Below are 54,817 nucleotides of genomic sequence, written 5' to 3'. Positions count from 1 at the left end.
CGATGTGCAATAACAAGGCGAATTTGTTTAGGTTTAGTCATTCTAAATCAAATAAATTTAACGATGTTAATGTACATCGAGCAAGCTCCCAAAGGGCGAATACCTAATTAAAAGTAAAGGCTTACATGCTGCGTTATTGATTTTGACAAGGACGCTACATGGATGTAGCTTATTAGAGAATGCAGGAGCATATTCTCCTGAATAACCATTTTCTTCAATCAATGCCTTGCCTCTAAGCCTTTTAACTTTCGCTGAGTGGGAAAGAACTTAATCAACTTGGTATAATGTACTTGTGGCTTACCTTATTCAATAGGCATAAAAAAAGCACTTTACAAGTGCTTTTTTTATGTTTGATATTAAGTCACATACCGCATTAAATGACATAAAGAGAGGTTAACGTTAACCAAGTAATGAGAACGTTATTTTAGTTAATAGACTTTACGCGTCTAAAACCAAATATTGAAGCGAGGGTTAGTAATAAAAAGCCTCCAAAACTTGCACCTTGTCTTTCTACTTTATCTTCATACTTACTACAATCTTCTACTTCACCACCAGGAATAGGGTCAAGTAAAACCGCACGTACTACATCAATCATAAACGGATTACCACTGCTATCTAACACCTCATTCCCTAACGCATCAAAATAAGGGGACTGAGTAATTGCTGAAGCTGAAATTTGACCACTTTCATTAATATCTTTAGCTTGAAAAATATTATAGCCCGACTCACATTCTAACAACGTATTAAGATCAATCATTTCAGGTGAATTATCAGACGTATCATACATAAACCCAGCAGTACGACGAGGAATAGCATCGTTATGAGGTTCTATTTCAGCTTCACCCACAATAACCCCAGCTGAGTTCACACCAAACGCTGTACTTTTTGATGAATCGAAGAAGCCTCTAGGAATGATCATCTCCATTCTACTTTCAGAAACATTAGTATCAACGTAAAAGAATTTTTTTACGAAAGTATTTGCTGTATGCGTATAACCAACCACTAAACCATTATCGTTAATATCATTAGCACGAGAAAAATCGAATACTGAACCTAAAGTAAAGTAATAATGCTCTTGATTAAAATCAAGAACTTTACCATCTTTAAACATGACTGCGTATGAGCCTGTCATTCGTTCATCTACAGCAGGTTGGTGTACATTACCCTCATCCCAGCCATGTGCATAACCAACAGCTACGCCATTATTATTAATAGCAAGCGCTTGGCTGCTAAATGCTCTAGTATCGTCTTCATGGGGGTTAACTAACAAACCTAAACCTTTTGTTTCAACAATACCCGTTGATGATAATACGGCTTCAAAGGCTTGAATGTAATACATACCACTTTCTTTGTTTTGCACACAAATTTCATAAGGCATTAATGCTAACACCTCTGGATTTGCACATCCTAAAACACCGTCAACATTAGTTTCTGATAATACTACTGACTCCCAAAAGCTACTGAGTTCATAACTACTATAACCTACTGCAATATTGTTATCATTTACATCTAAAACCGCTGACACACCACCGCCATAAGCAGTCTCAATAGGGGGCACTGGATATATAGTCGCACCAAAGTCAGGTGAATAAAACCCGCGTTGACCATGCTCACGAACCCAGTAAGACTGAACTTCTACGTTCTCACCATCATCAGGGCCGGCAATAGGTAAATATGGCGCTGTAGCTGTACCAAAAACAGTACCTGAATTGTTAAAGCCTTCTACGGTATTATAAGTAGAGCGTGTTAATGTGCCGGTACAAGGAGTTCCCTCAAAGTTAGTATCAAAAATACAAATTTCTGTTGATTCACTACCTGTGCCAAGGTTAATTAAACCTGCGGCTTCAGCCACTATTTGATATTGGTAATTACTTACATTTTGATTTCTATCTTCAAGGTATATTTCAGCCCAGGCTAAATCATTTGCCGTTGGGTTACCTGATTTTAACGCGTCAAAATCTTCAATAATGGTTAAACCAAAATAAACGCTACTTTGAGCTATTGATAAGCTTAGAATATTATTAAAGTCTTCATCTGTTAAATATTCAAATTGCACTGGAAAATTATAAAAACTTGCACCTGATATGCTCATATTGCCTTGATTATTTAACTTACCACCGTAAGTATAACCTAAGTTTTCAGCTGCATTTTTATCAATAACTCTGTAAGTAGCTGCGTGGCTAAAGTTAAATAAGCTTATGCTTACACTCAAAGCACTGGTTACACCTAAGGTGAGTATGTTTTTTGCAAATGACTTCATTCTACTTTTGTACTCTTTATAGTTGTTCTGGATAACTTATGTAAAACCAAATACGTTAACGCTATTATTAAATAGTTACATTAGCGTATTAAGTTTGGCTAACTAGATAACGAAAATAATTAAAACACTACTATTGCTCATCTAGTTCTTGCCATCTCGCATAAACGATTTCAAGGTTGGACTCACTTTCTGCCAGCTGGTTCAAAACTTTTTTTGTTATATTTTCATCTTGGTTAAAAAAGTTAGCATCATTAACTTGCGACTGTAAAGAATCAATCAGGCTCTCAAGCTCGTCAATTTTTTCAGGTAAAGCTTCAAGCTCACGTGCTTCTTTAAATGATAACTTTTTCTTTTTTTCAGCGGGTGCTGTTTGAGCCTTATTCTGCACTGCCGCAGTGTTTTTTTCAACCGCCTTAGTATTACGCTTTTTTTCTGCGTCATCAGCCATGTTTTGACGCTGTTCTGCTTTTAAAGCAAGATAGTCGTCAACATCATCATAACCACCAACAATTTGGTTTATTTGACCAGTGCCATCAAAATACAAACACGCATTAACACAGTTATTTACAAAGTCGCGGTCATGGCTTACCAAAATAACAGTGCCCGCATAATTAGCAACAACCTCTTCAAGCAATTCTAGTGTTTCTATATCCAAGTCGTTGGTTGGCTCATCGAGAATGAGTAGATTACTTGGTTTTAAGAATAAACGCGCAAGTAATAATCTATTTTTCTCACCACCTGATAAAGCTCTTACAGGTGTGCGTGCTCGTTTAGGGCTAAATAAGAAGTCTTGTAAATAACCTAACACATGACGAGAGCGACCATTAACCATCACTTCTTGCTTACCTTCACCAACAATTTCTTGTACGGTGTGATCTAGGTTTAGCGCTTCACGATGCTGATCAAAATATGCAATATCTAAGTTAACACCCGAGCGCATTTTACCACTCGTTGCAGCTTGCTTTTCCATTATCAATTTAATAAGCGTTGATTTACCCGTACCGTTGGCACCAATTAACGCTAAGCGATCATTACGAGAGATCAGTAAATCTAAGTTTTCAATAACGACTTTATCGCCAAAGGCAACTTTTACGTTTTCAGCTTCAAAGACTAACTTACCTGAACGCTCACCTTGAGTAATATTCATACTGCTTTGATTGCGAACTTCACGACGAGCTTTACGCTCAAGTCTTAATTTTTCTAATGATCTTACACGACCTTCATTACGGGTACGACGAGCCTTGATACCTTGGCGAATCCATACTTCTTCTTCCGCTAATTTTTTATCAAACAACGCATTTTGTTGTTCTTCGACTTGAAGATCATGCTGTTTTTGTTCGATATATAAATCATAGTCACCAGGGTAACTGGTTAACTTTCCGCGGTCTAAATCTAAAATTCGAGTAGATAAACCACGGATAAAGGCCCTATCATGACTAATAAAGATGATAGTACCCGCAAACTCTTTTAAGAAAGTTTCAAGCCACAATACACTTTCAATATCTAAATGGTTGGTAGGCTCATCAAGTAGCAAAATATCAGGGTTTGTTACTAAGGCTTTAGCAAGCGCTACTTTGCGTAACCAGCCACCTGATAAGTCTTTAATTTTTGCTTCAGGATCAAGTGAAAGCGTACTCATTGCTTGTTCAATGCGCTGCTCATCTTGCCACGCATTAGCTTGCTCAAGATCTTCTTGTACCTTAGCTAGCTTGTTTAAATTCTTTTCACTTGGGTCTTCGCCAATTAAATGAATTAACGCGTGATAACGGCGAATTAACTCGGCGTTTTCTTTAATGCCTTCAGCAACATAATCAAATACAGTAACGTCTGATGATTCAGGAGGATCTTGCTCAAGCATTGCTAACTGCATAGTACTCGACTTTAAGATTTGACCATCGTCTAAACCTTGTAAACCCATAAGGATTTTCATTAAAGTAGATTTACCAGCGCCATTACGACCAACTAAACAGATACGTTCGCCTGTTTGTACGCTTAATTCTGCTTTGTCTAAAATTTTGTCTTCACCAAAAGCAAGTTCACCGTTGGCTATTCTTAATAATTCCATAATTCTTCTTATGTGTTTTAGTTAATTTATCACTAACTAATCGCCAACTAATCTCTTTCTATGCAATAACGAAAGTAGTTAGTTGCGCTTGGGTAAATGGCCAAAACAGTTTGCTATTATTGCTACTGTCTTGCTCTAATTTTTCAAGTACGGGAATATGAACGCCGTACAACTCAACTAATGTTTGTTCTTCATGACTAACACGTTCGGTGTTAATAATATCAATTTGTGCTAATTGCTCTGCCGGTATAACCGCATTACATATAGCTAATGCTTGTTCACATAAATGACAACCTTCACTGCCATATAAATTAAATTTATTCATCGTGACTCTATTGTTAATTAGCGCTACGTTTAATAGACCAGCTATTGTGAATATGTTTATTTCGGGCGAAATCTTTATCTCGGGTAATATCAGACATGGCTTCGGCTTTTAAACCAAGCTCAGCTAACGCTTCAAAATCAATTTTGAAATTACGCTTGTTGTTAGTGAAAAATATTTCACCACCACGATTAAGTGACTTTAATGCATCGGTAATCAAATCAACATGATCACGCTGTACATCAAAACTATCTTCCATACGTTTTGAGTTTGAGAACGTTGGCGGATCAATAAAAATAATATCAAATTTATCGGTACTTTTTTTCAGCCAATCTAAACAATCCGCTTGAATAAACTGGTATTTATGACTGCTTAATTTGTTTAAGGCAAAATTATCTTGTGCCCAATTCAAGTAAGTATTCGACATATCTACTGTGGTGATAGACGACGCGCCATGAACAGCTGCTTGCACTGACACCGAGCCAGTATAAGCAAATAAATTTAATAATGATTTACCTTTAGCTTTTTTGGCAACAATTTGCCGAGTTTTACGATGATCTAAAAACAAGCCAGTATCAAGGTAATCCCACAAGTTAATTTTAAACAATGCACCATGTTCATTAATGGTTAGTGATTGTTTTGATTTATCCATACGTTGATATTGATTACTGCCCTTTTGCTTTGCTCGGGTTTTCAATATCACTTTGTCAGTGGGTATTTCTAAGACTTTCGGTGCCCAGTAAATGACTTCTTGTAAGCGTTTTTTAGCTTTGTCTTCGTCAATTGTTTTTGGCGCAGCGTATTCTTGAATAACAAGGTAGTCACCATAAATATCTACTGCGGCATTGTACTCTGGAATATCGCCATCATAAATTCGATAGGCTTCAATACCGCCTGACTTTAACCACCCTTTTAAGGTTTTACGGTTTTTCTTTAAACGGTTTGCAAAAGCGCTATCTTCTTCAGAAAAGTCTGATTGCGGATTTACTGCATCTTTTTCTTTTTGCTTAGCATCTACATTGTATAACGCCAGCTGACAATCTAACGGACCGTTTTTAAATTTATAACGCTTAAAGCTCGATAGCTTTAACATGGCTAATAAATCAATATTTGCCGTTAATATAGCAATGCGCCAATCCATAAACTGGCTTTTTAGCTTCTGACCAAATAACACAAAGTTTTCAACAAGCTCTGGCAATTCACCAATACGCTCACCATACGGAGGGTTGAACAATATAGTACCTGGCGGTCCGTAAACATTATTCATGTCGTTGGTGTTTTTACAGGTAAATTCTATAAACTGTTGTAAACCTGCGTTACGGGCGTTTTGCTGCGCAGTTTTTAATACGCGGCCATCAAGGTCAATACCAAATACTTTAACTTTTAAATTAGTTAGACTTTTTTCTGAGCTTTCAATTGCTTGTGTTAATTGCTCTTGCCAAAGTTCATTGTCATGAGATAACCAAGATTCAAAGCCCCATGAACTGCGATTAATAGACGGTGCTTGTTTTGCTGCCATGGCTACCGCTTCAATTAAAATAGTGCCTGAGCCACACATAGGGTCAACCAACGGCTTGCTTGTATCAGTCAACCAACCAGAACGAATAATTAAAGCTGCCGCTAAGTTTTCTTTTAATGGTGCGGCGCCGCTATGTTCACGGTAACCACGTTGAAATAACCCACGCCCCGAAAAATCAAGATAAATACTGACGTGGTCTCGTAATAAACGGGCTTGAAAACTAATTTGTGGTGACTGTTTATCAACGTTTGGACGTTCAAAGCCTTGATCTCTAAATTGGTCTACAATGGCATCTTTAATGGTTAAACCACCAAATTGGCTATTACGAATCTCTTCACTATAACCAACAAAATCGATTGCAAAGGTAGTTGTAGGGTTAAAAACTTCAGGCCAATTAATACTGCTTGCCGCTTTAAACAACTCACCTTTATCTTTTGCTTCGCCCTCACCTAGTTTCAGCATAATTCGGGTAGCAAGGCGTGTCCAAAGAGATATTTTATAACCTAAGTCGAGTGATGCTTGGAAATAAACACCTTCAGGTTTTTGTACTACCTGCTCACCACCTAAACTTTTTATTTCATCAAAAAGTAAAACTTCAATGCCCGGAGATGTTAAGGCTAAAAATTGTTGCATTGATTCTTTCATGGATTTAATTCCAGGGTAACTAGTCCAGAGTGACTAGAGTAAACTATGGGCGCGATTATATACGTAAACACTATATACATAAACAAAAGTTATGCTTAGCTACTATAAACTGCTTTATTTTCATCCATTACGAACAACAATTAAACGAACAATAAATTAAAGCCATATTAAGAAAAAAAGCACTTGCTTTATTGGTGCGCTATCCTTATTATACGCCTCGCTTTGAAGGGGTGACCTTTTAAATGCATTCGGACGCGGGATGGAGCAGCTTGGTAGCTCGTCGGGCTCATAACCCGAAGGTCGTTGGTTCAAATCCAGCTCCCGCAACCAACTTATTGAAATGTAAGGCTTTTTAAGGTTTTACCTTATCTAACTTCTTTGATGATTTAGAAGTAAAAAAATTATTAGCTTTCCTATTTTTATCAGGTCATTCGGACGCGGGATGGAGCAGCTTGGTAGCTCGTCGGGCTCATAACCCGAAGGTCGTTGGTTCAAATCCAGCTCCCGCAACCACTTTTATTTACCTTCCCAAATTATTTATAAAATTTATCTAAATCAGCAATTGTGTCCATTTCGTGTCTAAAACGATGACACGGAAAATTATTTGCATTTAAAATAATTACCAAAATCAATCAAAATTGACCTTCACCCTATTCTTTCTATTTAAGAAATTTTCACTAAAAATATTCACTAATTTGGCTTAATTGATCTTATTTGACACTAATCAAATGTAAAAAATAATAGATTTTATGTTCGGGGAGTTAAGACACAATGTTAAGAATAAATTATTTTCAGCCGACACTAGTTGCCTATAATTAGGTTTTAAAACTTTAATATCGGATCATTCATTGATTGAATATCTATCAATATCGAAGTCCATTAAAGCTATTAGTTTTATATTCATAAACCCTTCACTTTCTGCAACAGGCTCATAGCGTAATAACATTTGTTCTATTACATTTTCAGCTATCCACTTATTATTAGTTTTACTTCGTGCTTTGTTACGTTTAAAAAGTAACTCCTCGCTCCCTTTGAAATCAAACACCACCGCATTAAAAATGGCAGTGGGATAATGCTTAAAAATACTCTTTCTAGCCTTTTTAGTTAAATTAGTTAAGTCCCATACAACATGTTCAAATTTTTTACTTTCTTTAATTAGCTGTATAAATATTGTTTGTTGCTCTTTTCTAATTACGCTGTTTGCCGGTAATGCAAAAAAATCATGGTATTGAATGCTTTCTCTTTTACATAAAATTTCCACTACATCGTCAGATGAAATAACAAAGTCGTAATCTAGGGTTTTAAGGTAGGTTGACTTACCTGAGCATGGAGGGCCAATTAAAACAGTTACTAAGTTAGTCATATACCTTTATTAACTCTCTGAAAAAATTATACAATATAGCCGTATTGTTTCTTTTTATAACCAGTAAAATTGATCACGTTATTTACACCGTTATTGATATGGTTATCAGCAATTACCTTGGCAGGAACTTCTTTAACCGAATAAGCAATTACCTTGGCAGGAACTTCTTTAACCGAATAAGCTTGTGTGGGTTTAACTGCTTGTATGATTTCTCCATCATTCAACATCAAACTTTGGCAACCTTGGTAAATCAGCTTTAAGCCATTTATTGAAGACATTTGACGCTGCAAACAAAATCGACATGTTCTTATTCATCCGTTACACCTATAAAGACTAAATCGATCCTTTCCTTAAGCTGTTGACCTACATCAAAAACTAATATTGCATTTGTAATAAAAAAATATGAATTGAACACAGATTTTACTTAAATAGTTTATGTAAAATCACTTTAGCTTTATTTAATTGTTCTCTACTTAATTCTTTTCCACATGTCGGGCATTGGCTAAGGACATAATCCCGTGTAACGACATCTGATTGAGGTATTACTACTTTACTCCAATTACAAAAACTACAACTTAATTTCACTGGTGCTGGTTTAATAGGCATAATTTTCTCTACAAGTTAGTTCCTAGCCACATAGTTTATGAAAACTAATAATTAGTAAATTTGAATTGCTTATTACTTTGTATTAATTAAAATTGCTTCTTTCGTTTAGCCGTCAACGAAAGAAGCAACGGAATTTACAAAATCAGCTTTCTTAAAAACATTAAAACTTTTCAAATTCCTGTTTGATATTTTCACCATTAACTCGCCACTGGTGAAAGTTGTCTCTTTGTTCCGTTCGTGTTGCCAAGCTACTTTCAAGATCAGTTACCGCTTTTTCAAGCTCAATATACGATTGAAAAAATTGCTCTACAAAAGTTTCATTATTAATTAACTCAAGTAGTTCGGTACGTTGCTCGTTAAAGTTTTTAACCATGTCATTAACAGCTTCTTGAAACTGCTCTTGCTGTTGTGCTTCTTTGTAGCTATCCCAAGCTTCAAAAGCTATCCCTACAGCAGCTAAAGCACCATTAAGTGCGTTAGCTGACTTAACTGCTCCCCAAGGTTTAAATTTAAGTAATTGAGACAAATCCATGCCAACCATACCCGCTAGACTTTTTAAACCATTTCTAGCGGCTAAAATTGAAGTGTTATTAATAAAGTTACCCTTTACTAACAAATCCACACCTTGTTTTCCGTATGCTAGTACAACATCATTAAAGTGATTCACCTCCTGTGTAAAACTTGAATGTAAGCTCTGAACTTCTAAGTTTGCTGATCGAAGATAACGTTCAAACTCACTTTCTAATTTTGAAGCAACAACAACGCCTTCATCACCTACTTCTCGTTGGAAAAATGCATTAAATGTCTGCAAACTAGTTCCTTGAACTTGCAAAACTAAATCAGAAAAATAGCCTGTTACAAAATCACGTAATCCAACCCTTGAATCAGAAATTAACCCTTTTGTTTTAGATAACTTAGTTTTCATTGTATCTACAACTTCAAGCATTTTATCAACTTCTTGACCAAGCTTTTGATCGTTTTCAATAGCAAGCGGTAGCTCCTTGTTTAGAACATCTCTAACAATGCTGTTTTTAGCTTCTACTACAATGTGTTCAATGCCGCCATTACTTGCTACTTTTTCATTCGTTGCGAATTGAAGCGAGTCGATGTGAGAAAGCTGTTTAAACTTATCTAAGTTGTCTAACCAATACTCTGTTCCCATATCAAAGGGGTTAGCTGCCACCGCAACTACAGCTAAGTCAGTGACCTCGTCTTCATCGAGTTGCACCAGGTCTTTTAACCTATTAATTACATTATCTTTTTTTACATTTAAGTTAACTTGATACTCTTCCTGATCTTCAACATCAGCAACTTCATCGAAACGACTGAGCACAAAAACGGTTCTAGGTAGAATATTCAAAGTGCGAAACAACCACTGTAAATCATCTTTATGGCTATCTTTTATTGGGTTTGTTGAGTTCATCACATATAAAACTAAATGTGCTTCACTGACATATTTCTTAGTTATATCTTTATATTTCTCAACCTCAGCGCTATCAGCACTAGTTTTCTCTTTAAAGCCAAACAAACCCGGAGTATCAATTAGTTGCAAACCATTGCTAACATTATAAACTGATACAGCATCTGACGATTCTTGCTGACTAATATTCATTGTCGATTGATCTAATCGTTCCATCCACGCGGCAGCAATAGAAGTTTTACCTTCAGAAAAACCACCAATTAACGCGATTTTTAGATTTTCATCAGATAACGATTTAATGGCAGTGTCTAATTTATGCGTTAAAGATGAATCAATATTTACCCCTAAGCTTTCACCTTGTAACAAAAAATCTTGTAATTTATTTAAAATATTTAAAGTATTATTTTTCTGTTCATTAAATGTATTTAACGTTGCTTCCATTATTATAAGTTCCTTTGTAGTTGGTTAGATGTTTTCAGTAGTTTTTCAATAGAGCTTGAAAGTATTTGATTAATTAAGGCAGTATGTTCAATAGGTTTTTTAAAAGATAACTTAACTTGGCCAACACACTCTTCCAATTCTTTAAATGCTTCTTCAACATTATCTTTGGCAGATTTCTCAAGTTGGTTAGCAATATCATTTAAATTATCATCGGTTGATTTTTTTTGTTGTGCCTTTTTATAGTCAGAACTAAAAAAGCTTCGAACTGATTTATACAGAGAAAACACCAATCCAAATGCACCAATAACTATCGCAGCAACCCCAGCCCCTGAAAGAGCAAGAAAAACCCCACCTACTACTGTGCTAATTATTCCAGCTACATTTACGCCATGATCAATATTTACAGAGGGGTTAAAATTATTGGAAATATTACTCGACTCAAAAGACGAATATATATCAAGTAATTCATCAGCATGTTTTCTAAAGCGTTCAACAACCAAGTTAATATCTTCTTCAAAGTCACTAAGCTCCCTGCTAATTGATTTGGGTAAGTTTTCATCAAATTGGCTTTGAGCACGCTCAATCGCCTTTTTCAATTCGTATTTAAAATCATCATTATCAATATTACCTTCAATTTTAGAGTAAACAGATTTTCTAACAGACGATTTAAACGTATCAATACTCCTACTAATTGATGAAAATAAGCGACTTTTTACACTTGTTAACGCAATATCTAATTGATCAGAGGCGGAAGAAACCTCTAATTTCAAGGTGTCATATAAAGGCTGAAATTTTTCATCACGTAATGATGTTATGCCATCTACCGACACCTTTAACACTTGGTTAGCCTTATTAAAGTTAGCTTTAATAATTTTTACTTTATAATCTTTTATCAAGTCGCTAACTAAAAACTGCTTTAACTCACTAAAACCACAATAAGTTAATAGTTGTTGCTCATCAAAGTCTTTAGTGAACTTAGCTTTACGATTATAATCTGTAGATCCTACAACTAAGCATTGAGCAGCGGCCAAATAACCAACCAAGCCACACACACTCATTGTGCCCTGATAGTTTTCACCTAATTGAGCATGCATTTTTGCATCTAGCTCAGCCAAACTTGCTATTTCACTTTCGCTAACAAGTTCAGGTTTTTTAAGCTGCATCGGGTTAGTAATACGTTTATTGTATATACTCCAAACTTCTGTTTGATCGCCCAAGTGCTCTTTGATCTTTTCTAAAGTACCTTTATGTTTCTCGTCTCCGGTTTGAGGAGCTGCGGCTTTAGCGGTTACATAAAAAACTGCATGGGCTTTATTAACCGCTTTCCAAATATTTTCTCCAACCTTTTCTTCTTTCCCTTCAATGCCTGGAACATCTAACACAGTAAAAGTATTCTCTTCGCCTTGCATTAAATACGACTGGCTATCTAAAGTATAATCAGAGCGACCATCACCAATAATTTCGCCATCAGCATAAGGTAATAATTTATTTAACTGCAGCTGCATATTGTCGCGTTTATCAGCGATATTCTTGCAAGCTTGTTGATTTTCACTAATACATTTCTCAGCTTCAACTACCTTGTTTTCAAGCGAAACTGTAGTTTGTTTAAACTGTTCTTGCTTAGTTTTTAATAACTTTTCTTCGGGAAATTTACTAAAAAAATGCCAAAGTTTTTGTAATAAATTTAAAGACGATAATTTAGTTTCTATCGTGCCTTTAAGATCATTTAATTCTGCAGTTAAACTCGAAGATTGCTCAGCATTTTCTTGTTGAATATTCTTCAATTTTTGCTCTAAAACTAGTCGTTCTTCATTAAGTTGACTTATTTGTTTATCAACTTCATCAAATGAAGCACTGTCAATATTGAGCGATGATGCAAGTACGTTAAACTTTTTCTGCGAGGATGCTTTTTGGGGTTCATCTAATAAAATACGTAAGGTTTCAATGATGGTAGACTTGCCAGCATTTGTTTCACCATAAAATGCAACCGTAAACGAATCCCACTCTGAATTGCGCTTCAGTTTATCTAGCTCCCTCGTGATACTCACATATAAGTCATTAAGTAAATCATGACTAAACGTTGCAACATCTTGATCTGTTGAATCAATTTCTGAGCTATTAATTGTTTCTATTAAATCTTTAATGACACTTTGTAGCTCTATATATATTAAATCTGGTTTTATATCGTTAAAATTCACAAAACTTCCTATTTTTTTACAACTAAATTTCAGCTAAAACCATTAACTGTCAAAAGACAAACAGTTAACGCCTTGCTCCCTAATTAAACTTTATTACATGAATGTATCAACATGGCTGTTAACACATTTACAGTAAACAATTTCGTTTACGTGTTATCCCCTACCTTTCTTGCTTTTCTAATGTTTAACACTTTATTGTCATGTTTGCTTTTCAATTACTTACAAAGTTTCGTACAATTTTAAACGTCACTCACTGAGTGATGAAATTAAACGTAGTTAATGGCTTTGTCTTTGTTCAATTTTAAACTCGGAATTTTTTTAATCCGACAATCTGTATTCGTATAATTTTTGGCTATAGTCTTTCGCCTTATTTCCTCGTCCTTTGCTCTGAACAACAAAGGTTAATGAATCATCAATTCTCATTGGTTTATCGTTTTTATCGCTTCCTATTGATGCAGCAGGATCATATGTATATAAAGCACGTTTAACACGCTCTAAAATTTCGTCGTTATCATATAAATCTTCCTCATCTAATTTCATTAATTGATGAAACAGTTTTAAATCTAATAAAGTTCCTTCTAACCAATCCACCGAGCATTTGTATCCTATTTTCCAATTAATAGATGAAGATTCAGTGTAAACTTCTAAATGTGTCGTATTGTTACCGACCAAACAAGAGCCTAATACCACACCAGTAATATTACGCTTTTGTGCCTTTGAATTTATTTCACCTAATACAGTACTTAGATTCATTTTCCCCATACGCAAGCCTGCACCATGACAAGCTATGTAAACATAGTAATTGTCATAATCCATTTGAGTAAGCTCATCTAAAGCCATTTTAAAGCTTTTAGCTTCATAAAAATTGGTGTGATAAAGATCAAAGCCACCATCTAGTCGCTCTAAGCCTTGAAAATAAGGGAGTACACTAACAACATTTTGATCTTGCTCATTACAGCCCCATGGTCTTTCCAAAATAATTAACGCATTGTGTTTCATAACTTCCCTAATTTATCTAGCGAGTAATTAATGTTAAGTGCGTCACTCACTGCGTGATGAAAGTAAAACGTAGTGAGTGGCTTTGTCTTTGGTTTAGCTTTGGCCTAGTTTTTTTAGTTTGGCTTAGCAGCTCTGGTTTTTTGCTTGCCTTTGCTTATTTTGTTGTTGCCAGCACAGTTTTACTGCGGCTTGGTGGCACGCATGGTTTGTTGGTTCATAGTTCACCTGCGAAAGCTTTTTGGCTTAGTGAATTAAATCCGTTCTCTGTATCATGTTTACTTATTTCATTTTTTTTCTTTAATTCATTAACTTGGGTAAACAAAGCAACAAACTTAAGTTGTAGATTTATAGGAGGAAGATATATCTCATGTTTCCATAACTCAGCAGTAGAAAGGCGAGGCATTTTTGCTCCAGCAACCTTAGTTTTCGCCCAATTCACAAAATAATCACTTCTAAGATACGATGCTAAAAACTCTCTAGTTAATTGTTTAAGATCTGGTTTTAAAGTTATTAATTCAGATGTCGCCATACCTGGTTTGTTAGGAATAACTACCTTATTTAAATATGGGCGAAGTTTTGAATATAAAACATGGGAACTATCAAAGTGATTTGTCGAACTTCCAACTTCATTCAAAGGTATTGATAACTCTTTTAATATTTTTCCCGTTTGTGCTTCCACTGCATCTAAATTTAACAACCAAATTTTTTCATCATTGCTTATTGATACATTTTTAGTTGAAATGGCTGGGGCAACAACTTTTAATACAGTAGTTTGCCATCCCTTCGGGTTGGTGACGGGATCGCCGAACATGTCTAGGAAGACGCTGCGGAGGAAGTCGTCGGCGAGGTTGATGGCTTGTTGGCGTTTGCGGCGGATGGCGTCGGCTTTGTCTAGTATCGCGGCGATGCGTTTTTGCTCGTCCAGTGGTGGTAGTGGGATTTCTAAGCTTTTTAAAAAATCTAATGTGATCCCTTTTACTGTTGCACCTTTACCTTCTGAATCTATATACTGAGCTTTAGACTCTAAAAATCGAATTAAGAAATCACGATCAACTTTCTCTTCATCATTAATAAATAGTGCCTTAAGGTCTTGATTAATAGCCATATCAACGGTATTGATTGCAAACTTACCTAAAGCCATTCTTGTCGCAGTCAGTATAGTTCCCGCAGGTATTATATTCGTAGCCGAATTACTTACACCCAACTCAGTAATTGCATCTTGGGTTTTAGATATTTCATTTTCTTTCAGGTCTTTTACAGAAGCCCATGGGATGCTCCCATTCCAATAATCCTCTATTTTTTTACTTGGTGTTCCGCCACCTTTTATCGTGACCAGTTCACCAAGCTTTACCATCGGCCAACTCACAGCATCTCCTCAAGTTGTTTTAAATCAGCAAGAATTTCATTCTCTAAATCCACTAACTTAGCCAAGATCTCTTTTGGTGGATCGTAGCTTTCTTCTTCGTACACCACTTCTTTGTAGCGGTTGATAGAAAGGTCGTATTTGTTGGTGGTGATTTCGTCTTTGCTTACCCAAAAATGCTTTTTGCTATCTGTTATAATACGGTCGTTTTCATCACTGGTGGCTTGTGCTTTATCGCGGGCTTTAAACTCGCTAATTAAGCTAGGTAAGTCGTTGTCTTTTATTGGGGTGCGTTTGTCGTCAAGCGAGAAACCGTCGGCTTGTACATCGTAAAACCAAACATGGTCGGTGCTGCCGCCTTTGGTAAAAATTAAAATGGCCGTTGAAACACCAGCATACGGCTTAAACACACCGCTAGGTAGTGAAATAACTGCTTCAAGCTGGTTGCCTTCTACCAATAATTGGCGTAATTGTTGGTGGGCTTTTGATGAGCCAAATAATACGCCGTCTGGCACTATGGTGGCAGACTGGCCGCCAATTTTTAACATGCGCTCAATTAAGGCGACAAACAGTAATTCGGTTTTTTTGGTTTTTACTTTACGCAGTAACTCTGGGCATACGTCTTCTTCGTCTAAACTGCCTTTAAATGGCGGGTTAGCTAAAATAATGTCAAAACCTTCTTTGGCCTCATTCGGGAAGTTTTCGCTAAAGCGTTGGCTTAAAGTGTCTTGGTAATGAATGTCGGGCTGTTTAATACCGTGCATCACTAAGTTCATGGCCGCTACGCGTAACATGGTGGCGTCAAAGTCAAAGCCGTGGAACATGTTGGTGTCTATATGTTCACGAGCTTCTGGGGTAATTAAATCGCCAGAATAAAGGATGTTTTCAACAGGTTTGCCGTTGGCATCAAGTAACGGTTTGCCTGCTTCACTATTACCATTGGTGCTGTCAGCTTCTGTTACAAACACAGGCTCGCGCTCTATGCCTTCTTCTGAGGTGTATTTTTCTAATAAGTATTCGTATGAGTTAGTTAAAAAGCCACCAGTGCCGGTAGACGGATCACAAATACGGCTGTTTACGCTTGGGTCCATCATTTCTACCATGGCGCGAATAATATGGCGCGGCGTTCTAAACTGGCCGTTAATGCCGGCGGTGGTGAGTTTACTTAATAGGTATTCGTATAAATCGCCTTTGGTATCTGAGTTTTCTAGCGGTAAGTCGTTCACCATTTCAACGGCTTTTACCAATAAAGACTGCTTTTGGATCATCAATTGCGCGTCTTTCATAAACTCGTTGAAAATTGCGCCTTCGGTTGTTTCGTTATCACTCGGTTTAGAGAAGTACGGAAATAACTCGTCTTTTACTAATTTATACAGCTCTTCTGCCCCTAAGTGACGTAAATTTTGCCAGCGTAAGTGTTGCTCGTTGTCGTTAAAACGGCGAGTAAATGGCTTTTTGGTTCTGCTGCTTCGTTTTTCATCGGCTTGCTCGTTCATGTCGAGCATACGGGCGTACATTAAAAAGGTGATTTGCTCAATCACGGTGAGCGGGTTGGTGATACCGCCTGTATGAAATTCATCCCATAACCTGTTTATCTTGCTTTTTAGTGGACCTGTGATCATGTTTGTTTTTTTTCCAGTATGAATGTTTGGGCATATCCCAAAAAATAAAATGTACTTACTTGTATTTGCTTATGCTTGTTTTAGCTTAAGAGGTTTTCAATTAAGCGAATGATAACTCACTATTATAAGGTAATGCTGCCGCGCATTTTACTAACAATAAGGCTTTTTCAAGTTCGTTAGCGTTTTCGGTTAGGCGTTGCTCGTTAAGGATGTACCCTTGTAATAAATGTTGCTTTAAGGTTTTAGTTGCCCATTGGCGAAAACGAGTGGCTTGGGTTGAATTAACGCGGTAACCCACTGATATTATTGCATCAAGGTTGTAGTATTTTAATTTACGTTTTACCTGCCTTTTACCTTCTTTACGAACTACCGAGAAATCCTCGGTAGTTGCAGGTTCATCGAGTTCACCAGATTTATAAATATTCTTTAAGTGCAAGCTAATATTATCGGTAGACGTATTAAACAATTGTGAAAGCTGTACTTGCGACAGCCATAAACTTTCTTCTTGCAGTGCAACAGCTAACTGTAAGCTACCATCGTCGTTTTGATAAACTTCTAAAGTATTTTTTTGATTTTCATTCATATTATAACCTTACTGCTTTATTAACCGTTGGTGACTTGTTGCCAAGTTCAACATCAAACTGTTTAATAAATTGCTGTATAACATCGGCCTGTTCATCACTAAATACACCGTCTAACCCCATGTCGTGAATTTGGGTAAACGGCGCATCGTAAAGTTGCTCTATTTGAATTGCGCCATGGCGAATTAAATGATTTTTTAACATGCCAATAAAGCGTTGTTGTTTGGCGTTAATATGAGTGTGTATTTGTTGCACAAACTCGGTAAAGGTTTGCTCAATCGTGTTTTTGTCCATGCCAACTATAGTGCGTAATATTTTGTCTAAGGTTGCTGACGATTCAGGGAAAAACTCTGTTAAGGTGTTTAAGTCAACACTTGGATTTTGGGTATGCACCAGTGAGTTAAGCTGTGCTAAATCGGCGGCGGTTACAGGCTTACCTTGACGAATTTTTTGTAGCACGGCATCGCTTTCAAATAATGGCGCAAGGGTTTGTTCAACTTCTTGGCGAAATATTTGGTAATCAATTGAAATAATTTTTGTTGGCCGTGCGGCTTCGTTAATTTCATCAAGCTCTTCTTTGATGTCGATAACATAATCAATGGGTGGTGGTTGTACGCTTTTAGCGCGTAAATGAATAATAGTGCGTAGTGCTACACGGCTTTGCTCTAAAGCCGAAAAGGTTAAGTTAGCCCAGTAATCTTCTGTTTGAATTTTAGCAATATCGCTGGCTTTAGCGCGCACTTCGTTTAAGTGCATTTGTAAGGTTTCAACCTTGTTCATTACCCCTTGTTTCACTAAGTCAATTTGGCTTGGGTCGGTAAACAGTAAGGTTTGAATAATGGCTATTTCGTTATCAAATTTAAACGCTTCACTGTTGCCCATTATATTACGCCATTGCATTAACTGGGCTAGGTGTTCATATAACTTTGCTTTGGTGTCTGGGGTAAATTGGTTTAATACTTTTTCGTCTTTGCAGCTTTCAACCACTTGCCAAGCTTCGCGTATGGCAATGGTGTTCATATCTAACGCACAAATATCTTGATAAATTAGCTTAATCACTTGATCGAAGGTGTCTAAATCGGCTTTTTTTAGGGCGGTTTCTGCTAACAATAGGCGTGATTCAAATAATTTTTGCGTTAACGATTTAGCTTGTTTTACGTCTGCTTCTTCGGGATCCATGTCAAAATATTCAAAGTTTTCCCAGTGATCAAATATTAAGAAGTGCGTTTTATCTTTACCTGTACCGTAAAGATTTTTACATAAACGCGTGCCACGGCCGATCATTTGCCAGAACTTTACTTTTGATTTAATGGGTTTAGCAAAAACTAAATTAACACATTCAGGCACATCGATACCGGTGTCTAACATGTCTACCGAAATAGCAATGCGAACGCTGTTTTCTTCGGTTGATTTAAAATCGTCTATCAGCTCTTCGGCACGTTCATATTTTGAGTGAATAACGCGACAAAAGTTACTGCCTAGTTGCGGATACATTTCGCTAAATAGCGTTGCCATTAATTCGGCATGGGCAATGTTACGGGCAAATATTATGGTTTTACCGGGTAATTGGCCGTCAATATCACGTATGCCTTTGTCCATTAAGTTACGTAAGATAAGACGGTTGGTGTCTTTGTTTTTTACCGCTTCGTCTACTTGTTTGGCGTCAAAATCTAACTCATTTGGGTCAATGCCTTGATCTTCTAATTGGGCAATTTGTTCGTCGGTGAGTTTGTCTTTTTTAATGCCTTCGCGTAAAAATTTAGTGGTGTAACTGACAATTTTATAGGGTACTAGGTTGCCTTCTTCGATGGCTTTTTCTAGTGGGTAATTGGCGGTGGGTAATTTAAAGTCACAACCAAATAGCTGACAAGTAGAGCGCGAAACCATTTCTACGGGTGTTGCGGTTAGGCCAACTTCTAGGGCGTCAAAGTATTTAAAAATATCGCCATAAATATTGTAAATAGAACGGTGCGATTCATCGGCAACAATTAAGTCAAAATAACCAACGTCGTATTTTTGATAAATGCTCATCATGCCTGGATAAGTGGCAATAAATACACGGGAGTTTTTAGCTAACGATTTTTTGGTTTTACCAACAATATACAAAGGTTCGTTGGTAAATTCGTTAAAGGCATTGCCCGCTTGTTTACGTAGTTCTTTTCGGTCACATAAAAACAATACCCGTTTTGCCCAACCAGCATCGAGTAAACGTTTAGCCAGTGCAATAGACACACGCGTTTTACCTGTGCCTGTTGCTTGTACGATAAGTGATTTTCGGTGTTTGTCACTAAAGCGTTCACATACGCGAGATATGGTTTCCATTTGATACAAGCGCCCTGCAACATTGGTATCAATCGGTGTTTGGTTAAGATCTTTTTTAAGATGGCGTTGTTTAATTAAGTATTGCAGCGAGTCTTTTGCATAATAGCCGTATATTTTTCTGCTGGGATAATTTTGCGCATCGTCTAATATGCGAATGTCGTAGCCGTTAGAATAAAAAATAACAGGGCGTTGGCCGTATTGTTTTTCAAGCGCGTTGGCGTATAACTTGGCTTGTTCTCGGCCTTTTTCTACTGATTCACGCGTGCGTTTGGCTTCAATAACCGCAAGGGGTTTGCCGTCGTCGTCCCATAATACGTAATCGACATAACCAATACCTGTGGCAGTGGGTTGATCTGATACTTGTATTTCTTTGCCGACTTCTGCGGTGCTTGATTCATCAAATGAAACATCCCAGCCTGCACTTTTCAGATCCATGTCGATGATACGGGCACGGGTTTGCGCTTCATCAAAATTAAAGCTTGAGGTTATTTGTTGATTGCGCGCTTTAACTTGGATAACTTTTTCGGTGTTAATGGTTTGTTTTAATTTTACCGCTTCTAATTGGGCTTGCTTTTGCGCTTGTTCCGAGGCTTCTAGTTCTGCTAGTGCTTTTTGTAAGCGCGCTTCATTTTCTGCAAGTTGTTTTTCAAGTGATTTATTCTTTTTAATAAACTCAGCATCTGTTTGTTCAAGCGGTTGCTTTGGTGTTGGTACGGTAAATTCTGGGCAATCGGTTTGTTTACCGTTATCGTATGCCATAAATAAATAACATGCGATAAAGTAACTTTCTTTTAAAATCCAAATGGCTTGATGTTGTTCAACGCTACCTTCATGGGCTGCTTGGTTGCCACTTTTACGAATAGCATGAAGTTTATCGGTAATTAAGTGTGGAACCGCGCTGGTAAAATCATCTGCGGTTAATTTATCGTAAATATTTGAGTTAGGAAAAACAGGAAGGCTTAACTCTTTGTATAAATAACCAACCACTTTCTCCGCAAAACAACGTAACTTGACTAACGCGCTTTGTGGATCGCTGATCACATAGTCTTCTGCAAAGGCAGCAAGCTGGTGTAGCTCTGGCCATTTGTGTTGAATATGTTCAAAATTCATTGATTGCTTCATTCCTGTTTAATTCCTTATATCCGTATTTTTACTACTGCAGCTATAGTGCCAATCATGAATGTTGTACTACATTCAACTTGCTAACCCAAGATCTTTTATCCATTTAGACAATACTTGATGACTTTTTAAACCAAGCATTGCGGCAGCTTTCGTTTTATTATTACCACAAGCTTTTAACGCGGCTTTAATATAACTTTTTCTTTGAAGATCAAGAATATCATTGATATTGACTTTTTGTCCAAGTGTTAAATTTATCTGGGTATTTTTTACTGCTTTTTCACGAGTAATAACGGCTTCTTGAATGTCTTTTTCAGATAATATTTCTTTATCTGTCCATAAAAAAGCTCGGTTTAATGTGTTCCATAATTCTCTAATATTACCTGGCCACGATTGATTTAAGATAAATTTTATTGCGCTTTGGGAAATATTTTTACTTTTGTAGCTAGGGTGTTTGTTACCAATAAAATTAATTTCAGTTATTAACGCTTGGGTTAATGGCTCTATATCTTCAAGTCTATTACGCAGCGGTGGTATGTCGATAATACCTACTGCAAGGCGATAAAAGAGATCTTCTCTAAACTGCTCTTGTTCAACTTGCTGCATTAAATTTCTGTGTGTTGCGGCAATAATCCGCACGTCGACATTAATGGTTTTATCACTGCCTACGGGGGTTATTTCGCCTTGTTGTAGTGCGCGTAATAATTTTACTTGTACTTGCGGCGTTAACTCCCCTACTTCGTCTAAAAATAAGGTGCCACCGTCTGCTTGTTCGAACAGGCCACTATGCTCTTTATCTGCGCCGGTAAATGCCCCTTTAACATGACCAAATAAAATGGAGTCAACGAGGGTTTCTGGTAACGCGCCACAGTTAACCACTTTAAGGGGCTTATCGGCACGTAAACTTGCCGCATGAATGGCATTCGCTAATACCTCTTTACCTGTACCAGTTTCGCCTAAAATAAGTGCAGGCAATTCAGATTGTGCCAAGCGTTTGGCCTTGCTAACCACAGTTTTCATTGCGGGTGATTGAGCGATAATATAACTAAATGCTTTATTTGTGGAGGGAAGTGAGACTGCTTTATCGGCAATATTTTTAGCTGCTGACTTTATATACGCTTTACCAAAATCAACGGGAATATCGACATTAACGACACTGTCGTTTTTAGATGACTGAAGAAACTGAGTGTTAGATTTGCCTTTGCCCACCAAAATGGAGGCGGCGGTCATGGTTGGCGTACCCGAGGTTAAGTTAATAAATAACTGCTCAGCCTCGGTAGATAATTTAGCTAGCCACTTTTCACTGTGTTTTATAATAGAGGGGTAGTCGATTGCCGAAGTAATATTTGCTTTGCTGATGGAGATGTTTTCAGTTGGTCGCCCTATACGTGCTAATGCTTTTTTTAACCACCTTTCGTAACTGTGCCAGTCTTCTTCCCAGGTATTGGCGAATATAACAATTTTATCAAACGGCGTTTCATTAAAAATAGCCAAGCTTGAAATTGCGGCATTTTTACCTTCTTTCATGTGTTGAATGTCGGTAAAGCCTAACCAGGTATATAAAGTATTCATAAACAGCTACAGTTTTGTTATTTAAGAAGTAACTTATATTACCTTAAATAAAAATAATTACAGTACCATTTATTAATAGGTGGCTAAGCTTACACTTCTTCGAGTAAATTAAAATTTGTTTAATGATTATTTTATCCATCGAAAATATCACTTAGATAAAGACTCAACGCTCTACTCCACTCATGATGATCTTCAAAGTCTATTTTTTCTAAACGCTCACTTACCCAAACAGACAGAGCCTCACGATTATTGTTTTTAACATCCTTAGCAAGAATTAAAACTAATTGGTCTGAATTAGGTGAAATCTGAAAAGTGGCGAGCAAATAGGAAGTAATGATATTAATTTTCTTATTTTTAAGCACCCTTTCTTGTTCTTCCTTACATATACGAGTTAACTTATCTTCCGTGGTTATCACTATATTCTTAGTACTTAGTTTGGTTAAATTACGCATATTTAGCCCCCCTTTATAACTTTATATTTTTTTCTAATAAAACTTCAAATGCACTACCGTCTTTTCTAGTTAAATTCGGAACAAATCTCGAGTAAACCTTAAATAACATTTCTGTGCTGGCATGCCCCATTTGTTTTGCAATCCACTCTGGCGACTCTCCTGCTGCCAACCACAATGTAGCGGTAGTATGTCTTGTTTGATATGGGCGCCTTCTGGCAATTTTTAATCTAGCAAGTAAGGGATACCACACTCTTTTAGTTGTGTTATTGTGATCAATGTTTCCGCCCTTAGTGTTACAAAAAACATATTCTGAGAGCTCTGCTGTACATTGATATTGTTCTTTTAGTGCTTTATATACTGCTGCACTCATGTCTATATCACGTTGAGAAGAATCATTTTTTGTATAATCATCATCACCTAATACGAGTGTTTCTCTCACTTTAATGCAACGACTTTCAAAATCGACATACTTCCATTTTAACCCGTCAATTTCGCCTGTTCTCATACCTGTGAAAAAGCGCACAACATAATAATTTTTATAATCCGCTCTAACTAAATTGATAATCGTATTTACTTCAGAAAAGTTAAAAGGTTCGATGTCAGACTTTTGCGTTTTCAATACTTTTATTTTATAAAAAGGTGTTGAAAAGCCATACCTTTCACCTGCTTCTTCAAAAATACGTTTAAGGGGATCCATTATTTTGTTTATTCGGTTGTTCGAAATTGTTTTTCTACCTGAACGTCCAGGTAATTTAGCAATATGAGTTCGAAACTTTATGATATCGACTCTCAATATTTTACCTACTTCTAACGAGCCGAAGTACGGCAAATAATGTTTATTAATTATGCTTTCAATATTAAGCAAATGAGATTTACGCCAAGCGAGTTTATTATCTTCAAGCCAGTCGTTGATGTAAGTTGAAAATAATGGAGTTATACTTTCGTTATCTTGCTCATTACCGTTATCCTCCTGTTTTTCTAGATACTCGAACTCTACGAGCTTCTTACTACGAGGAAAATGTTCGGCGTAATTAAAAACTCCCGCTCTTATCTCTGCTTCTATTTGAGCGAGTTGTTTTTCTAGTTGTTTACGATTAGCAACATTATCAACAAAATGTGTTTGCTCCCGACATCGCTTACCTAAATAAGTAAAATTAAAAAACAATTTTTGGGTGTCTTTTCGAACTGAAATACTAGCCATTACACGTCCTCCATAGTGTGCGCAAACGGCATAGCGATTGAGTCTTCCATTAAACTCAACATATCCTTTTCAATTTTCTCCCATATAAATAGAATTTTTCTGCGTCCAAACGGACGAATATAATGTGTCCCCTCAAACAAACAGGAATCGATTAACTCATTTCTAATCGTTCTAGTGTTGTAATGAATTTTTTCAGCTAACTGCTCTGTGGTTAAATATGTGTTATTCATTTTTCACCTCATGTACTATAATGTAACTAATAAAACAATTTTGTACCTACAGGAGTGATTATATACTCAAAAATACCTACTGCAAGTATTTTTTTGCATATTTTTGATATAAATTACCTTTAAATATGATTAAATGTCATTTATCAACCATACTGGGTGAAAAGAAAATTAGAGTGGCGGAACTATCTCGTGACACTGGAATTAACAAAAATACGCTACACCGTCTTTATAATGAAACGGCGACACGTATTGATTTAGAGATGATTGAGAAACTTTGTAAGTACTTAGAAATCCAAATAGAAGATTTGTTTGAATTAATTGAGTAATCGATAAAGTCAGTATTAATAATTGGTTGTTCTATTAACACGGTAAAGTTATTAACGTGGATTTAGTGCTGGCTCGGGGTAAGTATTCAGTGAAACGTTTTTAATTGACTTGAGTGGTGAATTCACAATGAAAAAATACTGCATAAAACGTAATAAACAAAAACTCACCCAAGCACTACGCGACAGTAAAAGAAATAATCTTTGTCTTTTACTTTGGTTATCATTACGAAATCAACTCTCGATAAGCAAACAAAAAAAGCGAGCTATGAAAAAGTATGGTTCAACATTAGATTTCGAAAATGCTGAATTCGATAGTTCATTACAATGGTTGATGGTGATAGAACTCGTTCCAGGTATTAGCCTTAAAGACTCGTCAATTCGAATATTTCAGTCTCTCGGCGAATTGCCTAGAGAGTTTCAGGAAGAGTTTTCATATTACTGGAAATGAAAAACCTTCTAAACTTAACGATGTTGGCGTATTAAAACCACTAATTTACTACGCCATCTTCGTGAATATCTACAACTTAATATCGTTATATATAGGCAAGAATCATGGTTAATCTTTCAATATGGCTTATAGCACGAGTTAAGTAGCAAACACATAAAAATACTATATCTCGACAAATAATACTGTCGTGTTTGTCTATCAATCGTCTTATCGACATTTTCAGGTTAAGATGATTAAAAGTCTAACTCATGATTAGTATCAATAACTTTTGATTCTTTTATAGAGGTTAGTGTACCTGTAAATTTCCGAGAATCTTTTAACCTCTCTAGGTATTCAAACTCAATATCAACTTTAATTTGATTATAACCTGCATCCCAAACTTTTTGCACAAGATCATCTGGTATAGCCAGAGTTGCTGTGAATTTTTTATTATCAACTTCACCACAAAAAATAGCGCCTGCAGCTCGTATATAATCGGGTTTATTAACACGGCAACTCTTAAGTGAGCCTTTTATGTATGAACTTTCATGCTTTCCAATTTTTGGCATTTTTGATAATTTCACACTGTTTTTTCCGGCCACGAGCTTGATATCATCCCCCTCCAGTTTACTTAAAATATCAACCGCTTTAGAAGGGAGTTCGTTGTTCGACAAATTGAAGTCTCGAGCTCGGCCTACTCCTTTCTGATGAATCAAATCGCAATATTTTTGTGCGTTGTGAATAGTACTTTCAAGTCCTTTCATCAACTCAATTTCTATGTTACTTTCATCATGGTCGTATTGAGTTTTGCTTTCATCATACGTTACTAATATTTTATGATTTTCAATAAAGAATTCTATCTTTTTTTTATTTTCTGAGCTCGAAACATGTAATCTCAATAATTGTAAAATTAATAATGACAGTGCACTAAATTTCTCTGGATCAATTTTAAGCCGATCACTACCATTTACCTTGATTATATAACCAACATTTATAAATATACTCATCTTCTGGATCTCCTCATTGTTGTTTGGCCATTTCCCTAGTTTTTAATAGAAAAATAGCGTGGATAATTTTGTTATCGTTATTGATTTTTTGTTTGTCCCCTTTTTGTATTAATTTAACTACTGAGCCCACTCTTTTACTCAGCTGTTCCCTAACTGTGACTCTTTCGTTTGTATCAATCAGAGCGCAATCGATACACGAAAATATGCAACTAAACTTACTCAGCTCAGTGTTATCAATCACAACCCCAAACCGATGGTGATAATATTTATCAAAAAATTCTGAGAACTCTTTTTGTTGAGATTCAAACAACTTAGCCAGTTTTTTAAGTAACACTTGAAAGTCTTCATGCTTGATGTATTTTGCAGCTTTAAGTTGTTTTTTCTTATTCGATTGAAAAACTACATCACTTAAATCGGAGCTAATATTTGTCCCTGAATACCCAGTTGTATGTTTGATTTGTCTCGTCGCATTAATCACTGATAAGACGAAATTGAACTCTAATTGAAGCGCATTTGTTATTTCTGTAACTATTTTCCCTGCCTCTGCTAAGCGAATAATCCTTTCGACATTGTTCATTTGATTGTAAATTGTCTTTTCACTATTAGTTGAAATAGGTGTTAGCGTATTGTTAGTTAGATCTTTACGAGAACTCACTAATTGCTGATAACCAGTCCACGTTTTAGCATTGTATGAACACAGCGGTAAGAACCCAAAGCGCTCAAAATTACCCCGCGATAAAATTTTGTAGATATGAGATCTTTCAATGTTAACAAGAGATGTAAGAGATGCTTTATCAATAGTATTAATCAGTATTTTTTCGTTTTCTGCAGCGCAGATTAAATTGAGCACGTGAATATAACTGCGTAGTGTTGTACTAGGACTAACATGCCCAAGCGCTAACGAAATAGCATTCAGGATATGCATCTTCGATTTTTGCTTTCCAATCAGTTGAGTTTTGACCTTGTCCGATAGATCATGAATATCTTCTCTTCTGCACCAAGCCTGTACCTCTTTATACATGGCTTGGGAGTAGATATTTTCAGACATTAACAACAATAAATAATTGGCAAAACTATGTCGCGCATGGTGGAGCCTTATACTATCATCGCCTGTTGAAATACGAAGTGCTTCGATTACTCTACTGATATATTCACCGACCGGCACAAGACATTTAGCGGTGGTTTTATCACTGAAAAACCAAGGATTTTCTACATCATGATGATAAGTTCTAATTAGTTTAATTTGTTCTGATATCAGTGCTTTTTCTTCATCAGATAAAAAATAACTAACGGGAATTCTTCGATTCGAGTTTATTGTTTTTGTTCTAAAAAAATAGCTCGTACGAACATGAATAACCCAATTATTGATATCAATATCGTTTAATCTTAAATGTGTAGCTTCTCCAGATCTAAGTCCGGCTCGATAACACAAGATTAAAATGAGCTGGTTAATTCTTCGCTCGTGTGAACTTGAATATCCATCATTTTTTAAGAGCTCTAATGCTTCATTATATTCACGCATTGAAATAATATTCGCGTCTGCGTCATGGTGATTGTTTCCAATAGTTGGCTCAACATCAAACCAATTAACTGGCGAACAATGATATGTTTTCATAATAAAGTTATGAAAATTCCGCATATTTTCTGCTCTCTGAGCGCGATCTTTTATACTTCGAGAATCTAACGCATCGCTATATATCTCTCCCAGCTCTTCAGATGATAAATTTAAAAATGAACAGTCAATCGTTTGCTCAATCATCGGTTTTGCTACGTTCGATATATATGTTTTAACTGTGCGTACTGCAGTTCTTTTTCGCCCTCCTCTACCGGGCCTTTTTGAAACATCAATCAGCCAGAGCATGAGAAGAACCATAATTTGATCCAACGACTTAGAAGATTCGATTAATACATCTAAGTTACTTTCCCCCTCAGAGTCTACACAATTTGCCCAAGTTTCGATCAAAACATTAGTTACGTTACTGTGACCAACACCTTGTTGTTTTAGTTGATATAGGTTTGATTGTAATGTTCGTAATAACTGTCGAGATTTTTGATAGCTTTCACTACTAGTTGTACTTTGCTCATGACTAAACGGAGCAGTGCTATGAAGAGTAATTTCTGCTGGCTCAATTAATGATTTCGTAAAACTTATTGGTACGGGTGACAACCATCTACAGAGTGTTCCTGACGACAAATTTGTAGTTTGTATACGTTCGTTTTGATACGCATGCGATAGCGCCCTTGTAGTTATACTTCTTGATTTTCGTAGATACTCCCCAGTTGAATCAATATTTTCCAGCGCTTTCCTTGCGTTAGCATCAAAGTTACTGTGCTTGCTTATTTTGTGTAAGACACGTTTATAAATACTACTTTTAACTCCCTTTGCGCTTTTTACTTCTAAGCCAGAAATATCGTATTTTTGTATTAACAGCAGTGAAATAGAGTCAATATGAACTATTTTAAGTTTATCAGATTTACTATCTTTCATCTCAAACCAAGCAACTCCACTTTCATAAATAGAGGGCGATGTAATAACTCTCAAGTTTTCTATATTAGTAGGGACATTCATTTTGCTATTCACAATTAAACTACACCATATTCGTGCCAGCTGCTCTTGAGGTGTCATTGTGTTTTTCGGTGTTAATAACCAACGATTTATTTCACTTTTGATTTGTATCGATTGACGCATATCCAACAACGAATTTGTATCAAGACAAAGTAAGGTTGTTTCATCTTGCGTACTAAACCACCTTGATGACTTTATAATTTTTGAAGTAAAGCGGTTTAATAATGCAATTCGTCGTTCGAGTGATATGCCACATTTTTTATCTGATACAGCTATTTGTAGTAATGTATCGACAGTTTTATCATGTGTTTTTGCATTTTGTAACGCTCTGACCTTTGGACTGACGAGTTGTCGTATCCAACGGATTTGCTCTGCCCTTTCAGTATTTTCTGAGCGCATTAAGTAAGGAGGTTTATATGGAGACTCAATTTCTTGATCAGCTAAAGGAAACTTAGGTCCTTTAATTATTGTGTATTCAATGGCTTCAATACCGATCTCGCCTAACATAAGGTCGATAGACGTACCGACAGGTGTTAAATCATTCAATGTCGCTAAAGAATGATCAGATAATATATGCTCACCATTACCGACATGTCCCATTAAAGACTTGGCAAAGTTATATTCACCAAAACCTCGCATGGAAGAACAAAAATAATGACGTAGGAAATTCAAGGGCAGATTTACTTCAGGAGCCATGTAAGACTCGATGTCTTTGTAACCTACCGAAACTGCATTCAACTTGGTAAGGCCTGCGCTATTAATGATGTGAAAGAATTCAGGTTCGTCATTAAGACTGAGTGTTGCTGCTTTTGCTAGTTTAGCTGCTATACCATCATTATAATTTTTCATTGTTCTAGCTAAATCAGCGCAATGATTTTTGTATGCTAGCCATTGCTTATTAGCTGTTTCAGATTGTGGTATTAAACGAATAGCACTATCGACAAAGTTTATTTTATCACTGATTAAACTTAAACTATTAACTTCATCATACGTTGTTGAAGTAAAACCAAATTCAGTTCGACTGCGATGCCCTGTTGCCGCAACTAGCGTTAACAGCGTGTAATTCACATATTCGTTATGTCGTTCAATGAGTTGCTCAATACAAAGTTTTTTTTGTGATAATTCGTTTACTAACAACTCTCTCTTTTTAGTGATTACTTTCGAAACTTTATCTTTATCGATAGTTAACCAGCTACCTACAACAGTATTATCGTCGTGACTAGTATGATCACTTACTGTAAAACCTAATGATGGAATGACTTGGGTATAATCATTTCTCAATTTTTTCGTCTTGGCAGAAAGGTAGTATAAAGTGGTGGATGTATCAAACTCAGTATTAGCTAGCATGAGTGATGCGTAGCCACCGTCAAATTGATGAGTTATTTTTTCAAAGGTTGTCGCCCTAATTCCAGCAGCAGTAATTCTTCTATGAACTTTTGTATTATTTTTCCAAAACGGCTTCAAGAACTTGGCGAGTACAGTACTTATTTTATCGTTTTTGGAAAAGCAAAGTTCTCCAATATTAAGTACTTGTTTTTGATTTAACCCATACTTTACCTCATGTTGTATCTGTCGCTTTTCAATAGCATTCACCAACTCCGCGGGTATTGGTAAAGATAGCCAATCACTATGTTCTTCCAGTAATTCTTTTTGAACCAATGTTGGGCTAAAGAAATCAGGCATTTCAATGCTTTTACGATTCCAGGTACCCGCTTTCAAGTCGATAAAATCCTCTTCCATTTTTGAAAAATCAGGAGGTTCTGAATAGATGTTTATTTCAGAGATTTCATCAAAAGGCTTTGAGGTTAGTAGTACTAATGAGAGAAAAATAGCTTCGCTTTCCTCAGTGTTCAACTTCATTTTTAAAAAGGAAACGAACTCAATTATTTCATGTTCAGCCAAAGCTATTGGTCGCCAGGGTAAATGCATTTTTTCAACTAAACTTAATCGACTTCCGTATATGCCCGCAGCATTTTTAGTTCTACTATCTAGCTCAATATCACCTGGTATAACAACTTCGACAAGGTCAGTAACTTCGGGGGCACCTCCACAAGTACCATCAGGAGCACCAAAAATACGCTTTCCGTTTATCTTCGTGCCGTTTCTAGTTGTCGTAACGTAGTTTGTATCTTGTACTCCATTATTTGCTGGCTCCTTAACATCCTTTTCAACCTTTTTTTTAGGTTTTTCTTTATAACGTCCTTCATCATTTTTAACTCTAGGTTTTACTTTTCTGACAAAAGGTTCATTATCATAAAGTTCTGACCACGCCCTTAAAAACTGTTCTTGAAAGTCAATATCACCATCGTGAATTAACCTATACAATATGTCTGCTAACTTGTTGTATTTTACTTTCTCTATACTGACATACCTTATAAACTGAGTATGACAAGCAACTATTTTTCTAAGTGAAGTCGCAGCACTTGTTAGCAATGCTAACTTTTTTATTTCATCCCAGTCATTGTGCTTCGAGATTTGAAGTAATATAAAATGAAGTATATAAACTAAAGGTTTTTGTATATCATTAAAATCGTTTCCAAAATTTTGACAATATAATGCAGCAACAGGGTATTCATCTAAACGCCCATGCAAGGGGTTCCTAGTGGTTCGTCTTTCTTCTTTTATTTTTTCTTTAAAATATTCAGATTCAATAATTTTAGTAAGTGCTATTATGAGTGATGTGTTGGCTTCTTTCACTTCGCTTGGACAATCAATACATTCAACAGTTGTTATTACATCTGTTAGTCTTTGCAAAATACTACAAATATTTATAAGTTCAGGAGGTAACCCTAGCGCCTGAATATTTTTGATAAATACTGCAGATTCACTTTCATTTAAGCAATTCAAAAATTCTTTGATAATTGCGTTATCTATTAATTTTTTTGAAGTCCAGCTTTGTTCTAACATCTATCCAACTTACCTATATTTAAAATATTGCTATTTACACAGCGTCAAAAAAGTCTTCTATATTCTCTGTATGTGAGTTTTTTCATAAAAAATACAAAAACTGAAATTTTTTTAAATTACTCCTGTAAATCCAGTTATTGATTTACTTTCAGGATGCAACTTAAAAATCACATCAACAATAAAAAGCTGAGTATTTTTAAAAATAATTGAAATGTAACGCTTTTAAACAACATCTTATTAGCCAGAACAATAAGGTTGATTAGCTCTCGTCGTTATAAAAAATCTAGAGTTTCTCCAGCTCAACGACCTTCATTGAAAGTAATTAAATTTATTATGCAGTAATTTAAAGAGGATATGACTTATTAGAGGGCTGTTTTTTAGCCCCCTAATTTTTTTATTTGAATTGATATAGTTTATTGGAGTAGCATACAGAGCACTAATCAGAGTGTTTGATATTAATCACTCTATCTTCAACATGTTGTAGTAATGGCGCTAGTTCATGGGTAGGCGAGTTAAACCAGTAATCTTTATCTCTGGCTAAAATTAAAGCCGGCATGCGTTGATGGTATTGCTGACATTTGTCATTAGGTTGTGTGGTTAAAGTTACTAGCTCAGTTTGCTCTCGTTGAAATAAAATGCCTGCCATGGTGATCACCCCTTTTTTAATGGACATCAAAAATGGAGTATTTAAGCAACCTTTAATGGTGGGAAACCATTATTAGCTTTATGTGGTCGTTCATAGTTATAACGCCACAACCATTTTGTAGCATAGTCAGATACTTCTTCCAAGCTATCAAATAACTTTTTACTTAGCCATCCATAACGAACCGTTTTATTAAACCTCTCAACATAACCGTTTTGTTGTGGGTTACCTGGCTGAATATATTCAATTCTGATGTCACTTTTATTTGCCCATTTTACAAACTCATGAGAAATAAATTCAGGACCATTATCACACCGAATGGCCAACGGCTTCCCCCTCCACTCAATAAGCTGATTTAAGCTTCGCAGCACTCTAGCTGTTGGTAATGAGTAACCTGGTTCAATTACCAATCCTTCACGTTTGTAATCGTCAATAACGTTAAACAAGCGAATTGTGCGACCGTTACTTAGCTGGTCATGCATAAAATCTATTGACCAAACTTGATTCGGCTTAATTGGCTCTTTAAGAGGCTCTGGCTTATGACGATTTAAACGTCGCCTTGGCTTTATTCTCAGATTCAATGAAAGCTCAGTATAAATGCGGTAAACACGCTTGTGGTTCCACTTTTTACCTTTCACGTTACGCAGATAATCAAAGCAAAGACCAAACCCCCAGTCGCTTTCATCATTGGTTAAATCAACAAGCATTTGAGCTATTTCTTGATTATCATCACAAAGCTTTGCTTTGTATCGATAACACGTTTCGCTTATTTGAAAAGCTTGGCAAGCTAGCTTTATAGTTACGCCCATAGAGGCAACGTAGTATTGCGCCATCTCTTTGCGTTTCGATGGCTTTACCACTTTTTTTGCATTGCTTCCTGCACGATTTCTGCTTTTAGTTTTTCATCGACGTACATCGGTGATTATCCCAATTACTGGCATATGCCTTGCCAGCATATTATGCAGATCGACCTCTGCTTCTTCGACTCTCCGTCCGTCCTATTGTATACAAATCCAAGCAACATGAATATGTCGGTTTGAATCTCGTTCAGTGGCTCTTCCTTTTATAAGTTTCTCAAGTTCAGCCTGAGTTTCTTTGAACTGAGACATTTCCAAGCCTCTAGTATCAAATATTGTAAGTCTTTGGTAATTTCTCTTGTATTTTGAGTTACAGGGCGTCCCTGTCCAGTTTCTGCAAGATTTTTTTGAAAGACAGCATTTATTAGAGTGCTTTACCCACACCTGACCTGCCAGCGATGAGAATATTAATATTCCCCCGTTCAGTAGTTGCTTTCTGAATTGCTTGCGTGAGAATTTCGTCGATATTTGCCATTGTTACTCCAGATGGACAGTGTGATTTTTCTTAGACATAATGACTCCCCACGAGGCTAGCCTCCATTCGTGGGTTAATTTAAAAAATCAGAGCCATAATTAGTTTGTCAATGAACTAAAGCGGAGGCTAGCATAAATAAATGTAACATACTTTTTATCGGATTAGATACACATAAAACATTTACCCAACTTGCTGTTTTAAAAGATGAACGTGGCGCCAAACCGGAATCATTGGGAAGGATAAACACTAACAAATCTGCGTTTATCAAGCTTGCAAGGCAACTACAACCCAAATATCCAAAGGCAACCTTACACTTCATCTATGAAGCAGGCCCTTGTGGTTATTGGATTTATAGACTGTTAACCAACCTAGGTCATTGTTGTTATATCGTTGCCCCTTCTCTTATCCCTAAAAAGCCAGGTGACAGAATAAAAACAGATAAACGTGATGCAGTAAAATTAGCGTTGTTATTTAAAGCGGAAACGCTTACCACCATTTATGTGCCCGAAGCTGAAGATGAAGCTATACGTGATTTATCTCGTGCACGTGAAACGGCTATGAAAGATTTGAAGGATGCGAAATATCAACTAAAAGGCTTATTTTTAAGGAACAATATCACTTGTAAAGTAAACGATAATTGGTCTAAGCAACACTTACGTTGGTTAACCGAATTAGTGCTACCGCACCCAAGCCAGCAAATTGTTTTACAAGAAATGATACAAACCATCACTGAACGTATTAAACGTGTAGAGCGTTTAGTAAATGAACTTGAGCATCAAATAAAACAATGGCGTTACTATCCTGTCGTGAAAGCGATACAAGCAATGCGAGGGGTAAGAATGTTAGTTGCTGTTGGTACTATTGCCGAATTAGGGGATCTACGACGTTTTGATCATCCCAGAAAATTAATGGCGTATCTTGGATTAGTGCCTAGTGAAAGCTCTAGTGGTGATTCACGGCGATTAGGAAAAATCACCAAGTGTGGTAATGGTCGTGCGAGACGCTTATTGATAGAAGGCGCTCAAACTTATAAACATAAGGCGAATATCTCTACCGAGTTACAAAAAAGGCAAGAAGGGTTAAGTAAAGAAATCGTAGATATTGCATGGCAAGCTCAACTAAGGTTATGTCGACGATATCAACGACTCATGCAAAAAGGCAAACATCGTAATGTTGTGGTGACAGCAATAGCCCGTGAAATGATCGCGTATATTTGGGCGATATCGCGAGAAGTGGTTATCACACTCGTGGATCCACGAACACGTATTGCTAGGTTACCAGCATGAAAATAGTTTTTGAGTTAGCGCATTGGATCAAGCATCGGGAGTGGCACAACAACCGAGGGCGTTAGGATGGCAGCGTTACGAAAGTAACGTTGAACCACGAGCATAGACTGAAAACAGGTGTCACGACGGAACAAGTAAGGTAGGCGCTGTTAACCAACAGGTTAATAATCAACGAATATCAGCATGATAACCGACGAATTTACTTGCTTCATCTATGCGTTAACTCATTTTATTTTAACAAAAGAATATTATGGCTCTGATTTATTGAGCAGGGATCAGTGTTTTTAAGTTGACGTGGGGAGTCATACCAACGTCACATTAAGGTGTAAACAACGCTGACGCCTTATCTAAAGCATTGTGCCATAGACACAAAACTTACTTGAAGTGAGAGCGCCAAGCGGTGTGAATATCTCTTAAATTTCTTGTTAAACACTAACTATTAGCACTGGAAAAACCTTATTTTTTCTGTCTGTCAATTTGCTTTTTTTTAGCATCTTCTAACTTTTTCTTGAGGCCTAACTCAAAGTCATTTGGTTTTCGAGTTGCTTTGCGTTCTTCCCGCTCCTTCTCCCGGGCAGCTTCTTGCAATGCATCCTGCTTCGCTTTGTCTTCCTGACGCCGTGTTTCTTGCCCTTCACTTACGATATTAGTTACAACCTCCTTACCCATAAGAAAACCTAACTTTCCTACCGCTAAACCAGCTTTGCCTGCTAATACAGCAGTGTCTTTAGCTATTTCCTTAGCATCTGTGTTTTGTATATAACTCTTTGCGTCATCGACTGTATCTACTACTGAGTTTGTTACACTATCTTTAATGTTTTTAAAAAAGCTCATGATCGTCCTTTGATTATATGTTTCTGATAACATTTTAGCATTTATACGACACGCTGTTTGTGTTGCATAATCGCTTGTTGAACTGAGGCGCTACATGCTCGGTGTATCAGAGTTTGTGTTGTTTATGCTATGGGGATTTACTTTATATGACCTAATCGATATCTACCTAATTTTATTGGCGTGTCTATCGTATATAAGCTATCCCTGCGTTACTTAGCGTTTATTATATTTCTATTAAACCTAATGTTTAACAGTTAAGCAATGATATTTTCACCACGCACAGTCGCTATTAGCCTGAGCAGTTAAGCAAGCTAGTTCGCTAACTCGTTCGATTTGCTATAATCGTCATAGCATCTGACTCTGATATAGCAATAAATCACAAGATGCCAACCTTGCATGACTGACAAGGGCAAATCTTGACTTCATACATCATAATTTATCACTGTCCGGTATTAGACGTCAACTAACTTGTCCGGTCGGCGTCAATTAACTTGGCCGGTATTTAGATTTGGTTTCATTGCTTGTTTTTTACGGTAGCTTTCACCTTTTAGCTGATAGATATCATTGTGATGAACAAGTCTATCTATTGCTGCAACTGTCATCATGTTATCGCCGAATATACTGTCCCACTCACTGAACGCTTGGTTTGATGTGATCAACAAACTTCCGCGATCATATCGATGGGCAATCAGCTCAAACAAAACCTGGCTTTCGTTGTCATTCTTTTTCACGTAGCCGATATCATCCAAAATCAACAGCTCATACTTATCAAGTTTTCTTAGCGCATCATTTAAGCCTAAGATTTCTTTTGCTCGCTGTAGCTCTTGAACAATAGCTTGTGCTGGTACTGAATTTAACCCGTACGGATTTTTCAAGTAAAGCGTAACCAATAGCGCATGCTAAATGGGTTTTGCCTAATCCGCTAGCACCAAATAATAAGATGTTATGCCCTTGTCTTAGCCTGTCAATCTGATTTACTTTTTGCTTTATTTGAAGTGATGTAACACCATCAATCTCATCGAAATTATATTGATGGAGTTGTTTGCCTACCGGTAATTTGCTTTCTTTAAGTAACCTTTTCAATCGACTTTCATGCCGATGACTTGCCTCTAACTCACACAGTTCAGCAAGAAATAGCTCTGGCTCCCATTGTTCGCTAACAGCTTTTTGTGCAATCGATTCCCAAGCTTTGAATATTAGCCATGCAAGCCTCCAAGTAACGCATCGTAATCACTGATTTGATGTTGGTGAGTTACAATGTTTGGTATCATAGCTTTACTCGGGCCAAACATTTTTCGGCACATATCAATCGATATTCGTTTTCCTTGCTCATGATTTTTTAAGGTATAACGCCCAAGGGCTTGTTCGCAATTATAGTTATGAGCGAGTAACAATAGTTCAACCATATAACGGCAATCCTTATCGCTAACATGCTCAAAGGTAAGTTGTTTCCACAATAAGCTGAAATCTCCCGCTGGAATTAAGTCCTCGCGTAATTGGGAATATTTAAAGGCATTCGGTTTTTTCGCAAGTGACTGAATAACGTGCTTATAGTCGACGGCGCGTGAGCGCAGGTGACCCTGTGCATATACTCTTGGTATTGAGGCTGTTATTTCATGCCCCAGAAATAAATCAAGACGAGTATCATAAATATGAACAAGTAATCGATGACCAATCAACCTTGAAGGTACAGTATATGTGACTCGTTTTACGCTAATGGTACTGCTTGATGTAACTTTGACGTATTGCTCACTGAAATCATTGGTACGGCGCTTAGGTAACTCTCTTAGATGTTTTCGCTCTTCATCAAACCGCGTTTTGCATTGACGATTGATTTTCGCAACAATGACATCAAGAAACGATTGATACTCATTAATTGTCGCGAAATCGCGACTACCACGCAAACGCAATTGCTGATCGACTTTCTTCTTCAAATGGCTATGCGCTACTTCAATGGCACCATTTTCGTGAGCAACGCCTTTATTGTTTCGAGTTGCTACAACACCATAATGTTTGCATAGTTTTTGATAACGCTCTGTTAAGATTTCCTGTTCATAGTGGTTATTGAATGCAGCGCTTAAGCTATCGGTACGGTGTGTTTGTGGAACACCACCGCTGCGCCAAAAAGCATTCTGTAAGCCTGTAGATAGTGACTCAAAGCTTTTACCACCAAAGACGACTTGTGCATAAGTCCAGCCACTAAAGACTAATTTGTAGTGGAATAGCTTATGCTCGAATAGTGCGCCACTAATGGTGATATTAAGTTTGTTCATCCACGTATAATCGGAAATACCCATAAACCCTGGCATGTATTTTTGACGAAAGATAACTTCCTGCTCTGGCCCTTCCGATGCCAACCACTTCTTAACACGCCGTTGTAATGTGCGCAGATGGCTGCGACCAAATTTACCTGGCATAACAGTATCAAGGTGTTCTAGTAACGTAATGGGTTGGAGCTCTGGCTCGTCTTTAAGTAAAGGCACTAAATGATCTTCAAATGCACCATTAAATGGATCTTTACGAGTCCGATAAGCTCTAGGCTGCTTAGTTGTTGAATGTTGTCCAGATTCGATGCGTCTGGCGGTACGCTCTGACATACCTGCTTGGGCAGCGGCTGTTGCTTGTTTTTGATCCTTACGATAAGACATATATAAATTAACCTGTTGTTTGGTTATGGGTTTTCCAGACATATCTTTCTCTGTTGAATTTGATATATCTGAAGTGTACCAAAACCGGTCAACCTAATTGTCGCGAACCGGCCAAGCTAATTGTCGCCTAATACATGACTTTACAAGCTCATTTTGACCTAAATATTCTCTGTATTAGCTATAACAACATAGTTGTCAAAATTAACTAAAATCATCGTTAAGGTAATTGATCCTAAGTTACTTTTTAATGTTATAAGAAATAAGTTTGAAATACGTGCTTATTGTTCTTTAGTAGTTAACGGAAAGTGTTCCGATAACTCGTTAAGTAGCTGTAGTTTAAACTTATCGATATAAGGTAAAAGTACTTCTTTTAGGGTTGATTCTGGTTTTAGGTACTTATTAATACAGCTTTCAAAATTTCTAAGCTCAAATTTTTGAGCCATTTTTTGATTGCTTATAATGATGTTTTGGTAATATGCCTTTCTATCATCAACCGTATCTTGAATAACTATAAATGGTTCAGCAGATACCTGATATTGTTTAAAAGAATCGACTAACTCATTTCGCAGTAATCGATTTACCTCTTGATAGTGCCTTAGTAAATCATCTTTGCCATTAACGTGAGTAATCATTTCATGAGACAGTTCATCCTGCTCTTCTTTACTTGGGTGCAAGTTGTACTCATGAGGGATATATTGTTGAATAAGTTCACTACCTAACTCATCTAGCTCCCAATACAGTTCATCATCTAATGAACGCAATGTTGCATATACTAATTGGCTATTTGCTTTAATGTACCTAATCCAATAACTACATCTGAATGTATAAGGTGACACTTGTCGTTCAGCTTCATAGTCTGCGAATACTTGCTGTTGATATTGATAGTCGTAATAACAATAATCGTTCAATGTTTTTGACCGCTCAATATCTTCACGCATGCAAGCTTCATTAAAATAAAAGTGCTGCTTCCCCACACCTACAAAAAATAAATAATATAAATTAACCCTATCTTGCTCTTCATTAGATATGTCAATAGTTTCATCGTACGACTTAGAGAACAACGTTTGATAAATAGCATTTTTTAGTGAGTCCGTTGTTTCAAATATCCAATCAAGTCTTGCTTCTTCAGGAATAGCACTTAATTTTCCCTTGATATATCGTTCTATGCCTAAAATTCTCGCAATATGCGAAATAACATCTTCAGATAAGTGTGATTGTCTAATCAACGTTATGTCCTCTTGATAATTAACAGTAACTGGTAAGAAATATATATCTACAGATTGCAAAATAAGCTTAAATATTTGAGCGGACAGTTTACTTAAAATTAGAAATTGTTAATAGTATGTGCAAATTTATCCGCTAACCTTTGTATAATTTTTTAACGGTTCTATATCAACTGATTTAAAGCTGCTATTTTAAATCTTACTACGAGTTTACTTGCTTGATTAAATAACGTTTTAAACGTGCTAATAACATTTCTAGTATCTTCCTGTAACTCAAATTTTTTAGGTAATTGATTGCAAACTCCCTTAAATAGGGCAACTTCCATTGTCACTCAAGATTTTTATGCCACCACAGTTCAACAAGCTGTGGCATTCCTCATTATTTTAATGATTAAGAGCTTTATGATGAACAATTCATTTATTAACAAACTCAGTATGTGCTTCTATTAACCTGGTTAAAAAAGTCATCGCAGCTTTACTTAATATATATTGGTCTTTTGACATCTTAAAAATTAAACTTCGACTAGATAAATATTCGAGAGCTTTATCCCAATTTTCCAGTCTCAGCGCTTTTAAAGAACTTGCTAACATATGATCTTGCTTTAATGCATCAACGTCACTTTCTTTAAGCCCAAACATTGGATCTTCGAGCTGAGCCAAATCTCCAACAGTAGAATAATACCTTCCAACAAAAAGTAGAATCGCTTGAATTTTCATTGCATTATCATCAGATTCATCATTACTACTATCACGAAGATCTTGAGTGGAAAAGAAGTCTCCCTCTTCATCAAACTTCAATTCATACCCCATGTGCTTAAAGAACAATTTAAAGTGTTTAATCTTGTTGAATACCAAGGTAAATAAATCGTCATCAACTAGACACCCTTGGATCTCATCATAGCGTTGTTTATTTAGCACTTTACCTTGAGAAAAGTGACGATAAATTGCCGTACTTTTGGTGTAAGGAATTTCATCAAAGCTATAAACCACTGTACTTTCCATCAATTGCTCTCCTTCAATACAGCAACTCGATATATATAATATTTATTATCCTGCTGAATAAACGCTTTCTTGTTAGTTTTTATAAGTTGTTTTCCATCAACTGTTTTCTTCATGAAATGAACAACTGCATTAATTAAATCGACAAAATGATAATTTGGTAAAAAGTTTTGGAGCCTATAATGCAATGTTGCAATAACATCCTTGGACTCTCTCAGAGATAACTTTTCTATTAGCTGATATATCTCTCTAGCTCTCTCTATACGTTCCTTGGATGTAAATGAAACGACTGCTTGTCCTTCAGCCTTAATATTTTCATTTGAAAGCAACAGTTGATCTTCAATTCTATATTGCAGATCGGTAAAAATGTTATAAAAATAAGATGTATTATTTTCAATTTTCAAAACCTTAGGCCGAGGAATTCGCTTTACATTCAGCATAAATGGAACTTCATTAGCGAATGAATTGTCTATTTTTGTTCGGTTAACTCTGCCGTCTAAAGTATCTTCATATTTTTGCTTAAATCGTTCAAAATGCCATTCCATTGCGTTGAACTGGGCAAGACTCTTTTGGGTTTTCCGAATGAATCCATTTATCTGATTTGAAACATCTTTTAGTGGATTAATAATGTTTGAAAAGCTTAGACCATAACGAAATACTTGGTCTGAAAGTTCGTGTTTGTCGTGAGAGTCAAAGAGTACTTTTATCGAATTGATTGTCGCGAGTAGATTATCACCATCCACTAACTTTACATCCGGATTAACAAAACGCTGAGTAGGTAATATATGCCTTTCATATAAACGAGAGACATCATCCAAAACCTTTTGCCTATACTCAACAAAATCAATACCATTCTTACTTACTTCGAATGATAGCTTTTCTAAATCACTATTTATGTTTTGCATTCTTACTAAGTTACGCTTAAGTAAATCAAGCAAACTACCCAACTTATGAAATAACTCCTCAACAAGTTCAGTGTAATCTGGATCTAACTGGCTAAAACTACAACCATCGGCCAATAGCTTTTTTTGAATATGCCAAAATGATGCTAGTTCAGACTTTAACCTTGCATCTGTCAGTTCTTGATATAATGATGTCTCACATAACCTAAAAATAGAAACTACTGATTCTTGAAACATCATTCGGTTAACATTATCAACCTGATCTTGGTCAGCCACTATATGTGAATTAGTTAAGTTCTCAGTAGAATAAGCTATTTTAAAACGCTGTTGTTCGGTTTTATCTAAAAGCTTTATGTCTTCTAAAACAGTTAATGCAACAGCCGCTTCACTGACAAACCTTTCATTTTGGCTATCCATCTGTTTAATTAAATTAAACATAACGTTAGGTCTTTCTAGCATTATTTTTAATGTTTGAATGGCGCTAAATTGTTTCATCAACACCTTCCAACAAATCAATTTGATCGTCACTTATGTATGAATCAAACTCTTCCTCATTATAGAAAGCTTGTGGTCCCCCCCATACAACTCGTGTTCGCTCCGCTGTGTATGGTTTGGCTGTTTTCAATGCATCAACATCGTAGTGATGACCAATCATATGTACAAGTTCAGCACCAGAGCTATGTGTTCCAGCGGTAAAAAGAAAAAAACCGCTATCTTTGATATCTCTTAACAACCACTCATACTGATTGACGTTGATGTTTGCCGCCTCATCCATAATAACAGGTAACTTAACTAAGCAACTGTCAGCACGTAATTTTGCCAACAAAATCCGAACAAGTTTAAGATTGATTAATGCAGTTGTAGATGTCGATTGCTGTTTAGTTTGCCAGCTTTCATGTCCTTCTTTTTTTACTCTATAACTGACCTTTTTAATTACATCAGACATAACCAACTTGTTGCGTTCACCATCTTTAAAAAACGCATCACTAAAAGCCTGTAACCTCAAATAGAACTGTTCAGATAGTGTGTTTTCACTAAATTCATTGTAGCTTTTGTGTATTTCAGCGATAAGGTTTTTGAATCTCTCATCAATATGAATAGATACTTCTATTTCAGTTAAATCGTTAACGGAAATACCTTTAAATGAACGATTTAGCTGGTTTTCAAATCTATTAATGTGTTCAAAGTTCTTATCTAAAATGTCAACGTAGTTACTAACACTTTCATTATGAGATTTTGTTTTTGTTCTAAGTAATAGACGCTGTCCCTCAAGTTCATCGTAAACCTGTGTTAGGTTGATATAAGATTGATGAATGATGCTAGGAATAGGACTTGGTTTAAATAGTTCAGTATCAACATCAATAAATTCGGCTCTAGCAAACTCTCGTAAACTATCTATTATTTCCAACCTTAAAACTTCTACCTGCTGTAAACCGTTTTGAAGCGAAGATAAGTATTCACCTGTTAACTCTGAGCTATTTGAAAAGGTACTTTGTTTCTCAAGTTGCCTTTGAATTTTAGAGTAAGCCTGCTTAGTTCCATTGGCATAGCTTCTAAGTTCCAGTAGCCTAGCTTGCTCCTTACTTAAAGAGCCTTGCTTTAACTTTTCTGAATCCAGTTGTTTTGCAAGGTCACTTTGTTGTTCAATGAGTTTATCAGTGGTTGGCGAAAGGTTATCTATTTGCGATTGTGCTTCATTTTTCTGAGAGTAGTACACTTTCAAAGTAACTCTTCTTTCTTCAAGCTGTGAAATCAACTCCTTAATTCTTTTGGATTCGTTCAACTCTTTAGTGTGATCCTGAAGTTTTTTCTCAGTAGTTAAAGAACTTTCCGAACCTAAGTTCTCAAGCGTTTTTTTCTCGGTCTTATCGGCGAGAATTTCAGAGCTAATATTATCTAACTCTTTTTGTAAATCTCGTGCCACATGCGTTGTGGACTTATTGAATTGTTGCCCCCAAAAATTGTATGAATATCCTTGGTCAATAAACAGTTTTTGAAAATTATCAATTGCTATACGCTCATCTTCAGAAACTTCTCTACCCGGATTTGCAAAAAGCAGTTCGTTATTGATGGAATTCAAAAAAGTTAATGTTTCACGAGGTAATTGTTGCTTTATTGAAAATTGAAAGTTCTCAATTTGTTGACTTAACTGCTTAGCTTTAAGCTCATTTTGCTCTATTTGATATTGAAGCTTTTCAATTCTTACTCGCCTTGCATCAACATCATTAATCGCTTGTATTTTTTCGCCAACTTTAGAAATATCTTCTTCTAAAATTTCCATTACCTCTTCAAGCGTATTATCACCATAATAAGAAAGCTCTGTCTCTCCTTTGGATATACTCGTTTGAACTTGAGAGATTTTTTTATCAATATCCTTAATTATTTTTTTTGCAGCAAAAAGGTTTTGATTATTGTTTTTTACTTGTTCAGCAATTGGAGATAACTCCAAGTTTATGCTTTTAACTGTATCTGCTATTAGATTTACCGCTTTGTTTGTGTCATCTATCGCACCGTTAAGATAAAGATAAAAATTTACGAAACGACTCTCTATTTCTGATAGCTCACTATATCTCGTAAAGTTACTAACTAATTTACTAAATTCATCAGTTTTGTTTTCTATATCAATTAGCTTTTGTTCTTCTTGTTTAAGCAAGTCATGCGTAGACATAAAAGACTGAATATCAAAATTTAACGCATCTGTTGTTTCTTTCTTTTCAGCTTCAACGATATTTGCAACAGCTTTGGCAACTCCTTCATTCGACGTTTCCATATCAAACAGCATTAATATTAATGCCCTAAGAGATTCAATATTTTCTTCTGTCGCTTCATTTAGTGGGAAAAGGCTGTAGCGCATTGCTACATCTGAAAGTATATCTCTTGCGTACATAAGATCTTTCAATTTTTGAGGATCTCTTACTGATATACAGTGTTTATCTTTACCTTTAATTTTTGCAAAAATATCTTGAGTGGAAAGCTTATCTACTCGCGAACCAATATGGTGCTCATCATCATCTTCCACTTGCCAGAATAAATGCTGAATATCACTATAAGCCAGAGTAGTAAATATTCTTTCAAATGAAAGGTTTTTCCCTCTATTAAGTATCTGACAGTGAGTATATTTTTTACCGCCAATAACTTTTTCGACTTCAATAATTAAATGAGAGTACTTACTAGGAAAATAATGCCCAAATGACTCATTTTTATCATATTCGTAACCATTTGAACTTTTAAAATTGAATTTATCTTTCGCTTTATTGAAGTTAACTTCTGGCAATAAAAATAAGCGAATACAGTTAAGTAAACTTGATTTACCAACATTACCTTCGCCTAATAATATTGTATGTTTATCTAGCTCTATTTCTGAGTAACAAAAACCCGCAGAGTCCACTAAAACTAGCTTTTTCAGGACAAAATTAAATTGCTGAGACATTATTTATTTCCTTATTAAAAGCTAAAATAGCTTCTTGTTCCATAAAACCTTTCTGAGATAAAAATATCTCTTTGAGCTTGTCTAAACCAAGCTCTTCCGCTATATCTATAGTCTTTAAATATTGATTGTCATCTTTTGGCTTTTTAATAAAAAAGCTATCTAAATTATCAGAAGTAGGTTCTAAGAATTTAGCTTTGTCGCCTACCATGTTTTTTAAAGCCTTATATATCTTCAACCCTCCGTAATCATAATCAAAAAAACATAGAACGGTATCGTATTGAGTCAAAAAGCATTGATTGTAACTATTAGCAATTTGATTACCTGAGCCAAAAACCAAGTCAGTATTTTCAAATGACAAAGACATTGAAAAAGCTTCATTTATCTTAGAAAGCAAAAAATCTTTAGCAAAAAAAAGCTCAGAATTCTCTATAATGGTTAAATGCTTTTTAGGTTGAAACTTAAAATGAGCCGCATTATCAACACATACAATAGTATCAGGGGTTACATCATTGGATAATTGATGATAAACAAATAAATAGCTGGTTGATGTCTTTATTTTATGCGAATCACCATGAAGCGCAGCTGCAACTCTGTCTTCTGGCTCTATCGTTAATTGACGTATACGTTCAATTATATTTTCACTAGATAACTCAACTATCGCAGCGCCTTTTTTTTGAAAACTGACCAACGCTTTATCACGTATATCTTGTTGGAGGTCTTCAGGCAATAATGATAAGAAAACACTGTAATTAAGTGCCTTACCATTTTGTATCTTGTCAAAGTACTTTAAAATTCTTTTATCAAACATTCATTACACCCATAGAATCTTTCGCCTCCTGATAACCAGGAGCAATAGCCAAGTTTTCAGCACCATCTAAAGTTTGTAAATTCCGGAGCCAAAGTTGATATTCCCCTCCAGAAAGCTCTGCATTAGATGTACAATCAACATTCCAACGCCTAAGTAAATATCCCGCTAATGCAGCCCTAACATTCAACTCTAACACACCATTTACCATGCCATAATCCATAGATATAGCCATTGGGTGCTTAACATTATTAGGGTGCGCCATAAGTTGCAAAGGCATCATTCTCATCCACTGATGATCTTCCTGTTTGGTCTCATGAGGTTCAATATTTTGAGATTTAAGAATTACCTCACCAACTCGAGTTAAAACAAAGTCTCTAAAAGACTTAGATTTACGATCATAAGCCCGAACATGCCACCGTAGTCCATTATCAATAATTGAGTGAGGAACTATCTCTCTAGTCTTAGAACCACTGCTTAATGATGTATAAATAATACTTATGGATTTTTTATTTAGAACTGCCTGAACTAGCCTAGCGACAATAAAAATATCAGGGACATTCAACTGACTAGGTGATTCCACAGGGAGTGTAATATCACCTATAGCATCAAACCCATCGGTTATATTGTTTGCTAGTTTGACAAGGGTCTTTTGAGCATCATGCTTAAAGAGTGGCTTGAAATTTTTTGTTTGATAGTATTGTTTACTAGGATTATCTAGCTCAGCATTATCTGGAGCTAGCTTTTTATATAATGAAATATCACGAGTAGCATTTGCCATCCCCATCTCAAATTTAGAGGTCAAATCAACTCGGCTAAAATACCCTCTAAACATAAGCAAAAAATCAATATAAGCGAGCCTTTGCTTTTGTGCAAAGCCAACATTCACATCATCCAATGCAATCATAATACAGCCACCAACATAATCATTTTGATTACATCTTATTTTGTTATTGGATAGATTGTCAATTGAGAGTCAAAATTAATGAATTTACAATGTGTACAGAGTCATTGATTTCATTTGAATAGCTCGTTGCATTTTAAGTAAAGTAGACACAATATATTTAAGGTCGTATAATGATCTAGAAGAAAATAATTAATAGTTAAATTCTGTGACAATTTACAAATCAACCGAATACACATGTAGGAAATAGCTGTCACACGCAGAAGACACTAAAAAACCAAAAATCAACCACTTACAAAAACAAGATACATTTATGTACATTAAAATAAGTCTATATCTTGTTAAAATTTAAGGCTCATAACCCGAAGGTCGTAGGTTCAAATCCTGCTCCCGCAACCAATTTATTTTTTTATTTATTTTAAAATAAAAACTACTTCTTAGTAAATTTTTTAATTCTCTTTTCTCATCAAACGATAAAAATAGCAAAAAAATAACTTATTGATTAAATTATTACGTCACGATATTGTCGTGTCATTTCACATCGATAATTCAAAATATATAAAGCAATACTATTGCTTCGGCAATTTATAACGAGACATCCTCGTTATTAATAGTAAATTTGATCATAGGAAACTCTCTTATTTCATTACCTTAATGGGCAGTTTTAACTGCTTATAAATTATTCCAACGTAGTAAATCTTCTTGTGTATCAATATCAAAAGATGCATTTAGCATTGGTATTTTTATTAATTGTTGCTGATTAGTTTGTAAAACCGCTTTAGCGCCTTTATCTCCAGATAAAGTTTGTAATTTGGTAAAGTAATGGTGAGGGAATATTGCTGGTGCGCTAATGCCATCTGCTGTTTCTGCACAAATCATGTGTGCTGGAAATTCCTCTACTTTTTGCAATAAGGTTAAATAGTCATTTATTTCTAGCGCGACCTGATCGCCTAAAGTAAATAAGATATGCGTAGTCAATGGGTCATTTTTTAGGATCATCGCTACCGATTGTGCAATTGTATAGCCCATACCTTGATAAGCTTGGTCACAATAATGCAACGGTTGAGATATTTGCTCAGCTATTTGCCTATGACTTTCTCCTGTAGCAACATAAAGGTGATCTGTAGGTATTTCTTCTATAGTTAAAGCTCGCGTAACGGTATTGATAGATTGTTGTAATAACAGTATTGGCGAATTATCACGGTGAACTAAACTCAATTGTTTAATGCCATTAAACCTAACGCTATTACCACCAGCAAGAATAACAATTTTTATATTTATCGAATCAATATCATTAGCTAATAACATGTTAAACCACCTGAGTTAATGTTTGCCCACTTTTACCTTCAAGCACAGCATGTGCCTCAGATAAAATAGACAAAGCGATAGATTCAGGTAAGTCACCACCTATATTCAACCCAACTGGGTTTGATAAACCTCTTGTTAATTGTTGGTAGGTTAACCCTGCAGCATGTAAGACTTTTTCGGTGCGATGAGTCGGTCCTAATAACCCTACAAATTTAGCGTCGCACCCTTGAATAAGATTTAAAGCTTTAGCGTCTAATTTAACATTGTGAGTCATAATTACGATAACATCGGCATTAACTAAATAGGTTTCGTTACTTAACGAGTTAATTGGTTGATGTACAATTTTATCGGCTCCTGAAAAGTGTGTTCCCCGAGCATAATTAACACGCTCATCAATAACCGTTACATCCCAACCTAATATTTTGGCCATGTTAACCACGGGAACCGCATCTAGCCCGCCACCAAAAATAACGAGGCAAGGTGCCGGCTTAATAAGATGAACAAACTCATTGTCAGTTGTTGGTGGTAGTTTTTCTTCTATTTTTAGTTCTAAGTCTAGCTCTAAATCAAGAGCTAATGCTTTTTTATCAAATAGGGTAAGTGTATTGTCGGGGATATTTTCATTTATAACTTGACGGTAAACACAACTTTTCTTTGCCAGTAAATTAGTCTGTAGTACTTCTAAATTGAGCCAATTAGACTTTTCTGTGATAGGTTGTAATAGTATTTTAACCATACCACCACAACCAATACCCAGTTGCCAGCTTAAATCATCTTCATCACGCATGTCGTAACAAACAATAGAGTTATTACCTGTATCTAAGCACTTTCTTGCTTTCAGCATAATATCGGCTTCTAAACAGCCACCGCTGAGCAAGCCAAAATACTGACCAAGACTATTGATAAACATCATTGCGCCTTGCTTACGATAAGACGATCCGTCTGTTTCAATAACTGTTGCTAATACCCACTCTACACTAGATTTTTGTGGCTGCCACGTGGCAAGTAATTGCTCTAATCTATTACTCATTTAATTCAACTATTCATTAAAATATTTATCTGCTTACACCAACAAAACTATTTGTTGGTGTAAGCTTCAAACGATTATAGCGATTTAACGATATAGTAATGTGGGTAACCACATAGACAATTCAGGAATAAAAGTCACTAACATCAACACCACCACTAACGGAATTAAAAATGGAATGGTCGCTTTTGTACAGTCTTCAAAAGGTACTTTAGTTACCCTAGATAACACATAAAGCACCATACCCACTGGAGGGGTTAATAAACCAATCATTAAATTAAGTACCATCACTACACCAAAGTGAACGGGATCAATACCTAAGCCAACTGCTATAGGTAGTAATACAGGAGTTAAAATAGTAATAGCCGCGATTGTTTCCATAAAACAACCAACCACAAATAGAATCAAGGTCATTAATAATAAAATAACTATCTTATTGTCGGTTATTGTTAACATCCACGCGGTAAAATCCTCGGTTACACGCTGGCTAGTTAACACCCAGGAAAATATTGCAGCACCGGCAATAATTAATAAAATGATACTGCTGGTTTCAATAGTTTCCATACTTACTTTAACAAGTTTCTGCCAATTGAGGCTCCGGTAAACTAACGAGCCCAGAATTAAGGCATACACCGTTGCGGCAATGGCAGCTTCCGTAGCCGTAAAAATACCAAATAAAATACCGCCAATAATAATAACCGGCGTCATTAATGATAGAAAGGCTCTTTTAAATGTTGAGCCTAAACGCGGTACACTAAACCCTGCATCTTTAGGGTAATTTCTTTTTTTCGAGTAATAAGCCACCATCACCATTAAGGCAATAGCCATTAATAAACCTGGAATAAAGCCAGCAGCAAATAACTGCCCTATAGAGGCAGAAGCCATTACGCCATAAATAATCATTGGTAAGCTAGGTGGAATAATAGGCCCTATCGTTGAAGACGCGGCAGTTACCCCAACAGAAAATCCTGCGTCATAACCTTTTTTACGCATCGCTTTAACTTCAATTGCTCCCAAACCACCAGCATCGGCAACCGCAGCACCAGACATTCCCGAAAACATAATAGATGCACAAATATTTACATGGCCTAACCCGCCACGCATCCAGCCTACTAATGCATTGGCAAAATCAAAAATACGATGAGTGATACCAGATGAATTCATTAGAGCACCCGCTAAAACGAAAAATGGTATAGATAACAACGGAAAACTATCCATGCCGCCAACCATTCGATGTAAAACGACTAACTCTGGAACTTGACCATCAAACATAATAGCTAATAAAGATGCCCCCGCTAATGCAAAAGCAACAGGGAATCCCAAAATAATCATGATCAATAATGAAACGAATAAAACTGTAATAACCATAATAATACCCTATGCTTTTCTTTGTGGTGTCGTTAGAAGTAGCTGTCGGTGAGTCACGAGATATTGACAGCTACGAAATAACATAATTAATAAGCTACCTAAAATAATGCCATACAAAACACTAATCGATAATGGTAATGATGCCATTTTATGGATCTGAAGCAGCGGGATAATTTGGTAACAAAAAAAAGCTAAGCTTGCGATAAACACGACATTAAAGACAGCAATGAGAAAAAAAACAATTTTTGAAATTTTTTCCGGCAACCATCGATGAAACAAGCTCACAAAAATATGGCTATTATTACGGATACCAATACAGCTACCGAGAAAACCTAAACAGACGAGTTGATAGCGAGCTGTTTCTTCGGTCCAACCTAATGGTGCAGAAAAAACATAGCGGCTAACAAATTGTGAAAATACCGTTAACGCTAATAACCAAAATAAAATAAAGCTCAACCAGTCTTCAATTTTATAATCCGCATAATTAAAAGTTTCATCCTCCTCAAAGTTGAAGTCATCTTCAGATGTCCCCTCATTATTGGATGTTTTGTAATCTGTCATAAAATGTAGCCCCTAATGCTTGTTTAACGTTTTGATGAGAAGGAAGAACTTTTTCCCTAAATAAACCACGGTCTACCGATATAACAGTAACGCCTTGCGCTTCAAACCATTGTTGTAATGCTAACTCTGCTTGACGAGTATCTTCAGAAACTCCTAAAGCAGCTCTTTTAAATACGTCAGTGAAAATAGCTTTATCTTTTGGTGTTAATGATGACCATAACTTGTCATTAGTCACAGTTAATACCGAGCCTTGCAAATGACCCGTTAAATTAATGTATTTTTGTACTTCATAAAACTTTTTAGCTTTTATGGTAGGTAATGGATTTTCTTGTGCGTCAACAACCCCTTGTTGTAAAGCAAGATAAACTTCCGAGAAAGCAATCGGGCTTGGATTTGCACCAACAGCTAAAGGAAACATTTTATAAATAGACGCATTAGGGACTCGCAACTTTAAATCAATCATGTCATCAGGTGTGCGTATTGGTTTACTTGAAGTGACATGACGTTGGCCATAATAGTTATTGCCGACTACTTGATTACCCATTGACGCGTTTTTGTAACCTAACGCGATATCATCGAACAGCGCACTTTTATTAAAATTTTGCCAATGCTGATAATCACGAAATATATAAGGTAATTCAGACAGTGTCATTGGCGGGTAAGTTTGACCCGCAAAACTAGTGCCTGTGTAGATAATATCAACGGTGCCTAAACTCAAGCTTTGATTTATTTCACCTTCTTTACCCATAATAGAGGAAGGAAAAACATTAATAACATAACGGCCGTTGGTTTCTTTTTCTATTTCTTTTGCCGCCCATTTAGCCCATAAATGCAAGGGCTCTGATAATTCATATACATGCGCCCAAGTTAAATGTTTTACTTTTTCATCTGCCAGAGCAGTTTGATTAAAGAAAACCGACAACAAGAAATAAGGAATCAACTTAATAGGTAAGTTAGACCTAATTTTATTAGTAAACGAAATAAGATTAAAAAGAGACATATTTAAGTAAGTTTTATTATTTTGTGATTTATTTGAACATACTGTTACTAAATCAACAATAAATCAACAATAAATAGTTAACAATTAACTAAATTCGCGTTATTGTTCATATCAACCTGAATTATGTCTAGTATAGAATTCATACGACATTATTTTTTTATTACTTTGTAAATGAGAAAAACAACCATGTTAGAGCTAAATATTAATAACGAAATACATCAGGTAGATGCTCCTGATAACATGCCGATACTATGGGTGTTACGTGATCTATTAAATAAAAAAGGCACTAAGTTTGGTTGTGGCATTGGTCAATGTGGTGCATGTACTGTGCATATAAATGGTCAAGCCATGCGTGCTTGTATTACACCAGTTGTTGTAGCCAAAAATGCTAAAATAACCACTATTGAAGGTGTTGATGAAAAAGGTCAACACCCCATTCAAATCGCTTGGAAAGAAAATAATGTTCCGCAGTGTGGTTATTGTCAATCTGGACAAATAATGAGTGCATTAACATTATTAGAAACCAATAAAAATCCGAGTGATGATGATATTAATAATCATATGTCAGGAAATATCTGTCGTTGCGGTACTTATCCAAGAATTAAGCAAGCGATCAAACAAGCTGCTGCAGTATTAGCTAATAATGAAGGAGATAAATAATGAATCCATTAAAGTTATCTCGTCGTGATTTTTTAACTTACGCAGGTATTAGTAGCAGTGGTTTATTACTTGGTTGTAGTTCAATAATATCAAACTCATCAAAAGTTAAGATTTTACCGCCTGAAAATAATGCGACTCAACAGCTGAATATTTTTGTTGCCATCAAGCCAGATAACTCAATTGAGATAGTAAGTCATCGTTCTGAAATGGGGCAAGGCTCTAAAACCGGTATCCCACAAATAGTCGCTGATGAATTAGAATGCTCATGGGATAATGTGCACGTTATTCAAGGTAAAGGTAATAAGGAGTACGGTGATCAAAACACCGATGGCTCAAGCAGCATACGTAAATTTTACGATAAATTAAGAGAAATGGGTGCCTCTGCACGTACTATGCTAGAACAAGCCGCCGCTGATTACTGGAAAATATCAATCGACGATGTTTATGCTAAAGACAATAAAGTATTTAATAAAATAACCGGAAATTCGGTGAGTTATGGTGATCTTGCTGAACTGGCAAGTAAGCAACCCGTACCGGATATTAAAACACTAAATTATAAGTCGGCAGACAATTTCAAATACATTGGTAAATCAGTACCTATCGTTGATTTAGACGACATTCTTACAGGTAAAACCGTTTATGGTATTGATGTTGACTTACCTGATATGTTAATTGCCTCTATTGAACGATGTCCGGTATTGCATGGACAAGTTAAATCTTTTGATGCAACCGAAGCGTTAAAAGTACCTGGTGTAGTTGAAGTAATTCAAATGCCACCAACGCCAGAAACCGTTGTTTATTCACCTTTAGCTGGTGTAGCGGTTTTAGCGACGAATACTTGGGCTGCACAAGAGGGTCGTAAAGCTTTATTAGTTGAGTGGGATCTAGGTAAGAATAAAGAGCATGATTCAACAATAGCTTTTACTACGTTTAAAGATAATTTAGCCAATAAACCTCAACGCGTTGCTGGTCGTGGCGATGTTGTTAAAGGTTTTTCAGAGGCGAGTAAAGTTATTGAAGCACAATACCAACTCCCTTACCTAGCTCATGCACCAATGGAACCTCCTATGGCAACGGCGTGGTTTCATGATGGTATTTGTGACGTATGGGCATGTGTGCAAGATCCACAATCAGTGATGGCCAACGCCGCATCAATGACTAAGCTACCAGTAGACATATTTAATGTACAACCGACTTTATTAGGGGGGGCTTTTGGTCGTAAATCTAAAACCGATTTTGCTAATGAAGCAGTTTATTTAGCTAATATAACTAAAAAACCCGTGAAAGTTGTGTGGAGTCGAGAAGATGACGTTCGGTCAGGGTATTATCATGCTGGTGCCGTGCAAACATTAAAAGCGGGTTTAAATAATAAAAATGAGATAACAACTTGGGCACAAAAAGCCGCTTACCCAACCATTGCTTCCACATTTAATAGTAAAAAGAATACACCACAAGATTTTGAATTAAGTCTAGGTTTTGGTGATCTCCCCTACGATATTGATAATATATTAATGGAAAAGGCAGAAGCCGAAACGCCAGTAAGGATTGGTTGGATGCGTTCAGTCTGTAATATCCAGCATGCCTTTGCGTTAAACTGTTTTGTTGATGAAGTTGCTCATGCCGCTAACGTACCTACTGATCAAATGATATTAAAAACATTAGGTAAAGACAGAGATCTTGATCCTAAAGAAGCATTCGATTTTAACTTTACCAACTATGATGAGAAACTTGAACGCCATCCTTATTCTGTTGCTCGCTATCGTGGTGTCCTAGAAGCATTGCTGGCTAAGACACCGATTGATGAAACCTTACCTAAAGGTCAAGGTTGGGGCATTGCAGTACACCGTAGCTTTGTTAGCTATGTTGCAGTAGCAACAAAAGTAGAAGTGATTAATCAACGATTAACCGTTAAAGAAATTCATACCGCTATTGACTGTGGTTTAGCAATCAATCCAGATCGTATTAAATCACAAATGGAAGGCGCGATGATATTTGGTATGTCGATCGCTTTAATGGGTAAAATCAATATTAAAAAAGGTGCCGTTGTGCAATCTAACTTCCATGATTATCCAGTAACTCGTATGAACCAAACCCCCGTAATTGTTGTTCACTTAGTGAATCCGAAAAATAATGCGCCGGGGGGCGTTGGTGAGCCAGGTGTACCACCGGTAGCACCAAGTATTGTTAATGCCGTATTTGCAGCAACTGGCGAGCGATATCGTGAACTTCCGTTAAATCAATACTTAACGATTTAAAACACTTAACATTAATCGGCATTACCTTAAGTTTTTGTATCTATTCATTTTAGTAGACTAAAGCAGATGAAAAAATTAAGGTTATACCAATTCCGATAA

Annotated in this window: 40 protein-coding genes, 2 tRNA genes and 1 pseudogene; 7 read left to right on the top strand and 36 right to left on the bottom strand. The window is 36.2% G+C overall.

Translation table 11 applies throughout. The features are described 5' to 3' along the window. Positions 1–424 precede the first annotated feature (424 nt). From KO502_RS03550 to rlmKL, 4 genes are all read right to left on the bottom strand, one after another. The gene (locus KO502_RS03550) at positions 425–2,260 is read right to left on the bottom strand and encodes a DUF3466 family protein (RefSeq protein WP_216021183.1); all 1,836 of its coding nucleotides are present in this window, start codon (positions 2,258–2,260) and stop codon (positions 425–427) included. A 130-nt stretch (positions 2,261–2,390) separates the two neighbouring features. Beyond that, the gene (locus KO502_RS03545; RefSeq protein WP_216021182.1) at positions 2,391–4,325 is read right to left on the bottom strand and encodes an ATP-binding cassette domain-containing protein; all 1,935 of its coding nucleotides are present in this window, start codon (positions 4,323–4,325) and stop codon (positions 2,391–2,393) included. 58 nt (positions 4,326–4,383) lie between these two features. Then, complete coding sequence (locus KO502_RS03540) at positions 4,384–4,650, bottom strand: glutaredoxin family protein (RefSeq protein WP_216021181.1); 267 nt, start codon at positions 4,648–4,650, stop codon at positions 4,384–4,386. Between the two features lie 13 nt (positions 4,651–4,663). After that, positions 4,664–6,811, bottom strand: a complete 2,148-nt coding sequence (gene rlmKL, locus KO502_RS03535) for a bifunctional 23S rRNA (guanine(2069)-N(7))-methyltransferase RlmK/23S rRNA (guanine(2445)-N(2))-methyltransferase RlmL (protein ID WP_216021180.1) — start codon at positions 6,809–6,811, stop codon at positions 4,664–4,666. A 253-nt stretch (positions 6,812–7,064) separates the two neighbouring features. On the opposite strand from rlmKL, the gene KO502_RS03530 reads away from it, so the two are divergent. Further along, positions 7,065–7,141: transfer RNA gene (locus KO502_RS03530), tRNA-Met, on the top strand. A gap of 106 nt (positions 7,142–7,247) precedes the next feature. Beyond that, positions 7,248–7,324, top strand: a tRNA-Met gene (locus KO502_RS03525). A gap of 328 nt (positions 7,325–7,652) precedes the next feature. On the opposite strand, the gene KO502_RS03520 is transcribed toward KO502_RS03525, so the two are convergent. The 13 genes from KO502_RS03520 to KO502_RS03460 all read right to left on the bottom strand — a co-directional run bounded on the left by KO502_RS03520 (position 7,653) and on the right by KO502_RS03460 (position 24,300). Continuing rightward, entirely contained in the window at positions 7,653–8,174 is a 522-nt protein-coding gene (locus tag KO502_RS03520) for an ATP-binding protein (protein WP_216021179.1), read from the bottom strand. Positions 8,175–8,200: 26 nt separating this feature from the next. Further along, positions 8,201–8,452: a hypothetical protein gene (locus KO502_RS03515; RefSeq protein WP_216021178.1), complete on the bottom strand. Its 252-nt coding sequence runs from the start codon at positions 8,450–8,452 to the stop codon at positions 8,201–8,203. A 488-nt stretch (positions 8,453–8,940) separates the two neighbouring features. Next, positions 8,941–10,641, bottom strand: a complete 1,701-nt coding sequence (locus KO502_RS03510; protein ID WP_216021177.1) for a LeoA/HP0731 family dynamin-like GTPase — start codon at positions 10,639–10,641, stop codon at positions 8,941–8,943. A 2-nt stretch (positions 10,642–10,643) separates the two neighbouring features. Then, on the bottom strand, positions 10,644–12,839 hold the full coding sequence (locus KO502_RS03505; protein ID WP_216021176.1) for a hypothetical protein: 2,196 nt from the start codon (positions 12,837–12,839) through the stop codon (positions 10,644–10,646). 318 nt (positions 12,840–13,157) lie between these two features. Continuing rightward, a complete protein-coding gene (locus KO502_RS03500) occupies positions 13,158–13,838 on the bottom strand; it encodes a hypothetical protein (RefSeq protein ID WP_216021175.1) in 681 nt (226 codons plus the stop codon). Between the two features lie 214 nt (positions 13,839–14,052). After that, positions 14,053–15,204, bottom strand: coding sequence for a restriction endonuclease subunit S (locus tag KO502_RS03495; RefSeq protein ID WP_216021174.1), 1,152 nt, complete (start codon positions 15,202–15,204; stop codon positions 14,053–14,055). After that, the gene (locus tag KO502_RS03490; RefSeq protein WP_216021173.1) at positions 15,201–16,823 is read right to left on the bottom strand and encodes a class I SAM-dependent DNA methyltransferase; all 1,623 of its coding nucleotides are present in this window, start codon (positions 16,821–16,823) and stop codon (positions 15,201–15,203) included. Before KO502_RS03490 ends, KO502_RS03495 begins: the two co-directional genes overlap by 4 nt. Positions 16,824–16,923: 100 nt before the next feature. Beyond that, entirely contained in the window at positions 16,924–17,406 is a 483-nt protein-coding gene (rhuM, locus tag KO502_RS03485) for a RhuM family protein (protein WP_216021172.1), read from the bottom strand. Between the two features lies 1 nt (position 17,407). Continuing rightward, positions 17,408–20,848 (bottom strand): DEAD/DEAH box helicase family protein, encoded by a 3,441-nt coding sequence (locus KO502_RS03480; protein ID WP_216021171.1) that lies wholly within the window; start codon positions 20,846–20,848, stop codon positions 17,408–17,410. Between the two features lie 72 nt (positions 20,849–20,920). Continuing rightward, a complete protein-coding gene (locus KO502_RS03475; RefSeq protein WP_216021170.1) occupies positions 20,921–22,417 on the bottom strand; it encodes a sigma-54 dependent transcriptional regulator in 1,497 nt (498 codons plus the stop codon). Positions 22,418–22,548: 131 nt separating this feature from the next. Then, positions 22,549–22,869 (bottom strand): hypothetical protein, encoded by a 321-nt coding sequence (locus tag KO502_RS03470; RefSeq protein ID WP_216021169.1) that lies wholly within the window; start codon positions 22,867–22,869, stop codon positions 22,549–22,551. A gap of 13 nt (positions 22,870–22,882) precedes the next feature. Then, positions 22,883–24,070, bottom strand: coding sequence for a site-specific integrase (locus KO502_RS03465; protein ID WP_216021168.1), 1,188 nt, complete (start codon positions 24,068–24,070; stop codon positions 22,883–22,885). Next, positions 24,070–24,300 (bottom strand): hypothetical protein, encoded by a 231-nt coding sequence (locus KO502_RS03460; protein WP_216021167.1) that lies wholly within the window; start codon positions 24,298–24,300, stop codon positions 24,070–24,072. The genes KO502_RS03465 and KO502_RS03460 overlap by 1 nt, the downstream gene beginning before the upstream one ends. A 125-nt stretch (positions 24,301–24,425) precedes the next feature. On the opposite strand from KO502_RS03460, the gene KO502_RS03455 reads away from it, so the two are divergent. Both KO502_RS03455 and KO502_RS03450 read left to right on the top strand, forming a co-directional pair. Next, entirely contained in the window at positions 24,426–24,626 is a 201-nt protein-coding gene (locus KO502_RS03455) for a helix-turn-helix transcriptional regulator (protein WP_216021166.1), read from the top strand. Positions 24,627–24,753: 127 nt separating this feature from the next. Further along, positions 24,754–25,074, top strand: a complete 321-nt coding sequence (locus KO502_RS03450; protein ID WP_216021165.1) for a hypothetical protein — start codon at positions 24,754–24,756, stop codon at positions 25,072–25,074. Between the two features lie 233 nt (positions 25,075–25,307). Here the strand turns inward: KO502_RS03450 and KO502_RS03445 are convergent, their stop codons facing one another. The 4 genes and pseudogenes from KO502_RS03445 to KO502_RS03430 all read right to left on the bottom strand — a co-directional run. Then, entirely contained in the window at positions 25,308–26,060 is a 753-nt protein-coding gene (locus tag KO502_RS03445; protein WP_216021164.1) for a hypothetical protein, read from the bottom strand. Positions 26,061–26,073: 13 nt separating this feature from the next. Next, positions 26,074–31,533, bottom strand: coding sequence for a site-specific integrase (locus tag KO502_RS03440; protein WP_216021163.1), 5,460 nt, complete (start codon positions 31,531–31,533; stop codon positions 26,074–26,076). A 436-nt stretch (positions 31,534–31,969) separates the two neighbouring features. Then, positions 31,970–32,209, bottom strand: coding sequence for an SOS response-associated peptidase family protein (locus KO502_RS03435; RefSeq protein WP_354668296.1), 240 nt, complete (start codon positions 32,207–32,209; stop codon positions 31,970–31,972). A gap of 11 nt (positions 32,210–32,220) precedes the next feature. Further along, positions 32,221–33,092 (bottom strand): annotated as a pseudogene (locus KO502_RS03430) (IS3 family transposase); the annotation flags it as partial. A gap of 547 nt (positions 33,093–33,639) precedes the next feature. On the opposite strand from KO502_RS03430, the gene KO502_RS03425 reads away from it, so the two are divergent. Continuing rightward, the gene (locus KO502_RS03425; protein ID WP_216021186.1) at positions 33,640–34,794 is read left to right on the top strand and encodes an IS110 family transposase; all 1,155 of its coding nucleotides are present in this window, start codon (positions 33,640–33,642) and stop codon (positions 34,792–34,794) included. A 456-nt stretch (positions 34,795–35,250) separates the two neighbouring features. On the opposite strand, the gene KO502_RS03420 is transcribed toward KO502_RS03425, so the two are convergent. The 15 genes from KO502_RS03420 to KO502_RS03355 form a co-directional block, all read right to left on the bottom strand. Then, positions 35,251–35,628 carry a hypothetical protein gene (locus tag KO502_RS03420; RefSeq protein ID WP_216021161.1) on the bottom strand — a complete coding sequence of 126 codons (378 nt, stop codon included), beginning with the start codon at positions 35,626–35,628 and terminating at the stop codon, positions 35,251–35,253. A gap of 482 nt (positions 35,629–36,110) precedes the next feature. Further along, on the bottom strand, positions 36,111–36,503 hold the full coding sequence (locus KO502_RS17200; RefSeq protein ID WP_289846768.1) for an ATP-binding protein: 393 nt from the start codon (positions 36,501–36,503) through the stop codon (positions 36,111–36,113). Next, the gene (locus KO502_RS17195) at positions 36,415–36,804 is read right to left on the bottom strand and encodes an ATP-binding protein (RefSeq protein ID WP_354668297.1); all 390 of its coding nucleotides are present in this window, start codon (positions 36,802–36,804) and stop codon (positions 36,415–36,417) included. The genes KO502_RS17200 and KO502_RS17195 overlap by 89 nt, the downstream gene beginning before the upstream one ends. A gap of 20 nt (positions 36,805–36,824) precedes the next feature. Continuing rightward, positions 36,825–38,318, bottom strand: coding sequence for an IS21 family transposase (gene istA, locus KO502_RS03410; RefSeq protein WP_216021160.1), 1,494 nt, complete (start codon positions 38,316–38,318; stop codon positions 36,825–36,827). Between the two features lie 236 nt (positions 38,319–38,554). After that, a complete protein-coding gene (locus tag KO502_RS03405; RefSeq protein ID WP_216021159.1) occupies positions 38,555–39,502 on the bottom strand; it encodes a hypothetical protein in 948 nt (315 codons plus the stop codon). 411 nt (positions 39,503–39,913) lie between these two features. Further along, complete coding sequence (locus KO502_RS03400) at positions 39,914–40,501, bottom strand: hypothetical protein (RefSeq protein WP_216021158.1); 588 nt, start codon at positions 40,499–40,501, stop codon at positions 39,914–39,916. Next, positions 40,501–41,895, bottom strand: coding sequence for a hypothetical protein (locus KO502_RS03395; protein WP_216021157.1), 1,395 nt, complete (start codon positions 41,893–41,895; stop codon positions 40,501–40,503). Before KO502_RS03395 ends, KO502_RS03400 begins: the two co-directional genes overlap by 1 nt. Continuing rightward, the gene (locus KO502_RS03390) at positions 41,882–44,830 is read right to left on the bottom strand and encodes a hypothetical protein (RefSeq protein WP_216021156.1); all 2,949 of its coding nucleotides are present in this window, start codon (positions 44,828–44,830) and stop codon (positions 41,882–41,884) included. Before KO502_RS03390 ends, KO502_RS03395 begins: the two co-directional genes overlap by 14 nt. Further along, entirely contained in the window at positions 44,814–45,638 is an 825-nt protein-coding gene (locus KO502_RS03385) for a hypothetical protein (RefSeq protein WP_216021155.1), read from the bottom strand. Before KO502_RS03385 ends, KO502_RS03390 begins: the two co-directional genes overlap by 17 nt. Further along, the gene (locus KO502_RS03380) at positions 45,631–46,542 is read right to left on the bottom strand and encodes a WYL domain-containing protein (protein WP_216021154.1); all 912 of its coding nucleotides are present in this window, start codon (positions 46,540–46,542) and stop codon (positions 45,631–45,633) included. The genes KO502_RS03385 and KO502_RS03380 overlap by 8 nt, the downstream gene beginning before the upstream one ends. Before the next feature lie 669 nt (positions 46,543–47,211). Beyond that, complete coding sequence (locus KO502_RS03375) at positions 47,212–47,847, bottom strand: nucleotidyltransferase family protein (protein ID WP_216021153.1); 636 nt, start codon at positions 47,845–47,847, stop codon at positions 47,212–47,214. Position 47,848: 1 nt separating this feature from the next. Beyond that, complete coding sequence (locus tag KO502_RS03370; RefSeq protein ID WP_216021152.1) at positions 47,849–48,877, bottom strand: XdhC/CoxI family protein; 1,029 nt, start codon at positions 48,875–48,877, stop codon at positions 47,849–47,851. Between the two features lie 84 nt (positions 48,878–48,961). After that, on the bottom strand, positions 48,962–50,242 hold the full coding sequence (locus KO502_RS03365) for a TRAP transporter large permease (RefSeq protein WP_216021151.1): 1,281 nt from the start codon (positions 50,240–50,242) through the stop codon (positions 48,962–48,964). A 9-nt stretch (positions 50,243–50,251) separates the two neighbouring features. Next, positions 50,252–50,803, bottom strand: coding sequence for a TRAP transporter small permease (locus KO502_RS03360; RefSeq protein ID WP_216021150.1), 552 nt, complete (start codon positions 50,801–50,803; stop codon positions 50,252–50,254). Then, positions 50,778–51,803 (bottom strand): sialic acid TRAP transporter substrate-binding protein SiaP, encoded by a 1,026-nt coding sequence (locus tag KO502_RS03355; RefSeq protein WP_216021149.1) that lies wholly within the window; start codon positions 51,801–51,803, stop codon positions 50,778–50,780. Before KO502_RS03355 ends, KO502_RS03360 begins: the two co-directional genes overlap by 26 nt. Before the next feature lie 186 nt (positions 51,804–51,989). On the opposite strand from KO502_RS03355, the gene KO502_RS03350 reads away from it, so the two are divergent. Together KO502_RS03350 and KO502_RS03345 are read left to right on the top strand one after the other, a co-directional pair. Further along, a complete protein-coding gene (locus tag KO502_RS03350; RefSeq protein ID WP_216021148.1) occupies positions 51,990–52,463 on the top strand; it encodes a (2Fe-2S)-binding protein in 474 nt (157 codons plus the stop codon). Next, a complete protein-coding gene (locus KO502_RS03345; RefSeq protein ID WP_216021147.1) occupies positions 52,463–54,718 on the top strand; it encodes a molybdopterin cofactor-binding domain-containing protein in 2,256 nt (751 codons plus the stop codon). Before KO502_RS03350 ends, KO502_RS03345 begins: the two co-directional genes overlap by 1 nt. Positions 54,719–54,817: the final 99 nt, after the last annotated feature.

This window comes from Colwellia sp. E2M01, from assembly GCF_018860585.1.
Classification (GTDB): domain Bacteria; phylum Pseudomonadota; class Gammaproteobacteria; order Enterobacterales; family Alteromonadaceae; genus Colwellia.
This window is presented reverse-complemented; position numbering and strand designations above follow the sequence as displayed.

What these genes read in the sequence shown, in the direction of transcription:
- KO502_RS03550 (WP_216021183.1), bottom strand. Translation starts at nt 2,260, where the DNA reads ATGAAGTCATTTGCAAAAAACATACTCACCTTAGGTGTAACCAGTGCT.
- KO502_RS03545 (WP_216021182.1), bottom strand. Translation starts at nt 4,325, where the DNA reads ATGGAATTATTAAGAATAGCCAACGGTGAACTTGCTTTTGGTGAAGAC.
- KO502_RS03540 (WP_216021181.1), bottom strand. Translation starts at nt 4,650, where the DNA reads ATGAATAAATTTAATTTATATGGCAGTGAAGGTTGTCATTTATGTGAA.
- rlmKL (WP_216021180.1), bottom strand. Translation starts at nt 6,811, where the DNA reads ATGAAAGAATCAATGCAACAATTTTTAGCCTTAACATCTCCGGGCATT.
- KO502_RS03520 (WP_216021179.1), bottom strand. Translation starts at nt 8,174, where the DNA reads ATGACTAACTTAGTAACTGTTTTAATTGGCCCTCCATGCTCAGGTAAG.
- KO502_RS03515 (WP_216021178.1), bottom strand. Translation starts at nt 8,452, where the DNA reads ATGTCTTCAATAAATGGCTTAAAGCTGATTTACCAAGGTTGCCAAAGT.
- KO502_RS03510 (WP_216021177.1), bottom strand. Translation starts at nt 10,641, where the DNA reads ATGGAAGCAACGTTAAATACATTTAATGAACAGAAAAATAATACTTTA.
- KO502_RS03500 (WP_216021175.1), bottom strand. Translation starts at nt 13,838, where the DNA reads ATGAAACACAATGCGTTAATTATTTTGGAAAGACCATGGGGCTGTAAT.
- KO502_RS03490 (WP_216021173.1), bottom strand. Translation starts at nt 16,823, where the DNA reads ATGATCACAGGTCCACTAAAAAGCAAGATAAACAGGTTATGGGATGAA.
- rhuM (WP_216021172.1), bottom strand. Translation starts at nt 17,406, where the DNA reads ATGAATGAAAATCAAAAAAATACTTTAGAAGTTTATCAAAACGACGAT.
- KO502_RS03480 (WP_216021171.1), bottom strand. Translation starts at nt 20,848, where the DNA reads ATGAAGCAATCAATGAATTTTGAACATATTCAACACAAATGGCCAGAG.
- KO502_RS03475 (WP_216021170.1), bottom strand. Translation starts at nt 22,417, where the DNA reads ATGAATACTTTATATACCTGGTTAGGCTTTACCGACATTCAACACATG.
- KO502_RS03470 (WP_216021169.1), bottom strand. Translation starts at nt 22,869, where the DNA reads ATGCGTAATTTAACCAAACTAAGTACTAAGAATATAGTGATAACCACG.
- KO502_RS03465 (WP_216021168.1), bottom strand. Translation starts at nt 24,070, where the DNA reads ATGGCTAGTATTTCAGTTCGAAAAGACACCCAAAAATTGTTTTTTAAT.
- KO502_RS03460 (WP_216021167.1), bottom strand. Translation starts at nt 24,300, where the DNA reads ATGAATAACACATATTTAACCACAGAGCAGTTAGCTGAAAAAATTCAT.
- KO502_RS03455 (WP_216021166.1), top strand. Translation starts at nt 24,426, where the DNA reads ATGATTAAATGTCATTTATCAACCATACTGGGTGAAAAGAAAATTAGA.
- KO502_RS03450 (WP_216021165.1), top strand. Translation starts at nt 24,754, where the DNA reads ATGAAAAAATACTGCATAAAACGTAATAAACAAAAACTCACCCAAGCA.
- KO502_RS03445 (WP_216021164.1), bottom strand. Translation starts at nt 26,060, where the DNA reads ATGAGTATATTTATAAATGTTGGTTATATAATCAAGGTAAATGGTAGT.
- KO502_RS03440 (WP_216021163.1), bottom strand. Translation starts at nt 31,533, where the DNA reads ATGTTAGAACAAAGCTGGACTTCAAAAAAATTAATAGATAACGCAATT.
- KO502_RS03420 (WP_216021161.1), bottom strand. Translation starts at nt 35,628, where the DNA reads ATGAGCTTTTTTAAAAACATTAAAGATAGTGTAACAAACTCAGTAGTA.
- istA (WP_216021160.1), bottom strand. Translation starts at nt 38,318, where the DNA reads ATGTCTGGAAAACCCATAACCAAACAACAGGTTAATTTATATATGTCT.
- KO502_RS03400 (WP_216021158.1), bottom strand. Translation starts at nt 40,501, where the DNA reads ATGGAAAGTACAGTGGTTTATAGCTTTGATGAAATTCCTTACACCAAA.
- KO502_RS03395 (WP_216021157.1), bottom strand. Translation starts at nt 41,895, where the DNA reads ATGAAACAATTTAGCGCCATTCAAACATTAAAAATAATGCTAGAAAGA.
- KO502_RS03390 (WP_216021156.1), bottom strand. Translation starts at nt 44,830, where the DNA reads ATGTCTCAGCAATTTAATTTTGTCCTGAAAAAGCTAGTTTTAGTGGAC.
- KO502_RS03385 (WP_216021155.1), bottom strand. Translation starts at nt 45,638, where the DNA reads ATGTTTGATAAAAGAATTTTAAAGTACTTTGACAAGATACAAAATGGT.
- KO502_RS03380 (WP_216021154.1), bottom strand. Translation starts at nt 46,542, where the DNA reads ATGATTGCATTGGATGATGTGAATGTTGGCTTTGCACAAAAGCAAAGG.
- KO502_RS03375 (WP_216021153.1), bottom strand. Translation starts at nt 47,847, where the DNA reads ATGTTATTAGCTAATGATATTGATTCGATAAATATAAAAATTGTTATT.
- KO502_RS03370 (WP_216021152.1), bottom strand. Translation starts at nt 48,877, where the DNA reads ATGAGTAATAGATTAGAGCAATTACTTGCCACGTGGCAGCCACAAAAA.
- KO502_RS03365 (WP_216021151.1), bottom strand. Translation starts at nt 50,242, where the DNA reads ATGGTTATTACAGTTTTATTCGTTTCATTATTGATCATGATTATTTTG.
- KO502_RS03360 (WP_216021150.1), bottom strand. Translation starts at nt 50,803, where the DNA reads ATGACAGATTACAAAACATCCAATAATGAGGGGACATCTGAAGATGAC.
- KO502_RS03355 (WP_216021149.1), bottom strand. Translation starts at nt 51,803, where the DNA reads ATGTCTCTTTTTAATCTTATTTCGTTTACTAATAAAATTAGGTCTAAC.
- KO502_RS03350 (WP_216021148.1), top strand. Translation starts at nt 51,990, where the DNA reads ATGTTAGAGCTAAATATTAATAACGAAATACATCAGGTAGATGCTCCT.
- KO502_RS03345 (WP_216021147.1), top strand. Translation starts at nt 52,463, where the DNA reads ATGAATCCATTAAAGTTATCTCGTCGTGATTTTTTAACTTACGCAGGT.